Origin of the sequence: Flagellimonas sp. 389, from assembly GCF_018449435.1 — a bacterium.
Taxonomy (GTDB): domain Bacteria; phylum Bacteroidota; class Bacteroidia; order Flavobacteriales; family Flavobacteriaceae; genus Flagellimonas.
This window is the reverse complement of the sequence record NZ_JAHCMU010000015.1, coordinates 1-57,671: the sequence shown is the minus strand read 5'-3', so window position 1 is coordinate 57,671 and position 57,671 is coordinate 1. Positions and strand designations below refer to the sequence as shown.

At 38.8% G+C, this 57,671-nt stretch carries 56 protein-coding genes and 2 pseudogenes (1 of these 58 running past the window's edge); 39 read left to right on the top strand and 19 right to left on the bottom strand.

What is annotated here, in order from left to right; all coding sequences use genetic code 11:
- The 7 genes from KIM67_RS13630 to KIM67_RS13600 form a co-directional block, all read right to left on the bottom strand.
- Positions 1–392: the 5' portion of an SDR family oxidoreductase gene (locus tag KIM67_RS13630; RefSeq protein WP_213832109.1), read on the bottom strand. It extends 391 nt beyond the left edge of the window; only the first 392 of its 783 coding nucleotides appear in the window; its start codon is at positions 390–392; its stop codon lies off the left edge, out of view.
- A 15-nt stretch (positions 393–407) separates the two neighbouring features.
- The gene (locus KIM67_RS13625; RefSeq protein WP_213832108.1) at positions 408–1,463 is read right to left on the bottom strand and encodes a type III polyketide synthase; all 1,056 of its coding nucleotides are present in this window, start codon (positions 1,461–1,463) and stop codon (positions 408–410) included.
- The gene (locus tag KIM67_RS13620; RefSeq protein ID WP_213832107.1) at positions 1,463–2,176 is read right to left on the bottom strand and encodes a methyltransferase domain-containing protein; all 714 of its coding nucleotides are present in this window, start codon (positions 2,174–2,176) and stop codon (positions 1,463–1,465) included. The genes KIM67_RS13625 and KIM67_RS13620 overlap by 1 nt, the downstream gene beginning before the upstream one ends.
- Complete coding sequence (locus KIM67_RS13615; protein WP_213832106.1) at positions 2,176–3,303, bottom strand: NAD(P)/FAD-dependent oxidoreductase; 1,128 nt, start codon at positions 3,301–3,303, stop codon at positions 2,176–2,178. Before KIM67_RS13615 ends, KIM67_RS13620 begins: the two co-directional genes overlap by 1 nt.
- An 81-nt stretch (positions 3,304–3,384) precedes the next feature.
- A complete protein-coding gene (locus KIM67_RS13610; protein WP_250149263.1) occupies positions 3,385–4,080 on the bottom strand; it encodes an OmpA family protein in 696 nt (231 codons plus the stop codon).
- 4 nt (positions 4,081–4,084) lie between these two features.
- Positions 4,085–4,570, bottom strand: coding sequence for a lipocalin family protein (locus KIM67_RS13605; protein ID WP_213832104.1), 486 nt, complete (start codon positions 4,568–4,570; stop codon positions 4,085–4,087).
- Positions 4,571–4,669: 99 nt separating this feature from the next.
- Positions 4,670–6,646 (bottom strand): thiamine pyrophosphate-dependent enzyme, encoded by a 1,977-nt coding sequence (locus tag KIM67_RS13600; protein WP_213832103.1) that lies wholly within the window; start codon positions 6,644–6,646, stop codon positions 4,670–4,672.
- A 112-nt stretch (positions 6,647–6,758) separates the two neighbouring features.
- Between KIM67_RS13600 and KIM67_RS13595 the strand changes: the two genes are divergently transcribed.
- The 6 genes from KIM67_RS13595 to KIM67_RS13570 all read left to right on the top strand — a co-directional run bounded on the left by KIM67_RS13595 (position 6,759) and on the right by KIM67_RS13570 (position 12,958).
- Positions 6,759–7,709, top strand: a complete 951-nt coding sequence (locus KIM67_RS13595) for an isopenicillin N synthase family oxygenase (RefSeq protein ID WP_213832102.1) — start codon at positions 6,759–6,761, stop codon at positions 7,707–7,709.
- Positions 7,710–7,712: 3 nt separating this feature from the next.
- Positions 7,713–8,042 (top strand): translation initiation factor, encoded by a 330-nt coding sequence (locus tag KIM67_RS13590; protein WP_213832101.1) that lies wholly within the window; start codon positions 7,713–7,715, stop codon positions 8,040–8,042.
- Between the two features lie 145 nt (positions 8,043–8,187).
- Positions 8,188–9,120: a DUF1835 domain-containing protein gene (locus tag KIM67_RS13585; RefSeq protein ID WP_213832100.1), complete on the top strand. Its 933-nt coding sequence runs from the start codon at positions 8,188–8,190 to the stop codon at positions 9,118–9,120.
- A 1-nt stretch (position 9,121) separates the two neighbouring features.
- Positions 9,122–9,991 (top strand): nucleoside phosphorylase, encoded by an 870-nt coding sequence (locus KIM67_RS13580; RefSeq protein ID WP_213832099.1) that lies wholly within the window; start codon positions 9,122–9,124, stop codon positions 9,989–9,991.
- Between the two features lie 68 nt (positions 9,992–10,059).
- Entirely contained in the window at positions 10,060–12,102 is a 2,043-nt protein-coding gene (gene ppk1 / locus KIM67_RS13575) for a polyphosphate kinase 1 (RefSeq protein ID WP_213832098.1), read from the top strand.
- Positions 12,089–12,958 (top strand): substrate-binding domain-containing protein, encoded by an 870-nt coding sequence (locus tag KIM67_RS13570; RefSeq protein WP_213832097.1) that lies wholly within the window; start codon positions 12,089–12,091, stop codon positions 12,956–12,958. The genes ppk1 and KIM67_RS13570 overlap by 14 nt, the downstream gene beginning before the upstream one ends.
- Here KIM67_RS13570 and KIM67_RS13565 read toward each other — a convergent pair.
- Entirely contained in the window at positions 12,939–13,343 is a 405-nt protein-coding gene (locus tag KIM67_RS13565) for a response regulator (protein WP_163418809.1), read from the bottom strand. The genes KIM67_RS13570 and KIM67_RS13565 overlap by 20 nt on opposite strands.
- A gap of 84 nt (positions 13,344–13,427) precedes the next feature.
- Entirely contained in the window at positions 13,428–14,093 is a 666-nt protein-coding gene (locus tag KIM67_RS13560) for a uracil-DNA glycosylase (protein ID WP_213832096.1), read from the bottom strand.
- A gap of 61 nt (positions 14,094–14,154) precedes the next feature.
- Here KIM67_RS13560 and KIM67_RS13555 point away from each other — a divergent pair, with 61 nt between their 5' ends.
- The 3 genes from KIM67_RS13555 (at position 14,155) to KIM67_RS13545 (ending at position 17,708) form a co-directional block, all read left to right on the top strand.
- The gene (locus KIM67_RS13555) at positions 14,155–14,757 is read left to right on the top strand and encodes a short chain dehydrogenase (RefSeq protein WP_213832095.1); all 603 of its coding nucleotides are present in this window, start codon (positions 14,155–14,157) and stop codon (positions 14,755–14,757) included.
- Between the two features lie 53 nt (positions 14,758–14,810).
- Entirely contained in the window at positions 14,811–16,985 is a 2,175-nt protein-coding gene (locus tag KIM67_RS13550) for a DNA mismatch repair protein MutS (RefSeq protein ID WP_213832094.1), read from the top strand.
- Positions 16,986–17,297: 312 nt separating this feature from the next.
- The gene (locus KIM67_RS13545; RefSeq protein WP_213832093.1) at positions 17,298–17,708 is read left to right on the top strand and encodes an EthD family reductase; all 411 of its coding nucleotides are present in this window, start codon (positions 17,298–17,300) and stop codon (positions 17,706–17,708) included.
- A 152-nt stretch (positions 17,709–17,860) separates the two neighbouring features.
- Here KIM67_RS13545 and KIM67_RS13540 read toward each other — a convergent pair whose 3' ends face one another.
- A complete protein-coding gene (locus KIM67_RS13540; protein ID WP_213832092.1) occupies positions 17,861–18,148 on the bottom strand; it encodes a hypothetical protein in 288 nt (95 codons plus the stop codon).
- Positions 18,149–18,494: 346 nt separating this feature from the next.
- Here KIM67_RS13540 and KIM67_RS13535 point away from each other — a divergent pair, with 346 nt between their 5' ends.
- The 9 genes from KIM67_RS13535 to KIM67_RS13495 all read left to right on the top strand — a co-directional run bounded on the left by KIM67_RS13535 (position 18,495) and on the right by KIM67_RS13495 (position 27,329).
- Positions 18,495–20,078, top strand: a complete 1,584-nt coding sequence (locus KIM67_RS13535; RefSeq protein WP_213832091.1) for a DUF262 domain-containing protein — start codon at positions 18,495–18,497, stop codon at positions 20,076–20,078.
- 117 nt (positions 20,079–20,195) lie between these two features.
- Positions 20,196–20,819, top strand: coding sequence for a hypothetical protein (locus tag KIM67_RS13530; RefSeq protein WP_213832090.1), 624 nt, complete (start codon positions 20,196–20,198; stop codon positions 20,817–20,819).
- 234 nt (positions 20,820–21,053) lie between these two features.
- Complete coding sequence (locus KIM67_RS13525; protein ID WP_213832089.1) at positions 21,054–21,584, top strand: STM3941 family protein; 531 nt, start codon at positions 21,054–21,056, stop codon at positions 21,582–21,584.
- Positions 21,585–21,719: 135 nt separating this feature from the next.
- The gene (locus KIM67_RS13520) at positions 21,720–22,034 is read left to right on the top strand and encodes a hypothetical protein (RefSeq protein ID WP_213832088.1); all 315 of its coding nucleotides are present in this window, start codon (positions 21,720–21,722) and stop codon (positions 22,032–22,034) included.
- A 101-nt stretch (positions 22,035–22,135) separates the two neighbouring features.
- Positions 22,136–22,342 carry a hypothetical protein gene (locus KIM67_RS13515; protein ID WP_213832087.1) on the top strand — a complete coding sequence of 69 codons (207 nt, stop codon included), beginning with the start codon at positions 22,136–22,138 and terminating at the stop codon, positions 22,340–22,342.
- Between the two features lie 69 nt (positions 22,343–22,411).
- The gene (locus KIM67_RS13510; protein WP_213832086.1) at positions 22,412–23,488 is read left to right on the top strand and encodes a S9 family peptidase; all 1,077 of its coding nucleotides are present in this window, start codon (positions 22,412–22,414) and stop codon (positions 23,486–23,488) included.
- Between the two features lie 122 nt (positions 23,489–23,610).
- Entirely contained in the window at positions 23,611–24,018 is a 408-nt protein-coding gene (locus KIM67_RS13505; protein ID WP_298869330.1) for a thiol-disulfide oxidoreductase DCC family protein, read from the top strand.
- A 130-nt stretch (positions 24,019–24,148) separates the two neighbouring features.
- Entirely contained in the window at positions 24,149–26,173 is a 2,025-nt protein-coding gene (locus KIM67_RS13500; protein WP_213832084.1) for a mucoidy inhibitor MuiA family protein, read from the top strand.
- A gap of 286 nt (positions 26,174–26,459) precedes the next feature.
- Positions 26,460–27,329 (top strand): hypothetical protein, encoded by an 870-nt coding sequence (locus KIM67_RS13495; protein WP_213832083.1) that lies wholly within the window; start codon positions 26,460–26,462, stop codon positions 27,327–27,329.
- Positions 27,330–27,646: 317 nt separating this feature from the next.
- On the opposite strand, the gene KIM67_RS13490 is transcribed toward KIM67_RS13495, so the two are convergent.
- The 5 genes from KIM67_RS13490 to aroC are packed head-to-tail and all read right to left on the bottom strand — an operon-like array spanning position 27,647 to position 33,133.
- Positions 27,647–28,819, bottom strand: coding sequence for a flavohemoglobin expression-modulating QEGLA motif protein (locus KIM67_RS13490; RefSeq protein ID WP_213832082.1), 1,173 nt, complete (start codon positions 28,817–28,819; stop codon positions 27,647–27,649).
- Positions 28,816–29,643 (bottom strand): N-formylglutamate amidohydrolase, encoded by an 828-nt coding sequence (locus tag KIM67_RS13485; RefSeq protein WP_213832081.1) that lies wholly within the window; start codon positions 29,641–29,643, stop codon positions 28,816–28,818. The genes KIM67_RS13490 and KIM67_RS13485 overlap by 4 nt, the downstream gene beginning before the upstream one ends.
- Entirely contained in the window at positions 29,636–30,667 is a 1,032-nt protein-coding gene (gshB, locus tag KIM67_RS13480; protein ID WP_213832080.1) for a glutathione synthase, read from the bottom strand. Before gshB ends, KIM67_RS13485 begins: the two co-directional genes overlap by 8 nt.
- Positions 30,668–30,676: 9 nt before the next feature.
- Complete coding sequence (locus KIM67_RS13475; protein ID WP_213832079.1) at positions 30,677–32,011, bottom strand: dicarboxylate/amino acid:cation symporter; 1,335 nt, start codon at positions 32,009–32,011, stop codon at positions 30,677–30,679.
- Between the two features lie 57 nt (positions 32,012–32,068).
- On the bottom strand, positions 32,069–33,133 hold the full coding sequence (gene aroC / locus KIM67_RS13470) for a chorismate synthase (protein ID WP_213832078.1): 1,065 nt from the start codon (positions 33,131–33,133) through the stop codon (positions 32,069–32,071).
- A gap of 193 nt (positions 33,134–33,326) precedes the next feature.
- Here aroC and KIM67_RS13465 point away from each other — a divergent pair, with 193 nt between their 5' ends.
- A complete protein-coding gene (locus KIM67_RS13465; RefSeq protein WP_213832077.1) occupies positions 33,327–34,298 on the top strand; it encodes a UDP-2,3-diacylglucosamine diphosphatase in 972 nt (323 codons plus the stop codon).
- On the opposite strand, the gene KIM67_RS13460 is transcribed toward KIM67_RS13465, so the two are convergent.
- Positions 34,269–37,181 carry an FAD-binding and (Fe-S)-binding domain-containing protein gene (locus tag KIM67_RS13460; protein WP_213832076.1) on the bottom strand — a complete coding sequence of 971 codons (2,913 nt, stop codon included), beginning with the start codon at positions 37,179–37,181 and terminating at the stop codon, positions 34,269–34,271. The genes KIM67_RS13465 and KIM67_RS13460 overlap by 30 nt on opposite strands.
- Positions 37,182–37,272: 91 nt before the next feature.
- Between KIM67_RS13460 and KIM67_RS13455 the strand changes: the two genes are divergently transcribed.
- Both KIM67_RS13455 and KIM67_RS13450 read left to right on the top strand, forming a co-directional pair.
- Positions 37,273–37,767: a hypothetical protein gene (locus KIM67_RS13455; RefSeq protein ID WP_213832075.1), complete on the top strand. Its 495-nt coding sequence runs from the start codon at positions 37,273–37,275 to the stop codon at positions 37,765–37,767.
- Positions 37,768–38,001: 234 nt separating this feature from the next.
- Positions 38,002–39,111 (top strand): TlpA disulfide reductase family protein, encoded by a 1,110-nt coding sequence (locus KIM67_RS13450; RefSeq protein ID WP_213832074.1) that lies wholly within the window; start codon positions 38,002–38,004, stop codon positions 39,109–39,111.
- On the opposite strand, the gene KIM67_RS13445 is transcribed toward KIM67_RS13450, so the two are convergent.
- Positions 39,108–39,758: a rhomboid family intramembrane serine protease gene (locus tag KIM67_RS13445; RefSeq protein ID WP_163418785.1), complete on the bottom strand. Its 651-nt coding sequence runs from the start codon at positions 39,756–39,758 to the stop codon at positions 39,108–39,110. The two genes, KIM67_RS13450 and KIM67_RS13445, sit on opposite strands and share 4 nt — an antisense overlap.
- Positions 39,759–39,811: 53 nt before the next feature.
- Here KIM67_RS13445 and KIM67_RS13440 point away from each other — a divergent pair, with 53 nt between their 5' ends.
- Both KIM67_RS13440 and KIM67_RS13435 read left to right on the top strand, forming a co-directional pair.
- Positions 39,812–40,729, top strand: a complete 918-nt coding sequence (locus tag KIM67_RS13440; protein WP_213832073.1) for a lysophospholipid acyltransferase family protein — start codon at positions 39,812–39,814, stop codon at positions 40,727–40,729.
- 220 nt (positions 40,730–40,949) lie between these two features.
- The gene (locus tag KIM67_RS13435; protein WP_213832072.1) at positions 40,950–41,486 is read left to right on the top strand and encodes a nuclear transport factor 2 family protein; all 537 of its coding nucleotides are present in this window, start codon (positions 40,950–40,952) and stop codon (positions 41,484–41,486) included.
- 8 nt (positions 41,487–41,494) lie between these two features.
- On the opposite strand, the gene glmM is transcribed toward KIM67_RS13435, so the two are convergent.
- A complete protein-coding gene (glmM, locus tag KIM67_RS13430; RefSeq protein WP_213832071.1) occupies positions 41,495–42,886 on the bottom strand; it encodes a phosphoglucosamine mutase in 1,392 nt (463 codons plus the stop codon).
- Between the two features lie 90 nt (positions 42,887–42,976).
- Here glmM and KIM67_RS13425 point away from each other — a divergent pair, with 90 nt between their 5' ends.
- The 6 genes and pseudogenes from KIM67_RS13425 to KIM67_RS13400 all read left to right on the top strand — a co-directional run bounded on the left by KIM67_RS13425 (position 42,977) and on the right by KIM67_RS13400 (position 48,039).
- Positions 42,977–43,570 carry an ACP phosphodiesterase gene (locus tag KIM67_RS13425; RefSeq protein WP_213832070.1) on the top strand — a complete coding sequence of 198 codons (594 nt, stop codon included), beginning with the start codon at positions 42,977–42,979 and terminating at the stop codon, positions 43,568–43,570.
- Complete coding sequence (gene ggt / locus KIM67_RS13420; protein ID WP_213832069.1) at positions 43,558–45,240, top strand: gamma-glutamyltransferase; 1,683 nt, start codon at positions 43,558–43,560, stop codon at positions 45,238–45,240. Before KIM67_RS13425 ends, ggt begins: the two co-directional genes overlap by 13 nt.
- A gap of 12 nt (positions 45,241–45,252) precedes the next feature.
- Entirely contained in the window at positions 45,253–46,167 is a 915-nt protein-coding gene (locus KIM67_RS13415; protein WP_213832068.1) for a RimK family alpha-L-glutamate ligase, read from the top strand.
- The gene (locus tag KIM67_RS13410) at positions 46,164–46,850 is read left to right on the top strand and encodes a hypothetical protein (protein WP_213832067.1); all 687 of its coding nucleotides are present in this window, start codon (positions 46,164–46,166) and stop codon (positions 46,848–46,850) included. The genes KIM67_RS13415 and KIM67_RS13410 overlap by 4 nt, the downstream gene beginning before the upstream one ends.
- 59 nt (positions 46,851–46,909) lie before the next feature.
- Entirely contained in the window at positions 46,910–47,425 is a 516-nt protein-coding gene (locus KIM67_RS13405) for a DUF3124 domain-containing protein (RefSeq protein ID WP_213832066.1), read from the top strand.
- A 21-nt stretch (positions 47,426–47,446) separates the two neighbouring features.
- Positions 47,447–48,039 (top strand): annotated as a pseudogene (locus KIM67_RS13400) (MarC family protein).
- 35 nt (positions 48,040–48,074) lie between these two features.
- Here the strand turns inward: KIM67_RS13400 and KIM67_RS13395 are convergent.
- Positions 48,075–48,836 carry a LexA family transcriptional regulator gene (locus KIM67_RS13395; RefSeq protein ID WP_213832065.1) on the bottom strand — a complete coding sequence of 254 codons (762 nt, stop codon included), beginning with the start codon at positions 48,834–48,836 and terminating at the stop codon, positions 48,075–48,077.
- Between the two features lie 220 nt (positions 48,837–49,056).
- Between KIM67_RS13395 and KIM67_RS13390 the strand changes: the two genes are divergently transcribed.
- From KIM67_RS13390 to KIM67_RS13345, 10 genes and pseudogenes are all read left to right on the top strand, one after another.
- Entirely contained in the window at positions 49,057–50,319 is a 1,263-nt protein-coding gene (locus tag KIM67_RS13390; protein WP_213832064.1) for a putative DNA modification/repair radical SAM protein, read from the top strand.
- Positions 50,320–50,336: 17 nt separating this feature from the next.
- On the top strand, positions 50,337–50,510 hold the full coding sequence (locus KIM67_RS13385; RefSeq protein ID WP_163418774.1) for a hypothetical protein: 174 nt from the start codon (positions 50,337–50,339) through the stop codon (positions 50,508–50,510).
- A gap of 10 nt (positions 50,511–50,520) precedes the next feature.
- Positions 50,521–51,297 (top strand): TIGR03915 family putative DNA repair protein, encoded by a 777-nt coding sequence (locus KIM67_RS13380; protein ID WP_213832063.1) that lies wholly within the window; start codon positions 50,521–50,523, stop codon positions 51,295–51,297.
- A 161-nt stretch (positions 51,298–51,458) separates the two neighbouring features.
- On the top strand, positions 51,459–52,010 hold the full coding sequence (locus KIM67_RS13375; RefSeq protein ID WP_213832062.1) for a hypothetical protein: 552 nt from the start codon (positions 51,459–51,461) through the stop codon (positions 52,008–52,010).
- A gap of 128 nt (positions 52,011–52,138) precedes the next feature.
- A complete protein-coding gene (locus tag KIM67_RS13370) occupies positions 52,139–53,062 on the top strand; it encodes a hypothetical protein (protein ID WP_213832061.1) in 924 nt (307 codons plus the stop codon).
- Positions 53,063–53,261: 199 nt separating this feature from the next.
- Positions 53,262–54,404, top strand: a complete 1,143-nt coding sequence (locus KIM67_RS13365; protein ID WP_213832060.1) for a glycoside hydrolase family 26 protein — start codon at positions 53,262–53,264, stop codon at positions 54,402–54,404.
- 135 nt (positions 54,405–54,539) lie between these two features.
- On the top strand, positions 54,540–55,400 hold the full coding sequence (locus tag KIM67_RS13360) for a GNAT family N-acetyltransferase (RefSeq protein WP_213832059.1): 861 nt from the start codon (positions 54,540–54,542) through the stop codon (positions 55,398–55,400).
- 369 nt (positions 55,401–55,769) lie between these two features.
- The gene (locus KIM67_RS13355) at positions 55,770–56,471 is read left to right on the top strand and encodes a hypothetical protein (protein ID WP_213832058.1); all 702 of its coding nucleotides are present in this window, start codon (positions 55,770–55,772) and stop codon (positions 56,469–56,471) included.
- A gap of 220 nt (positions 56,472–56,691) precedes the next feature.
- On the top strand, positions 56,692–57,390 hold the full coding sequence (locus tag KIM67_RS13350) for a hypothetical protein (protein WP_213832057.1): 699 nt from the start codon (positions 56,692–56,694) through the stop codon (positions 57,388–57,390).
- Positions 57,391–57,406: 16 nt separating this feature from the next.
- A pseudogene (locus tag KIM67_RS13345) lies at positions 57,407–57,671 on the top strand (hypothetical protein); the annotation flags it as partial.

Below are 57,671 nucleotides of genomic sequence, written 5' to 3'. Positions count from 1 at the left end.
CAGTCATAAAGACTTATTGCCATCGCATCAATAGTCAAATGAAAATCCTGGTTACTCAGCACATTCCCTTCTTCATCCAACATTGACTTTAAGTTACCTTTTGCAATACTATGGACTAGCACGTGTATCTTTTCTGTCCTGACCAGTTTTGTAATTTCTTGTATCAGCCTTTCCCGCTTTTCAGGGTTTATAGCATCGATATTAAAACTATGCAATATTTTTCTACTTAAAGTAATTTCTCGAAAAACATCATTAATTTCCTCTAAATCAGATTTTCTATCCCTATGAATAACTATTACATTAAATTGTTTTTCAGCAAGTTTTTTTACAGTCGCCAAACCAAGTCCGCTACTACCACCCAATATCAATGCCCATTTCTTTGTATCACTCATTGTTATCCAATCAAATTACCATTCCAATAAAACACGCTGTGCAGAAAACCCTGGGCCAAAACTTAACACCATTCCCTGTTCTCCAGGTTCAATGTCCTTCTCTAAAAATCGCTCCAAGACATAGAGCACGGTAACGCTACTCATATTACCATATGCCCTTAACACTTCCCGCGTATCATCAATATTCTTCCCTAATTTACCAAACAATTCTTCAACCGTCTGTACAATCTTCCTTCCTCCTGGATGAAAAATCAAATGATTCACTTTCTCAATATTTGAATCAAATTTTTGCAAAAATGGATGGACAATTTTTGGAAAATGTTCTGCTATTACTTGAGGAACTGCTGGGTCTAAAATCATTTTCAATCCAGTATTGGTTAGGTCAAAGCCCATTAGATGAGTAGCATCTTTAAAATGATACATTTCTTCTCCGATCACTTTCGGCCCCTGGGAGTCAGATTCCGAAGACAGTAAAACACATGCAGCACCATCACCAAATATTGCGGCACTGACCATATTGGCCATGGAAAAATCATTTAATTGAAAAGTGGCCGTAGGGCTTTCAACCGCCACTACGGCGGCACGTTTTCCAGGATTTGCCCTTAGAAAATTAGCAGCATATATGAGACCGGACACGCCTGCGGCGCAACCCATTTCGGTAACAGGAAGCCTAACAATATTTTGTTTCAACCCTACTGTATCGACCAAATATGCATCCAACGAAGGAATCATAATGCCGGTACAACTTACCGCAATTATGAAATCCAACGATTCGCTTTGCCAGTTGGCTTTTGCCAATGCTTTGACCAAAGCTTTCTTCCCCAATATTTTTGCTTCTCTAGCATAGATAGCATTTTTTTCTTCAAAAGAAGTGGCCATAAAGACTTCTTCAATATCCATGATGCCAAAGCGACGATCAACACCTGCACCCTCAAATATCTTGACCACCTTTCTACGGAAGCGTTCATCCCGTCCCGAAAGCCATGTATTTATAAAAGGAATGATATCCGATGTATCTCTACTATAAATGGGGACTTGCTTAGATACCTGCACAACACGAACTGAATTCATTAACTATACTGTCGTTTAAAGTTCATTATCCAAACATATCTAAAAGCCCATTTCCATTGAATTTTATGGATAACATTTGGTATATTTTTTGACAATGCAATAAGTTCCTCTTTTCTAAAACCTTTACTAATGGAAACAAGACCATCATATTTTGCCACTTTGGTTCTTATGAAAAACAAACCAAAAACATGGAAAAGCACATAGGCCATTCTACTGCGTTGTAAATCGTTGATAACTACGCCAATTTTGGCAAGATGCACAAATTGTTTCAAAAATGCATCTATCCGGTCTTCATCAAAGTGATGCATAGTCAACGTGTTGATCAGAATGTCACAAGTGAGTTCTGAATCTGCTTTTAAAATATCTACTTTCTTAAACGTAAGATTAGGGAAATCTATTGATTTTTCCTTGGCAATACGAAGTACATCATCTCTTAAATCTATGCCGATCATACTATGCGAAACTTCCCTTTTACTTAGAAAATCGGAAAGCTTCCTAAGCATAGTACCATCCCCACAGCCCATATCTAAAATCGTATACGATTTTTTGACATCCATTTTAACTAAATCCCACACAGCATTTAGTGTTATCCCATCTCCACCCAACAAACTGTTACATCTATTAATATCCGCATAGGCTTCACTTAATGTATCAAACTTCATATTTGAATCATCCATGAGCTCCGGCTCCTTGCTTCTTACTGAAAAATCCATTAAATCGTGATTGGGTTTCCATGGGTACTGCGAATTAAGCTCCTTAATACTGTTCTTGAATTTGCGACTGTATTCATTCCAAAATTAAACCAATTGGTATGCATCATTAGCGTCTGTAATTGCCTCCCCATCCATAATCTATTCTTAAAATTCTTTTCCCATTCTTGTTGATACCCATTTTCCATGTCCGCTCTCAAAAAAGTAGGTTTTTCCAAAAAGTTCATTACACTTTCCACTGAAAGTTTTGCGCTATGAATCGCCATAGCCATTCCGTTGCCACAAAGTGGATGTATTAATCCTGCCGTATCTCCGCACATCAATATATGATTCTCAACTGCTTTTTTCTTTTCAAATGAAATCTGGGCGATACTTATCGATTTTTCGAATTTTGGAGAAGCATTGGATAAAAACTCCCTTAACAACGGATTTTGCGACACCACATTCTTATTAAAAGCAGTGATATTCTTTTCCTTTTTAAAGCTTTCATAATTGACCAAACTACAGAAATTCAAGCTCCCATCTTCAATTTCCGATAAGCCTCCATATCCGCCAGGAAAATTATGCAACCCAACCAAATTGGAAGGATGACCGCTATACTCATAATGACATTTTATACCTAGCCACTGGGACTTCCGTTTTATGAATCCACGATCGAGCTTAACGTCTAAGTTAGAACGTTTCCCAAAAGCCCCTAAAACTACCTTGGCCAAGATTTCCTTATCAGTTGAAAGGGTAACCAAAAACCTATCATTCATAAACTGAATATTGGTAACAGTATCAAATTGAAAAACAACCCCCTTTTTCTTGGCCAGCATATAAAGATGGTAATCTAGAGCATATCTGCTTATTCCAAAGCCCCCCAACGGTAAATCTATTTGAATGACCCGACCTTTTTGAGTGCTTATTTGAAATGTATTGATTTCTGGTAGGCTAAAATCCGATAAAGAGAATCCCAAATGTTCTAAATAGGGTTTGACCTCATTAGAAACATACTCTCCACACACTTTATGATTTGGATAGGTGTTCTTTTCAATAACCAAAACCTGTTTCCCTCGCTGCGCCAAATCCAATGCAGCTGTTAATCCTGCCAACCCTCCACCTACGATAAGTACTTCGTGATCATTCACCTCATGAAGATAACGCTTTAAAAGCAAAAATCCCGACCTGTTCAGATCGGGGATTCTAAAAATAAATACCAGATGGGTTATTTACCTGTTCGTATTTTGATAAGCTTCTTGTTTCAGTTCTTCACTAGCAACAATGGCCAATTCCACACGACGGTTTTTTGCTTTACCAGCAGAAGTCTCATTACTTTCTCGAGGCTGGGTCTCTCCGTACCACTTCGTGGTAAATCTTCCTCTGGAAATTCCTTTGGAAACCAAATATGCTGTAACGGATTCGGCTCGCTGTTGTGATAACTTCCAGTTGTACTCTTCACTGCCAGCACTATCTGTGTGACCCTCAACCAAAACATTGGAATTTGGGTACTCTTTAAAAATTCCAGCCAATTTATCTAAAGTAGTTGCTGAAGTCCCTTTAACGTCAGACCTGCTGGTATCAAAATAAACACCAGCCTCCTCATTAAAGGTTACGTTGATTCCCTCACCTACCCTGTTTACTTCTGCACCTGGAATCTCTTCTTCAATACGTTCCGCCTGTCTATCCATTCGATTACCGATATATCCACCAGCAGCTCCGCCAACTACAGCGCCAATAATCGCTCCTAAAGCGGTATTACCTCCTTTTCCAACATTGTTTCCGATTATACCACCGACTACGGCACCTCCTGCTGCCCCAATTCCAGCTCCTTTTTGAGTATTATTGGCATTTTTTACAGCATTACAGCTTAACATCAAACTTAGCGTTAAAACAAAAGTTGTGCTTCTAAAGAATATTTTTTTCATCTGTTTATTTTTTTGTGAATTCATATACTATGGTTACTGGTTGTCCGTCTACGGATACATTTGACTTAAGTGTCATAGATTGCTCATTGATATTGGCAATGTTAAGGCGGTACCCAAACCCGCCAGAAATGTCTTTGCGTTTTTCGTCAATAAACTTAAATTGTAATTGACTACTGTAGTTTTGAGAAGGTTCGACAACAGACCATCTAAAGAAACGATCACCTCCTTGACACAACGTGCTGGATGAAATCGTGTACCTACCCGTACTATTATTGTCCCTAAAGAACCAATCGCTGCCTTCAAAGCAGATATCTTCGGCATCATTGAAAATGACGGATTTAAAATTACCTGTATTGTTTTCGTAAGATACATTGTTCAATGTCCAAGTACCGCTAAAAAGATTTCGTTGTGTCCTCGCATTTTTTGAAACCGAACAGGACGTTAGCAAAAAAGTTGCTAATGCCAGAAATAAAAATGTTTGTTTTACCATAAGAAATTGGAGTTTTTATATTGGATTTAAGTTATATATACGGTCGTAACAGTGTAATAATCTATTTGTCTTGTTAAAAGTTAGTTAAAAAGGTAAAAATTAATAGTCTAAAATCTCTTTCAACGCTTTCTCAAACCTTTTTTGGGGCAAGTAATTTTCCTCTAATCCTTTTGCAAAAGGAATTGGTGTTTCCAAGCTCCCAACTCGCTTAATCGGAGCATCTAAATACTCAAAACAGTTTTCAATGACCATTGCCGAAATATCGCTCGCAATACCTCCAAATAAGGTATCTTCTTGCAGTATCAATAGTTTTCCTGTTTTCTTCACCGAAGTGTAAACAGCTTCAATGTCTAGAGGTTGTAATGTTCGCAAATCTATGACATCTGCGTTTATTTCTTTGCTTTTATCCAAAAAATCTGTGACCCATTTAACAGCCGCACCGTAGGTCACTATGGATAGCATGTCTCCTTCGCTCAGCAAATTGGCCTTTCCAAATGGCAAAGTGTAGTAATCTGTAGGCACATCCCCATAGACACTTCTGTACAATCCTTTGTGCTCGAAGAACAAAACAGGGTTTGGGTCATTAATGGCTGTTGCCAAAAGGCCTTTTGCATCATATGGAGAAGAAGGATAAACCACCTTTAGCCCCGGTGTTTTGGTAAACCAAGCTTCATTGGTCTGAGAATGGAACGGTCCTGCACCTACTCCACCACCACAAGGCATGCGTATAACCACATCGGCTTTCTCTCCCCATCTGTAGTGCACTTTGGCCAAATAGTTGACAATAGGATTGAATCCGGAGCTAACAAAATCGGCAAATTGCATTTCCATTACTGCTTTCATCCCATTTATAGATAGCCCCATAGCAGCAGATACGATTGCAGATTCACAAATAGGGGTATTCCTTACCCTACTCTTTCCAAATTTTTTGGTGAATCCTTCGGTTATCTTAAAAACACCTCCGTAATCCGCAATGTCTTGCCCAAGAATAATCAGCTCGTTGTATTTTTCCATGGATTGCTCCAGACCTTGCGAAATTGCATCCACAAGTCGAATATTTTTTACTTCTGAATTGGAATCAACATGTTGATATTCAAAATATTTATATACTTCTTTTAATTCTTTAGTTTGAATACACTCTACTGGAGGCTCGTCAAACGCAAGCTGAAGATTCGAATTGATCTCTTCGGTGATTTTGGACTTAAGCACTTCTATTTCCGCAGTAGAAATTAACGCCTCTTCCAGCAAAAAAGCTTCATAATTGGAAATTGGGTCTTTTTTTGCCCATTTCTTCATCAACTTATCTGGGACGTACTTTGTACCGCTCGCCTCCTCATGTCCGCGCATTCTAAATGTTTGAAACTCCACAAGTACGGGTCTTGGTCTTTTCCTTATGGCCTTACAGAGTTCATCAATTTTAGAATACACCTCCAGGATATTGTTTCCGTCAATAATCCTGGATTCCATACCATATCCTTTGGCCCTATCCGCTAGGTTCTCACAATTGTATTGTTCCTTGGTCGGTGTCGAAAGTCCGTAACCGTTGTTCTCAATGCAAAAAAGTACGGGCAGGTTCCATACCGAAGCAACATTTAAAGCTTCATGAAAGTCGCCTTCACTGGTGGCGCCTTCGCCAGTAAAAACAGCTGTAACCCGTTTTTTTCTCCTTAGCATGTCTGCCAAAGCAATACCATCGGCCACACCTAATTGTGGGCCTAAGTGAGATATCATGCCCACAATCTTATATTCCTGGGTGCCAAAGTGAAAACTACGGTCCCTACCCTGTGTGAATCCATTTTGTTTGCCCTGCCACTGACTAAAAAGTCGATTTAACGGAATTCCCCTAGAAGTAAAAACACCTAGATTTCGGTGCATTGGCAATACATACTCTTCTGACTTTAAAGCATGTGTTACACCAACTGAAATAGCCTCCTGCCCTATCCCACTAAACCATTTGGAAATTTTTCCCTGTCGCAATAAAATGAGCATTTTCTCCTCTATCATTCTGGGCTTCAGCATAGCTGCGTATAAATCCAGTAATTTCTGTTGGTCTAAATCGCCAATATGGTATCTCATTCACGTAAATTCAGTAAGGGTAAAAATAGTAAAAAGCATCCTATGGACTATGCAAATCCTTAAAACGTTTCGCTTAATTCATTACTTTTGAAACTAAACTAAAATGAATCGTATGAGTGCTATTCCAAGTGTAAATCTTAAAGATTTTGTGTCTGGTGATGCATCTAGAAAAGAAAAGTTCATCCAAGAAATAGGAGCAGCTTTCGAGGATATCGGTTTTGTGGCCTTGAGCGGTCACTTTCTTTCCGATGATTTGGTAGAGCAGCTCTATAAAGAAATCAAACAGTTTTTTCATCTCCCGCAAGAATCAAAAGATACATATGAGATTGAAGGTATAGGAGGCCAAAGGGGATATACTTCCTTCGGAAAAGAACACGCCAAAGGGAAAAAGGAAGGCGACCTGAAAGAGTTTTGGCATTTTGGACAATATGTTGAAGACAATCCAGCACTTGAAGCCGAATATCCAAAGAATGTAATGGTCGATGAGCTACCCGAGTTCAACAAAGTTGGGAAGGAAACCTTTCAAATGTTGGAAAAAACAGCGCAATATGTACTTAGGGCATTGGCACTTCACTTGGGGCTCGATGAGCTGTATTTTGATGAGTGGATAAAAAACGGAAACTCCATTTTAAGACCCATACATTATCCACCCATTATGGCGGAACCAAAAAATGCGGTAAGAGCCGCAGCACACGGGGACATCAATCTTATTACGCTTCTTATGGGTGCCCATGGAAAGGGGTTACAGGTAAAGAACCATGAAGGCGAATGGGTAGATGCCATTGCAAAGCCAGATCAGCTTATGATCAATGTTGGGGATATGCTTTCACGCTTGACGAACAATAGATTAAAATCTACGATACACCAAGTTGTAAATCCACCAAAGGAACTTTGGGGAACTTCTAGGTACTCTATTCCTTTCTTTATGCATCCAGTGAGCGAAATGCCTTTAAATTGCCTAGAAAATTGCATAACTGCAGATAACCCAAAAGGTTTTGAGGACATCACGGCTGGTGAATACCTGCATGAACGCCTTATAGAACTTGGCCTGGTAAAAAAATAGCTTGTGGATTTACAGGATCAACTTAAAAATTTATTCCCGGACCACGTTCCCGAAGAGAACGAAGCTCCAAAAGCTGAATCATCAAAGTACTGGCTGCAAGATACGCCCATACTTTGCAAATATGAGAAGCGAAAAGGGAAGCCAGTTACTCTTCTAGAAGGCTATACAGGTGCCGAGGCGGATTTTAAAAAATTGACAAGGGACTTGAAGTCTTACCTAAGTGTAGGAGGAAGTTATAAAAATGACATCATTCTAATCCAAGGGGATTACCGTGATAAAATTATGGGCTTTTTAAAGGACAATGGATTTTCAGTAAAAAGAGTGGGGGGATAATCCTTTCTTTAACGATAAACCCCTTAGTTTTTTAGAACCTTGTTAAAATCTTGGTTTGACAACCAATGTTTTACGAAAAAATTTTTGTGTTCTTGGTTTAAATCTTACTTTTAATCACTCTAACTGACGAAAAACTAAACTGAAAATGAAATCACTGTTGCATATTACCAACGGGGACAATTTCACGTTAAGACTACAAACGTTAAAACTTAAGGGGGATATCATAACATGGAGAGAAATGCTTTGCGAAGGCAAAACTCTTTGTAGTGTTGGCAGTGAATCCTTTTGGAAAACGCGTTTCGAGTTTTTAAACAAAAACTATAAGGTTTCTAAATCTTGGTTTGTTGAAAAAACCCTAAAGGAATATAGGTCCCTCTGCAATCATAAGCAACAGGACCAGATTGTACTATGGTTTGAATACGACCTTTTTTGTCAAATAAACATGTTAGCTGTCTTAAGTTGGTTAAAAACACACAGAAGGCATGCAGAAATATCCTTGGTTTGCAGTGGAAAAGAAGATGAAAGTGGCAAACTATACGGATTAAATGAATTAAGCGACGAAAAACTACTACAGCTCTACGAAAATAGAACGATTTTATCTCAGGATGATATCGAGTTTGCCGATTACGTTTGGCAACTCTATTGTAGCGATAACCCAATCCGATTGGAAAACCTTGTTGCGCACAACAATTTTCAGTTTGAGTACTTATCAAGTGCACTTAAAACTCATCTTAAACGTTTTCCAACCATTAAAAATGGACTCAATGAATTGGAGAATAGAATATTAACTCTCTCCGCAGAGCAAAAACCAGAATCAAAAAAGGCATTATTGGGCCAATTGATGACCGATCAAGGATATTATGGTTTTGGGGATACGCAGTACGAGCGTATCATCAGTTCTTTGAAGCCGTTGTTCAACTCCTTTAATCCCGTAAAACTAACAAAAAAAGGGAGGGAAGTTCTAAATAATCAAACCAATTATTACTCACAAATACGTGATAATCAATTATATTTGGGAGGTTCTTTAAAGTATAACTTCCTATATAATTCTACTGCTGATCGTATTTTAAAACTCTAAAATGACATTAGGCCACTCAGAGTTAATTCTGAATCCTGATGGGAGTATTTACCATCTTAATCTTTTACCGCAAGACATCGCACCAACAATCATAACTGTTGGTGACCCCGACCGTGTGCGTTGCGTCAGTGCTTATTTTGATACCATCGAAGTCGAAAAAGGAAAACGGGAATTCCTTACACACACCGGCAGCTATAAGGGAAAACCAATAAGTGTGGTCTCTACGGGTATTGGAACAGATAATATTGATATCGTTTTTAATGAACTGGATGCCCTCGTAAACATAGATTTTACCACGAGACAAATAAAATCTAACAAGACCCGACTCGATTTTATACGGATTGGTACATCTGGTGCTATACAAGCGGACATAGGTGTTGACACGTTCTTATTGAGTAAGGTTGCCGTAGGTTTTGAAGGGTTGTTACACTTTTACAGAACTAATGAAGTCACTGAAAAAATACTGGAAACGCAGTTGAATGAATATCTTGGTTGGAAAAGCCATAACATTACCGCATATGCCATATCATCAAACAAATCTTTACGAGAAAAGTTTCTTTCAAATCGTATACGATTAGGCATAACAGTTACTAATTCAGGATTTTATGGGCCACAAGGCAGAAGATTGCGGTTGATGCCACAGATTCCTGACTTTAACAATAAACTAGCAGCATTTACCTTTGAAAATCAAAAAATTACCAATCTAGAAATGGAAACTGCCGGTATTTATGGATTATCCAAGCTACTAGGGCACCGAGCAATTTCTTTAAACGTCATTTTAGCTAATAGAGCAACCGGTGAATTTTCCAAAAATCCCGATAAAACCATTGATAGTCTAATTCGGTACGCCCTAGAGAAACTTACGCAATAAGTTAGGGCTTAACATTACCTTTATATTTGAAAGGGTCGCTTTACCTATTTTTAGGCAAAATATAGATTATGGAAGATAAGCCCTTAAAAAATAGGGATGTCAATTGGCTTTATTTTAATGAGAGGGTTTTATTGGAAGCTTCGGACCCAGAAACTCCCCTACTAGAACGCTTAAAATTTTTGGCCATATTCTCTTCAAACCTTGATGAGTACTTTAAAGTTCGTATTTCACAATTGAGACAGCTTAAAAGCGTGGACAAAAGTTTACGCAAGAAACTTATCCTTAAACCTAACAAAAAATTAAAGTTCATATTAAAGACCGTTGCAAAACAGCAGCAGCAATTTGGAAGTATTATTCAGAACACCTTTGAAGCACTCAAGGAACATCATATATATCTTAAAAAGCGAAATGAAATCAGCTCTGACCAAGCTGCCTATTTGAAAGATTTATTCAGGGAATCGTTTTTAGAAGATTGTACAGTTCTAAAGGACAAATCACCAGAAAACTTAAAGGATGGAGGACTCTACCTTATCGTACAATTTTCGGAATCTACCTTTGATATCGTTAAAATACCTTCGGACAAACACGACCGCTTCATCAAAATACCAGGTGAAGGCCACCAATACTTGTATTTGGACGATGTCATTAAAATGAATTTGGAGCACCTCTTTCCCAATAAAGAAATACAAGGCAGTTATGCCATAAAAATGTCTAGAGATGCCGAACTCTATTTGGAGGATGATTACGAAAACATGGAATTGGTAGAAATCATTTACGAATCTCTGGGAAAACGAAAATCAGGGCAACCTACACGGCTTTTATATGATATGAATATGCCAGAGTCATTGATTGCTTCAATAAAAGAACAACTGGATTTAGGCGATTTGGATATGGTTTTGGGAGGCGAATACCACAACCTATCAGACTTCTTCGGTTTTCCTAACCCATTTGAAGACAATAGAGCTTCATACCGATCAAAACCGCCACTTGAGCATCCTAGCCTTTCCTTTTCCAAAGATATCTTTCAAAGCATCGCAGAAAAAGACCAATTGGTTCATTTTCCGTATCAACAATTTGATGTGGTAGAAAACTTTATTAAAACCTCAGCCCTTGATGAGCATGTAACGTGCATAAAAATGTCCCTGTATCGTATTGCAAGGACTTCAACCCTTACGGATGCGCTCCTCAAAGCACTGGATAATGGTAAGGAAGTAATACTGTTTATAGAGGCACAAGCCCGTTTTGATGAAGAAAACAACATTAACTGGGGTCGTATTTTTGAGGAAAAGGGAGCTAAGGTCTTTTTTAGCGTTCCCAATATAAAGGTGCATTCCAAAATAGCTATGGTAGAGCGTAACGAACCTGAAGGACTAAAACGCTATGCCTACATTGGAACAGGCAATTTTAATGCAAAAACATCGAAAATATATTGTGACCACGGATTGTTTACAGCGCACAAAAAAATTACTGCCGACCTGGCTCAAGTGTTTATGGTCTTGGAAAGAAAACTCATCATTCCAAAATTAAAGCATCTGCTAGTTTCCCCGTTTACAACACGTAGTACATTTTTGGATTTGATTGCCAAGGAAATAGCGAACGCACAAGCAGGAAAAAAAGCCAAAATAACACTTAAAATGAACAGCTTGGAAGATACCCGGATGATTTTGGAATTGTATAGAGCTAGTGAAGCAGGTGTGGAAATACGGTTATTGGTAAGAGGGTTTTGCTGTCTTGTTCCCAAAGCTCCAGAAGATTTGACAGCCAATGAAAAACCGATTAAGATCACCAGTATCGTAGACCGTTATTTGGAACACGGGCGTATCTATCTTTTTGAAAATGGTGGAGATGAGAAAATGTATATGGGCTCCGCGGATTGGATGACCAGAAATTTAGATAAACGTGTTGAGGTTTTGGTTCCTATTTTAGATGAGGATATCTTTAATGAGTTGAAGGATGTCCTGCAAATTCAGCTTAGGGATAATGTAAAGGCCCGTATTTTGGATAAAGATGATACCAATCAGCGTGTGCTGCAAGAAAACGGAGTGCCCAAAATACGTTCACAATATGCCATTTATGAATATTTAAAGGAAAAACTAGATGAAAACGGTTAAGATAATTGGCGTACCAGAACATTTTAATCTTCCTTGGCATCTGGCCATTGCGGACGGTGCCTTTGAATCCAGGGGAATTCAATTGGAATGGACGGATATTCCAGAAGGTACCGGTAGAATGTGCCAACTTTTAGCCGAAGGTGAAACCGATTTGGCAATCATACTAACAGAAGGTTTGGTAAAGAGTATCGCCCAAGGTAATCCTTCAAAAATAGTGCAGGAATATATCTCTTCTCCCCTACTTTGGGGTATTCATGTTAGTGCAGACAGTACTCGCGAATCTATATCTGAATTAAAGGATGACAAGGTAGCGATAAGCCGTATGGGAAGTGGAAGTCATCTAATGGCCTATGTCCATGCGCAGAATCAGGGATGGGATACGAATATGCTTCAATTTGAAATCACTGACAATTTGGATGGTGCCATTAAAAATCTCACTGGTGGTTCCAACGCTTATTTTATGTGGGAGCATTTTACGACCAAGCCGTTGGTAGATTTAGGGGTTTTTAAACGCTTGGGTGATTGTCCCACACCATGGCCCTGTTTTGTAATCGCCGCTACCGATACTTTTTTGGAAACAAAATCAAATCTGCTCGACCATATACTAGAGGTCATAAATACCTACACATTGGAATTCAAAAAAATACCGAGCATCGATAGGACTTTGGCCAATAGATATGAACAGAAATTGGAGGATATTCAAGATTGGTTGTCCAAAACTTCTTGGGGACAGTCTCAACTTACGACCGCAACTTTGAACGAAGTTCAAAATAGGTTGCTTAGCCTAAAGCTAATAGAAAAAATCGAGGACCCTAAAGTATTTCTCTACGCATATCCTACGAAAAATATTTATTGATGAGCACTCTAAATTTTAGATCCGAAAGAGGTTTTTGAGCGGTATCCGTTACGTTTGGGTTGGACATGGCCATGGCTGTTACCGCTTCGGTATCCAGGGCAGTAAGCATGACTATGATCACATTTTTCTTAAAATCTTTATCAAATTTCTTTTCATATACGTCTAAAAACTCCCAACCGTTCATGATGGGCATATTCGTGTCAAGTATAAGTAGACATGGCATGTGTTTCTTATATGGAACAGCTTCTAGAAACTCAATGGCCTCTTCGCCATTTGTAACTGTATTGACAGTCAAGTCGTTATCAAGTTGCCTTATAAAAAACTTATTTAAAAAATTAGTGGTTTCATCATCGTCTACAAGTAAGATCGATTTCAGTTTTCGCAATTTATTCAGAATTTTCTTAATGATTAGTTTTACTAAACGTACGAAATAATCTTAAATTTTAGGAAAATCCTTCCAAAAAATATTTTACCAACTTATTAACTGTCTCCCTTTTTGCGATAAAATTGCATTTGTCTTGCTGAAATGTTGGTTGCCGAACCAAAGTCCACGATTAGCACTCAAAGGTGATGGATGTCCAGATGTTAAGATATGATGCTTTGTTTTATCAATGAGTGAAGCCTTCTTTTTGGCAAATCCGCCCCATAACAAGAAAACCACACCTTCAAGTTTGTTGGATATGGTATGGATGACCGAATCCGTAAACTGCTCCCACCCCTTATTTTGATGGCTCCCAGCCTGATGCGCTCTCACTGTTAACGTCGCATTTAGAAGCAATACCCCTTGCGATGCCCACCGTTCCAAATTACCGCTTTTAGGATAGGGCTTTTCCACATCGACCTTGATTTCTTTAAAAATGTTCACCAACGATGGTGGATGTGGAATACCATCCTTTACTGAAAAGCACAATCCGTTAGCCTGATTGGGACCATGATAGGGGTCTTGTCCAATAATCACAACCTTCACCTCTTGAAAAGGACAATGATCAAATGCAGCAAAGATGTCCTTTCCTTTTGGATAACAGGTGTACTGTTGGTATTCTTGCTTCACAAAATTCGTTAACTGCTGAAAATAAAGCTTCTCAAATTCTGGTTGTAAGTGAGCTTTCCAACTTGGGTCGATTGCAACATTCATTATTTATATCTGGACTAAAATGGTATCTTTCTTCTACGAAAATACTTTAAAAGCCGTAGCAATGAAAATCGTAATTATAGGGGGGAAAGGAACCATTGGAAACAAAGTGACCGATCACTTTTCCAAAAACAATGAAGTATTGGTAGCTGGCAGAACATCTGGAGAGGTAACTGTAGATATTGCCGATGCAAATTCTATTAAAAAAATGTTCGATGGCATAGGTATGGTGGATGCCATAATTTGTATTGCGGGCGAAGCCAAATGGGCATCCTTTAACGATTTGACCGAAGACGATTATTACATCGGCATAAAAAGTAAACTTATGGGCCAAGTAAATCTGGTACGTATAGGGCAAAAGTTCTTAAACCCGAATGGCTCCATAACCCTATCTACTGGTGTTCTTGCGGACGACCCCGTATTAAAAACGGCGAGTGCCGCAATGGTTAACGGTGGAATACACAGCTTTGCACAAGCAGCAGCACTGGAACTGGAACAAGGACATAAACTGAACGTGGTTTCGTTGGAATTGGTCATAGATGCTTATGAAAAATACAAAGACTATTTTCTAGGGCACAATCCAATTTCTATGGAAAAAGCGGTCAATGCGTATGTGAGAAGCGTGATGGGACAAAGAAATGGAGAAATTATACGGGTTTACCAATAATTTGATGCCGTAAAAACCCCATTCCATTATCTTTGCCCTGCTAGAATAGGAAAATGCAGAAAATCCATCCAAAAACACTACAAGATTTAGAATTTCCAACTGTATTGGAACAACTGTCCGCACGGTGTAATACAGAATTGGGGAAAGAACAGGCTCTTGAGATAAATCCCATTAACGATAAGGAGCTCCTTTTGGAAGTTTTAGGGCAAACCTCTGAGTATCTGGCCTCGTTTTCCAATGACAATCGGATTCCCAATCATGGTTTTGATAGCATCAACGGGGAACTTCGATTATTAAAAATTGAGAATACCACATTGGAGATTTCCGGTTTTCGCCGAATAGGTACTATTTGTAAGATTACCGTACTCCACCAAAAGTTTTTTAAGAAATTCAAGGAATACTACCCTTTGCTTTTTAAAAAGTCCGAAGCATTGGAGGCCAACACGGGAATTTCTGATGCCATTGATGAAATCATAGACAAATTTGGGGAGATCAAGGATTCTGCATCGGTGGAGTTGCGACATATTCGTATGCGCACCAATGAAGTACGGGGAAAGATCAACCAAAGCTTTGGTGCCGCTCTCACCCGGTATCAATCTTCAGAATTTTTGGATGAGATTCGGGAATCGGTTGTGGAAAATAGACGTGTACTGGCAGTGAAGGCAATGTATAGGCGTAAGGTCAAGGGAACGGTTATGGGCACTTCCAAAACGGGCAGTATCGTTTATATCGTGCCCGAAACCACACTTACGTATACCAGGGAACTCAGCAATCTCGAGTTTGAAGAAAAGGAAGAAGTCCAGCGAATCCTTAATCAATTGACAGACTCTATTAGACCTTTTGATTACGTTTTAAAAAATTATCAGGAGTATTTAATCCATATCGATATAACTGCTGCCAAGGCAAAGTATGCTCTGGACATGAACGCCATTTTGCCAGAAATCAACGATGAGAAAACATTATTTCTAAGAGATGCGCTCCATCCCCTACTTTTTCTGAGCAATAAACTGAAAAAAGAAAAAACATGGCCGCAGACCATTCAGTTGCATCCTGAAAACAGGATTATCGTTATTTCGGGACCCAATGCAGGTGGAAAGAGTATCACCTTAAAGACGATCGGATTACTTCAAGTAATGCTTCAATCTGGGCTTCTAATTCCCGTTCATGAAATAAGTTCTGTCTGTTTGTTTGAAAAAATCCTGACCGATATTGGTGACAATCAATCCATAGAAAACCATTTAAGCACCTATAGTTACCGTTTAAAGAACATGAACGCCTTTTTAAAAAGGTGCAACGATAAAACCCTGTTCTTAATCGATGAGTTTGGTACGGGAAGTGACCCAGAACTTGGGGGCGCGTTGGCGGAAGCTTTTCTGGAGGTTTTCTACGAGCGTGAAGCCTATGGCGTAATCACTACGCACTACGCCAACCTAAAAGCACTGGCCAATGAATTGCCACATGCCACCAATGCGAATATGCTCTTCAATTCCAAAACCCTGGAACCTACATTTCAATTGATCCTGGGGGAAGCGGGAAGTTCCTTTACGTTCGAAGTCGCCCAGAAAAACGGCATCCCCTACTCGCTCGTCAATAAGGCCAAGAAAAAGATTGAGCGGGGCAAGGTCCGTTTTGATGCCACCATTGCCAAACTACAAAAAGAACGCTCCAAAATGGCCCAGACGGGTTCACGGCTCCAAGATGAGGAGGCCAAGGCACGGGACGAAGCAGCACGATTGGAACAGCTCAACACCAAAATAAAGGCCAAGCTGGAAAACTACCAAGAACTGTACGACCACAACCAGCGTATGATCCAGCTGGGCGACAAGGTAAACACAGTGGCCGAAAAATATTTTGTGGACAACAAAAAGCGCCCTTTGATTTCTGAGCTATTACGGATTGTGGAAACCGAGAACAGCAAGCGCAAAAAAACTTCTGCCAAACAGGCCAAGGCCAAACAAAACCAGAAACGGCAAGTGGCGCAAGAATTGGAGAAAAAGATAGTGAAGGTGCGGGAAGAGAAGAAAATAGAGCAGAAAAAAGCCATTCAAAAAGAAAAGAACAAACCCAGACCTGTCTTTAAAATTGGTGACCGCGTTCGTATGTTCGATGGAAAGGCCGTAGGCAGTATCGACGCCCTGGAAAAGAACAAGGCCATTGTCAACTACGGTATCTTTACCACCAACGTAAGCGTAGCTCAGCTGGAACTGGTGGAAGCGGCGAAAAAATAACTTTCTTTTCGATGGTTCGATTTTTGGATAGTTGGATAGTTGGATAGTTGGATAGTTGGATAGTTGGATAGTTGGATAGTTGGATAGTTGGATAGTTGGATAGTTAAAAGTATCAATTTTTGATGACTGTCATACTGAGCCTGTCGGAGTGTTTTTTTAATTCTAAGTTGTCAGTTTCCTGATTTCTGACCTCCGACTTCCGATCTCTAACCTCTAATCTCTGACCTATAATATTTCATACCGCCAATAACAACATCCATATAGTACACCATAAAAGTTGTAACTTTCTTCAAATCTCTTAAAACCAATAACATGAAAACCAAAATTATACTTTTGACCCTTGGTCTTATTGTGCTTTTGTCGAGCTGTGAACAAGCGCCATCAAAAGCTGCGATTATAGCTAAAAAAGGTATGGTCAAAGTAATCATCCTATATCCTAACAGTGAGGGAAAAACATTTAATATGGATTATTACGCCAACAAGCACATGCCCATGATAGCCCATGTAATGGGAGATGCCTTACAATGCTATACGATTGACAAAGGGATATCGGGCAGGACGGCCGATGACCCTATTCCCTATTTGGCCATTGGGTATTTATATTTTAACAAACTTTCCGACTATAGAAACGCTTTTCCTCCAAACGCGAAAAAAATTGTTGGCGACGTTCCAAACTACACCAATATTCAACCTATAGTTCAGATTAGTGAGGTTATGGAGTAAGGCCCTAACCCCTACGTCCAAACTTGTCACACTGAGACTGTCGAAGTGTTTTTCCAGTTGTCAGTTTTCAGTTACCAGTTTCCTGATTCCTGATTCCTGATTCCTGATTCCTGATTCCTGATTCTTAATATCGTACCTCTAACTCCGTACTTCTAACTTCGTACCTCTAAAAGGGCCGCAATATGTTCCCAAAGCTGTTTGGCACTAAAGAGCGCATTCTTTTCGTCCTCATCGATAACGTGGTCCGATTGGTACAGCGCCATATCGTGCAGCAGTTGCAAGGCGTTTACCAAAACGGGGGCGTTGAGCTGATCGGTAAATTCTAGTAGTTGTAACTGTGCGGGGGTAAGCAGTTTGGGAATTTTGGGGGTTTGGGCATCTTTGTGCACCACGACCGCTTTACAGTGTGGACATTGTTTTTGACCTTTTGAGTGTAGCATAAAAAAGGATTAAATAATTAAAAAAAGGACAGGTCACTGCTACACTCATCAAAGCGATGCCTCGAAGGTCAAGGGACTTGCACCCTTTTGCCTGTCCATAACTTTTAGTCCAAAGGAGGTTGGAAAGGCATCATAAATACGATAAGTGTAGCAAGGCAAATATAGGCTTTCTTAAAAATATGTTGCGAAAGATGAAAATTGATTTTGTTAACAACTTCTTACGAATTCATATAAAATTTCATTTTTTTTGAAGGAAAATTCCGTGAACTTCGTTATCGCTGGATAAAAATCCCATAAACGAATTCATATCTCTTTTAGCTAGGCACAATTAAAACAAAAAGGAATAATGAAAGGAGAAATTACTACAGGTTCAATAAAAATCGACCGCTTAAGAAGCAAAATAATTGAGGGCAACATCAAAATCCCACCATTTCAAAGAGAATTTGTCTGGAAGCAAGAACAAGTTATTGAACTATTGGATAGTATAATAAAAGATTATCCAATCGGCAGTATTTTATTGTGGGAAACAAAGGATGATTTACCATCTAAAAGAAACATAGGTGGTTTCGACTTACCAAGTCCTACGGAAGACTATCCGATAAATTATGTTTTGGATGGGCAACAACGCGTAACTTCAATCTTTGGAGTATTCTGCTATGATTTAAATACTGTCGAAAACGAAGAATATGACCCTTCCATTTTTGAAATATTGTATGACATAAATGAAGACACTTTTATAAGTTCTTCAGATATTAATGATACACATATAAATTTACCATTAAGGCTCATTTTCGATAATTTCAACTTCAACAAATTTATTCAAGAAAAGAACTTAAGTGAGGAACAAACAAATAAAGTTGTTGAAGTCCAATCTCTTTTTCAAAACTATGAGTTACCGTTAGTAACTATTAAAAAACGAGACAAAACGGAAGTGGGTATTATTTTTGAAAGAGTTAATAACACTGGTACACCACTATCCACACTCGATTTAATGATTGCTTGGACATGGATTGAAGATTTTCACCTAAAGGCAAAGTTTGAAGATATTTTTGAAACTTTAGAGGACAAAAATTTTGGTAACGTGAAAAACAAGGTTGTGCTTCAATGCATAAGTGCAATTATAAACCAAACAACGAAAACAAAGAGTATTTTAGAATTAAACCCTCAAGATGTAAGAGATAACATAGATTTGCTTAAGGCAAGCCTTGAAAAGGCTATAGACTTTTTAAGTACACAATTTAATTGCGCATCATATGATTTTCTACCTAGAGTACAACAAATCGTGCCATTAACATATCTGTTTTCTAGAACAAACTCTGTTACAATTGACCAAAGTGAGTGTCTGAAAACATGGTTTTGGAGAACTTCTTTTTCTACGAGATATTCAGCATCGACAGACCAAAAAATGGATGATGATGTAGAGTTTATTGATTTGGTACTTTCGAATAACTTTTCAGGTTTGGACAAATACCAAACGAATTTAAATTTGACCCAATTAGAAAATTTAAAATTCTCTAAATCTAATTCATTTGTGCGTGCATTTTTATTATTGTTAGCCCAACAAAAACCTCTAGATTTAGCAAACGGAGACATTGTAGATGTTGGTAATGCATTATCCCAATATAACAGAAAACAATACCATCACATATTTCCACGAGCTTTTTTAAAAAACAAAAGATTGACAAATGACCAAATTAATAAAGCTGTAAATTTTTGTATTTTACCTGCTACATCGAATAGGTTAATTAGCGATAAAGACCCTTCAGACTATTTTGAGAATATAATTCCACAAGCGAATCTTGATACTATTTTAGAATCCAATTTATTGCCAAATGACAAAGACATTTATGAAAATAATGATTATGATAAGTTTTATACTGAACGCGCGAAAGTTGTATTTAAAAAAATAAAGAAATTAAGTAACGAGTAAACAACAACTGTTATAAGCAATAGCTATAGTCAAGACAGATAATGACACCTCACTTTTGGTTCTAAAAAATATTCTCATGAACTAAGACATTTAATCTTAAAGCCACTCTAATTAAGTATGAGCAAAACCAAAACCTTATTTTTCTCCGTTATGTTGGTGTTGCTCTCAGCCAATACCTTCGTAAGTGCCCAAAATGGTCAACAAAACGACTATCTGGTGCTACAAACTGGTGACACCCTCTACGGTAAAGTGGGCTATATTAATGAAAAGGCAGTTAACAGAGGTTTCCATAAAAAGATACGGCTCACGGATGCCCAGGGAAAAACAAAAAAATACAACTGGAAACAGGTTTCGGGCTTTAGGTGGAACGGTTTTGATTATGAAAGTTTTTGGTTGAGCAAAAAATCACCATCGGGACTAACGTTAACAGAACCAAGGCACGACATAGATTACAGTGACGGCACACAATTTTTTTTAAAGGTCATTAGCAAAGGGAATGTAAGCCACTACGAACTGGAATGGTTCAATCAAGGAAACAGCACCCTATGGTCCAAGGCCTTGCTCAAAAAAAAGAAAGACCAGTTTCTTATACGGGCAGACCTAGGATTGCTGGGGCTAAAACGAAAAGTGCTCCACAAGTACTTTACCGACTGCCCAGAACTCCAAGAAAAATTGGAACAAAAAGAATTCAGAAAAGTGAGTGAGGTCGTTGCGTTTTATAATGGCAATTGTGTTGAGTGAGGGTAACCTTAATGGTTTTAAGTTTTAAGTTCTAAGTTTTAAAGATGGCTCCTAAGGAAATTTGTGCCAATTCGAGTTATTCGTGTCCAACCCCGTCGTAACGAAAAGCGCAGTTAAGCCCTTTAGACATTAAAATTTATAAAACCGAATTCCAAAAAAACGGTTTTCCAAAAATTTGTGCCAATTTCGTGGAATTTGTGTAAAACATACGCTAAACCGTTTCCAACCATTTTTATGACGGAAATTAAATTCTATAAATCCAAACGAAAAGCGGTTCGCTTGCTACTGTTATGCACGCCCTTTGTGGCGATGGGCATTTGGATGCTCGTGGACGGCAACCTGTTCGGATGGGCGCTTATCGCATTCTTTGGACTCGCCTATCCCGTTGGTATTTTCAATCTGTTCGACAAAAGACCACAGATTATCCTAAATGAAATCGGCATATTTGACCGTAGCATCAGTCAAGATTTCATCAATTGGGAGTTGATACGAAATGCCTATCCATTTGCCGTAGGTAGAGAGCGGTTTATATGTTTGGTGGTCGATGAACAATTTAAGCCCTCAAAAAAGAAAGGCCGGTTTTATAAAGGTGTGGCAAAACTAAATGAAGCCATAGGCGCGCAAGAACTGAACATTAATTTAGGTCAGGTTCAAAAAATAAATGATATTAAACTGACGCTGTTTATTCTTCAAATGTCAAAAGCAACCAAAACCGATAAGGCCAAACTATTGAAAAACCTTCCCAGCAAAGTTTATAAAGTATAACCTGTCTTTTTACTTTGGATATCACCCTTTTTTTGGATAGGTTTATATAGCTGACCGTAACAGCGGATGAACCAATAATTTTTTTCTGATATGGACAACTTCAATCAAATTTTTAAAAGCTCAAATGCCAAAAAGATGGGTATCAAAATAAAGGGCCTTATTGAATCCAGTTTTGATGCCATTGAGGAAAACATAGTTGGCGGTGCAAAAGTAAAACTGGTACTCTATTCACGTAATGGAAAGAACAACGTGCTCTGTGGAATTCAAGAGGGCAACAACGATTCGTGTATGCTCTATGTACACCATATTGACGAAATAAACCACGAAAGATTGAAATTCAGCGGTAAAGGCAAACACGCTAAACGTATCAAGTTTAATACCATTGAAGAAATTAGAGAAGACGATATCAAATGGTTATTTTCAAAGATAAATGAGAACGCCCCATTCTAATTGGTATGGATACGGTTAAACCCCACTGTAGAAAAATTGAAATCGATGCCACAAAATGGTCCTAGGCAATTGTTTGTTCCCACCCGTATAAACCGAACCAATTGGACAGCGACGAATTAAAAACCATGGCGGAACAGGTTGAATTCCTTAAGAACGAAATCAAATGGACTACAGCAACCATTGAAAAAAGAAAAAACGAATGGAAAACTAACAGTACTCCTGAATTTTATACCAGTGAAAAAACCGATGTACTCCTAATAGTAAATAGAAATGAAGAAATAATCTATAAACGAATCATTCAAAATTAAAAAACTGATACCAATTAATTATATATATTCGGGTACTTAACGACAAAATAACCGTATGCAATACCGTTAATGAGAATTCTAGAAATTTCAAAGAAAAATACGATACTGACCCTATTCTTACTGCTAGTTGGAATTAATGCTAAAGCCCAAACGGATAAACAATCATTTGATTTTGAATTTGAAGGAATTCAACTCAATGGTATTCTGAACATTCCTGAAGATGTAAATCCCAAAGGTATTGTACTTATTGTTCATGGTTCTGGACGAACCAATGCCGTTGAGAAGAACTGGTATGCAGATGTAAGAGGTACCATACTAGAAGCAGGCTACGGAACGTATATGTGGGACAAAATGGGGTGCGGTAAAAGTGGCGGCACCTTTAATTATAACCAACCCGTTCAAAACAGTGTTTTGGAAGTTATAGCCGCGATTACGCAGCTCCAACAAAAAAAAATACCAGGCTCGGAACACATAGGATTATGGGGGATTAGCAGGGCCGGATGGATAAATCCCTTGGTCATAAATAAATCTAAGGATATCAAATTTTGGATTTCCGTTAGCGGTGTGGATGATAAAGAAAACTTTAGCTATTTGTTCGAAGAAAACCTAAAAATTAATGGGGTTCCAAAGGATTCGATTCAAATCTTGAGCGATGAACTCATAAATAACTATCGTCTCACCCACTCGGGAGCAGACTTTGAAACGTATATGACCGCCACAAAAAACCTTCGGAAGAATTCCTTTCTAAGTCGATTCAATAATGGAAGGAAAGTCACAGAAGAGGGATATTATGAATACCAAAAAACCTTCATGAAAGCGGGGTTTGATGAGGAAACAGGACTGCAAGTGTATATTGAAGATTTTGAATCGGTTTTATCTACGATAGATTGTCCAGTACTGGCTTTGTTTGGTGAAAAGGACAAGAATGTAGATTGGAGAAAAACCAAGACCCTATATAAAAATACACTAGGCAAGAATATAGATTTGACCATCAAATCATTTCCAGATTGTAACCATAATTTATTCCAATGCAAAACGGGGGGATTCTATGAATTTCAGGATACTGGCTTACCCCGGGAAAGATGCAATGGTTTTCTCAACACCATAAAAAATTGGTTACATGAGATAGAAACGCATAAAAAATAACGAGTCCATTTATTGTACATAAGACAACCCAGGAAATTCTAGGCCTAAAATTAGGGCCGCCTATTTCATAAGCCTTTCTTACCCTACTAGGCTTTCATTCCCAAGCTTTGTATCTTTGCAATGTGGAAAAAGAAAAAAAAATCATCCTGTTCGATGGCGTCTGCAATCTCTGCAATGGCGTAATTCAATTCATCATTAAGCGGGACAAAAAGGACCTATTTAGATACGCCGCCCTACAGAGCGAAACGGGCATACGTTTGACCCAAGAACGGGGCATCGATACCTCAAAAATAGATTCCTTTATTCTTATTGAACCGGGCGTCGCCTACTTCACAAAATCCGATGCAGCACTGCGTATTGGGCAGGACTTTGGAGGTTTATGGAAGGTTTTAGCCATTTTCACTTGGATTCCTACATCCTTTAGAAATGTTGTCTATGACTTTATAGCCAGAAACCGCTACAGGTGGTTTGGCCGTAAAGATGCTTGTATGATTCCCACCCCAGAATTGCAAGCTAAGTTTTTGGGATAGATTATCGCTACATTTTTCTTACACTAATTCAAAAGTAGTTTTTACACTACTAAAAAGCTGCTTCACTAAAACCAGATTTTAAAAAAGACTGATTGTATCTAGGTTTACCCCAACTTTAAACCCAACAATCATGAAAAAGCTTATCCTTCTTGTTTTGTTTATCCCACTAATAGCAGTGGGCAATGACCTAAAAGTCCCTTCAGAAATTAAGAAAGTAACTGTGTACCTCAGTGGAGCGCAGGTCTATCGTAAAGCTGAGTGCAAATTGCATGAGGGCACCAATGAAATCGTATTTACTGGTCTATCTTCAAAAATTCAGGAAAGTAGTATCCAAATATCCGGGCTGCAAGCGGTTTCCATCCTATCCATGTCGTACGACTTAAACTATTTGGAAAAGACCGAAAGTAATCCGCAAGTAACCAAATGGGAAGATGAGATACTACAGATTCAGCATAAAATTACCCTACTAAAGAATTTGATTCTTGGGTTGGAAGAAGAAGAAAAAGTAATTACTTCCAATAGAATGATAAGTGCAAATAACCAAACGCTGGATTTGGAAAAAGTAAAGGAAATTAGTGTCTATTATCGTGAACGTATTACTTCCATCAAAAATGAAATCTTCGAGACCAATCTTAAAATCAATGGACTCAATTTAGACGTAAGCAAATTGCGTATGCAGCTGGCCGAGGTCAATAATGCTCCACAACAAGAACAGGGAGAATTGACCATCAAATTCGATGCGCCCATAGCCACCAGCTTAGATTTGTCCATTTCATATTTGGTCAATGATGCCGGTTGGATTCCCAATTATGACATCAAATCCAAAAAATTGAACGCTCCCTTAGATTTTACATACAAGGCGCATGTATACCAGAAAACTGGGAAAGACTGGGATAATGTGAACATCACGCTATCCACTGGTAACCCCAATGTTAATGTGAGCAAACCACATCTAGGAACTAAATACCTCAACTTTGTAAATAGATATGCCAAACTAAATCGACAAAAAGTTAAGAGGAAAGGGTATATATATAACCCAACCGTTCGTGAAGTGGCGGGAACTATTGTTGACCAAGCAGGCAATCCGTTGCCAGGAGCCAATATCATGGTCAAAGGATCCAATAAGGGCACGCAGACAGATTTTGACGGTAATTTTTCGTTGGATGTTGCCTCTGGCAGGGAACTACAGATTTCTTATATTGGTTTTATTGCTCAAGAATTGCCTATCTATTCTTCGGTTATCAATGTACAGATGGAGGAAGATTTTGCTGCTTTAGAGGAAGTTGTGGTAACAGGAGGATATGGGAGTGCTGCTGTTAGTGATTCAAGCATTAGAGTTAGAGGAAATACCAGTGCAGCAGAACCTAAATCTCCCCTCTATGTTGTAGATGGTGTTCCACAGGCTGGCTTTATCGAAGGTGATTTGGATGAAAACGAAATCCAAAGTATGGAAGTACTAAAAGGAACTGAAGCTGTAGCACTTTACGGAAGTAGGGGAACTGACGGTATAGTTGTTATAACCACCAAAAAAAGTTCCATACAAGATGACCTTACAAACACCAAGTTTGTGATCAAAAAAGCCTATTCCATAGCTTCTGATGGAGATATTACCGCAATTGAGATAAGTGCATTTCAATTACCTGCGGAGTATGAATATTTTGCAGCACCCTTAATCAATGAGAATATTTTTCTAACCGCTAAATTAAAGGATTGGGAAAAGCACCAATTGTTACCAGGAGAAGCGAATGTTTATTTTGAAGGTGGATATGCGGGCAAAACAAATATTGACACGTACACAGTAAAGAAAGAGATGATACTTTCCATGGGAATTGATCCCAATATTACAGTAACCAGAAATCAGCAACGAGACTTTAAGAGCAAATCGTTCACCGGAAGCAACCGTATCTTGAATCGTGCCTATGATCTAGAAGTAAAGAATAATAAAAACTTGGCCATCAACCTAAAATTGATGGATAGGATTCCAATATCCCAAAACAAAGAAATCAAGATAGACGATATAGACCCTCAGGCAGCGACCCATAACAAGAAAACAGGTCTATTAACATGGAACCTGGAACTGGATAGCAAAGAGAGCAAAAAGGAAAGCTTCTCCTTTCAAGTAAAATATCCTAAAGGGAAGTATATCTCCCTTTAGCAAAACCCGTAAAGGAATTTGCTTGGAAGGAGATATTCTGCCTTCCTAGCAAATTTTTTCTTAAAAAAATGAAGAAATAACCAAATTTTCGCTTTTTAACTATTGTACAATCAGCACTGGCACTGATTTTGTGGAGGTATTGATGAGCATTTCGTTGATATAATGTGATTTTCTAACGCTTCTAAATCTTCGGGTAACTATAAGGAATCCATAGAAGATGAAAACCACTTTTTTCATTGAAGATAGATGAGTCTACAGACCTTTACCTCTAACAAAAAAATAAAAAATGAAAAAGTTAGTATTACTATTTTTCTTATCAATTTCCCTTGTGGCATTTGCACAACAAGGTGGTGTAAACGATATTTTATTCACCAAGTCAGGTGAAATTATACAAGGTAAGGTAACCAAGGTTACCGCTTCCAGCATTAGTTTTAGTTATCCCGGAGAATCGCTTGTAAATGAAATCAGTGCCGACCAACTTCAAAAGATTGTGTTTTCGAGTGGAAGAACGCAAAACTTTGGCAACGGTGCCGCCAATGCCGCTTCAACGGCTGCAACAGTTCCAGAAAATGCCCCAAACCAAGTTGAAAACGTGAGAACGCTACCAAAAGAAGAAATCTACCTTGGGCCAAATTACGAGGACAATAAGTTGTCCGTGATTCCCCTAAGCTATTATAAAAACGAAACTTACAACAAAGAAACATCGAGCAAAATTACCAAGTTTGTCACCGACTATCTTACCCGTAAGAATCAATCATCGCCCATAAACGTACAAGATATGTCAACCACCATAAAAATGTTGGTGGATGGTGGTGTAGGATTCCAACAGTTAAGCGAAACGACCGTGGATAAACTACAAAGTGTACTTAGGTCCGAATACTTGGTCATGATAGAAGTAAACGAGATTACGGATAAACCCAAAACAGCAAAGAGTCCTGGTTTCTTTGATAGCCAAGATGCTGTGGTCGATACGGAATCCACGGTAAAATATGATATTGAACTCATTGTTTACGGTGGAATGGCGAGCGAGAAATATGCAATAAAATTTTCTGATGAACGCACGTCCAAAAAAAGTTCAGTTACCGGCAACCAAGAAGGATGGAAAACTGCCATGCAATATATCTTGGACCAAGTATTGACTTCTGGTAGTCTGTAACTTTATTATAGAATAACAGCTTATCTAGAAAGTATAATTTGTTAGGGTTGTCAAGTTGAGCCCTTCGAAACCGATTAAGGGTTAGCAATAATCAAAAAAATCGATGGGCTCAATTTGATATTTCAGTTTACTTTTTAGAAAGCTACTGTTCTTTTTCTGCGCTGCACATTAAACGCAATCCCTTCATTTCATTCAAACCCTATTGTCACACTGATCTTGTCGAAGTGCTTTTTGCACCAATTATCCTTCGACGGGCTTAGGATGACATAAAAACAACAAACTACAAGCAATTCGAAAATGAGCAATGAAGCTGGTTTTTACTTTAAATTGTTCAAAATAAAATCCAAAGTGGTATTGGTGTTCAGTTTTTGGGCAAAAGAATGGCTCTTGTATGTAATTGGTTGTGCAAGTCCCAGATTCTTTAGGTAGCGAATTACATCTTCGTTCTCCAACGCTACTTTACCCGTGAACAAAACATCCAAACTTTCCTCTTTCTGATATTTCCTGTAAATTTTACTAAGGCCGCTCAAATACAATCGGTCTTTAGTGAACCCTCCCCCTCTGTGAGCGCGTAATGTTATCGCAAAAGCTTCGTGCCTGTTCAGTTTGTACTGTCCGTGAATTAAATCAAATGTATCAGCAAACGAATACCCCTTGATAAGACTGTCAGCGGCCAGTACGCGATATGCCAATTCCTTTAATCGTTTTAATGTAAGTGCTCCGCCCATATATTCGCTAAATACGGCCAAACCTTCTTGAGTCTCCACATTTTTGGCCAATCCGTTCGAGAATATTTTTAAAGGTTGCAGCAATCCATTGTACGTGGTTACCAAATGCACACCAATTTCATGATTGGCCAAAGTCAATAGTTGGTTCTTACTGAACTTGGCATTCTTTTTTATGACTAAGGTCTGGGAACTATTGCTCACCATGGCATCTGCTGCAATGTGCGTAGAAAAGCGAACCTGAAGGGGGAAATCATATTGCTTGCTGAAGTCTAAAAAATAAGCTTTGGCTTCATTTGGGGAGAAAACTTTTTCCATATCCGAAGAAACAGGTTCATCGGCAAAATGAAGAATGAACCTTGCATTTTGAACATCGCGCTCTCGTGGTGTACCATAAACCCGTAGCGAATTGTAATAGAAGTTTTTGCCCTTTCCAATAGTCTCGATACACTGAATCATATTGGCGTAGTGATAGATGACATCTTGATACAACTGTCGCAATCTATCATCTGCTATGCGCTCTAAACGTTGCGAAAAGAACAGTCGATGCAACTTATAGGGATTGAACTTAAGCTTGGGGTATTTAAAATTAGGTTCCGCAGTAAATTTTGAAGCAAAAAATCGTTGTTTTTCCTTTTCAATATTTAGAGGGTTGATGTAGTTGAGAAGCTCGATACGACGAACCAAACGGTCAAGATTAGCATCAATTTCGAAGAGATGGTCGTATTCCTTTTCCAAATTTCCAACTTCATGTTCACGTATCATAATCCAGCTTCTTCAAATTCCTGTACCATATCCGGTATCAATTCTTTTAAATGTTCTTCTACCGATTGCACTACTTCAGGATAAATGACTCCAGTAAGTTCATCGCAATAAATTTTTGATATTTCTGTGGCCAAAACCAGAGTATCTTTAAAGTTTTGGGTGATATACTTTAGAAAATACCCGTTTCCTTGAAAAGTATCATTGACTTTAGAGGTTGACTTAATACCATTGGGCAATTGCATACTACCCAACTTTATACGCCATTTTTCAACTAGGCTCCCATAACGTACTGTGTCGATATTTGCAGTTCCCAAATTCCATACGGGTACTTCCCTATCCCAACGTTTCCAATTATAGCTGTGCATATCAAAAACGATTACTTTTTTAAAATCGGTCTCCAATTTGGAAATGAGTTCGTGGACGACCCTATAAAAATTAGTGTGTTTTTGTAAACTGGCTTTCTTTTCTTCCTTTGAAAGGTTTTTTTTCCATAAACGCTTGCCCCAGGCATCTTCATAAATCGCATGTTCGGGCTCCCTGTTCAAATCGTATTCAAAGCGACTATCGCAACCGGCAATTACAATGGGAAAGCTATTTACCATTTGCTTGGTGCATGGATCTTCCTCATACCATCGTTCATATTCGGTATGCAGGCAATTTTCCCAAAGCGATTTTCTAAATTGATGTCCATCATGTACCGCACCACATACAAAAGGCGCGTAACTTTCAATTTTTATGGTGAAGGAGTAATCATCTGCGACCGCTTCGAAGCATTTTCGTTCCTCTATGGAAATAATGATATCTTCAACGGAAAGTTTACGCATTTTCCACTTCGCTACGCAATCTTGATCTTCTATCAAATGCCTTCAATTTATCGAGTACCTTGCTCTCAACAAAATCGATGACCTTGCATTGAATCTTTGTTTTATAGACCTTGTTCATGTACGTGATTCCTCCCGGTGACATAACGTTTACCTCGACCAACTTACCACCAATCACATCAATGCCCACGAAATAGAGGCCGTCATTTACCAACTTTGGGCCAATTTGTTTGCACAACGCTTTTTCTTGCTTGGTCAACGAATGTTTGGAAACCGAGCCCCCAGCACTTACATTGGAACGATGGTCATCTGACCCAGGAATTCTGCGCATGGCGCCAATAGGTTCACCATTCAGTAGAAGCACCCTAACATCGCCTTGGTCCGCACCCTCTATATATTCTTGGAGTATGACATAATTGGAAGTACCGTCTGAGTTGGTGACGTAGAAATCCAACAACGATTTAATATTGCTCATCGCTGATTTCTCTATGAGAATAACGCCAGAACCGCCAAAGCCGTTCAAGGGCTTTAAAATCATTTTCTCTGCACTGGATTCGTTGATCTGCCGCACCAAATAGTTCTTGTTCTTTGATACGTGAGTCACCGGAATAATATTACTATGACTGTCGCCAAAAGCCGCAGTGTATAGTTTGTTGTTGGCCTCCCTTAGACCCTGTATCGAATTCACGATAAAAACATCATCTTTTACCGAATCCAAAAAGTTGAGCATCAATGGATCTAAAGGTGGATTGGCCCGCATAAAAATCACATCAAAACCTGCTAATGGAAGCATTTCTTCACGCAGTGATGCTTGCTTATAAAATGTTTTTTGACTGCTGGAGATCTTTTCCATTTTATTGATAACCGTACAAAAAGCACTGGTCACACTGTTTCTGATGGTGAGGTTTGCCGGGGTACAAATGGCCACCCCGTGTTTACGTTTTACACACTCATGAATAAGCGCAAGGCTTGTATCGTTTTCTGGTTGAATTTCCTCCCACGGGTACATTAAAAAGCAGATATTCATGATTATCTATTATTTTTTAGGTTGAATTTCATCTAAGTGGTCATCCCATTCCTTAATGTTGGGTTCTCCCAACTTGCCAACAGATTTTGCCACTACCATGGAAACCGTGGCATCTCCTGTCACATTTATTACGGTTCTACACATATCTAAAGGCCTGTCCACGGCAAAAATCAAGGCTAAACCAATCGCTAGCTTATCTGCAGGAAAACCGATAGATTCTAAAACTATCACAAGCATTACCATACCCGCTCCTGGAACGGCAGCAGAACCTATGGAAGCTAACAAAGCGGTCAGGACTATAGTCAATTGGTCACCAAACGTAAGATCAAAACCCAAGGCTTGAGAAATAAAGACCGCTGCAACACCTTGATATAAACTTGTTCCATCCATGTTAATAGTGGCGCCAACTGGTAGCACAAAACTGGAAACTTCTTTGTCCACACCAATATGTTCTTCTACTCTTTCCATAGTAACCGGTAACGTGGCCGCACTGGAGCTTGTTGAGAATGCCAATAATTGCGCAGGACTTATTTCTTTCAAAAACCAGAAAGGATTTTTTTTGGTGAAAACCCCCACCACGATAGTATAAAATATAATCATCAAGAAAAGTCCCAATACGACTACACCTGCATACTTCAACAAAGCTAATAAAAGGTCTGGGTCGCTAGAAGACACTACTACCCCTGCCAACAGTGCAAAAACAGCATAGGGAGCGGTAAGCATAATTAAATCGACCATCTTGAGCACCACATCATTTAGCGCATCAAAAAAATCCTTTAAAGGTTTAGCTTTTTCCTCCCCAATGAGCAACATGGAAATTCCTAAGAAAATGGTAAAGAAAATAACTTGGAGCATTAACGTATTATTACTGAGTGCCGCAAGCGCATTTTCTGGAACCATGTCCACCAAAAACTGTAGCGGACCGCTATTCTTTTGTTTCGAGGCTTCTTCTAGCTTATCGGTTACGCCTTTATCATTGGCATAAGCCTCTGTCAATTTAACAATTGTCTCTTCGGATATACCTTCTCCCGGTTGTGCTATGTTTACCAAAACAAGACCTATGGTTATTGCAACTACGGTGGTTGCAACATATATCATAATCGTACGCAAACCAATATTTCTGAACTTTGAGATATCCTTTAAATCAGAAATTCCTTTGACCAGAGAGGCTATGATCAAAGGAATAGCAATCAGTTTTAATAATGTTACGAAGATGGTTCCTAAGGGCTGAATCCAATCGGAGACAAAACCTTTTCCCCAATCCACTTGGGTCATTACAAACCCAAATACTATCCCTAAAAGCATTCCGATGAGAATCTGCCAATGCAGTTCTAGTTTACGCATATACAAATTTTAGGAAAGTAAGATACTATTTTGATTGGAAAAACCCTTACCTGACCATTATATTTTATTAGTGCGTGCCAAAAGTGTATAATCTGCCAATACCATTGCTGCCATAGCTTCGACTATTGGCACGGCCCTTGGAACAACACATGGGTCATGCCTTCCCTTGCCTTGGGTCATAACTTTTTCACCCTCTTTGTTGATGGTTTCGTAAGATTGAAGCACTGTGGCCACTGGTTTGAATGCTATATTAAAATAGATATCCATACCGTTGCTTATACCGCCTTGAACACCTCCGCTTCGGTTTGTCGACGTGGTTCCGTCTTCATTAAATTGATCATTGTGCTCGCTGCCTTTCATGAGCACACCTTCAAAACCACTACCATATTCAAAACCCTTAACGGCGTTTATGGACAGCATGGCCTTGCCCAGTTCTGCATGCAGTTTATCAAAGACAGGTTCTCCAAGACCAATCGGTACATTTTGAATGACACAGGTAATAACCCCACCAATGGTATCGCCTTGCTTTTTAATGGATTTGATGTATTCTTCCATCTTTTCAGCCATTTCCAAATCCGGACAGCGTACGGCATTTGATTCGATTTTTGAGAAATCGAGCTGTTGGTATTCTTTTTGCAGCTTTATTTCACCTACTTGGGATACGAAAGCATTGATTTTTATGTTTTCAAGAAACTGTTTTGCGATAGCTCCTGCCACTACCCTACTTGCAGTTTCCCTTGCCGAACTTCTACCACCTCCACGGTAATCCCTAAAACCATATTTTTGGTCGTAAACATAATCTGCATGGGATGGCCGATAGGAATCCTTGATATGGGAATAATCTTTTGACTTCTGATTGGTATTATGGATAGCAAACCCTATGGGCGTACCGGTCGTCTTCCCTTCAAACAGACCCGAATAGATCTCTACGGTATCCGGTTCTTTTCGCTGGGTCACTATTGCAGATTGTCCAGGTTTACGTCTGTTGAGTTCAAGCTGAATTTTTTCCAAATCCAAAACTATTCCCGCAGGGCAACCATCTATCACCCCACCTATTGCCCTTCCATGCGACTCTCCAAAAGAAGTGAGCTTAAAAAGTTGTCCAAAAGTATTTCCCGCCATGTACTTATAAATTGGGTAAGCCTCAAAGGTAGATGTTCTAACTCATTTTCAAAAACTAGCTTGCCAGTTAATGTTTATGTAACATCTTGATAGCGTTGTTGATGTTTTTTTAACGATATACTGATAAATTATTGATTTGAATTTGATTTTAAGTTTATTCCTACACCTTTATTTTGCATACAAACCGAAACTGTTGAAAAAAAGAAAGATTGAAGTAGCCGTAATTTCGGATGTTCATTTAGGTACGTACGGTTGCCATGCCGACGAACTCATTGCATATTTAAACAGTATCCAGCCAAAGAGGCTTATTTTAAATGGTGATATCATAGATATTTGGCAGTTTAGCAAACGATACTTTCCAGCTTCGCATTTAAAGGTGCTCAAAAAGATTATTGGAATGGCTTCTAAGGGTACAGAAGTTTACTATATCACTGGCAATCATGATGAAATGCTCCGTAAGTTTAGTGATACTTCAATGGGCAATTTTAAAATTTCCAATAAACTTGTGCTCAATTTAGATGGTAAAAAAGCGTGGATTTTTCATGGCGATGTCTTCGATGTATCTATCCAGAATGCCAAATGGTTGGCCAAATTGGGTGGGTATGGTTATGACTTGCTTATTCTTATCAATAGCTTCATCAACTGGTGTTTGGCAAAAATGGGACGCGAACGGTACTCACTGTCCAAGCGTATTAAAAATAGCGTAAAGGGAGCTATCAAGTATATCAATAACTTTGAAACTACCGCAGCCGACCTCGCTATTGAAAATGATTATGATTATGTTATTTGCGGACACATACATCAGCCAAAAAAAGAACGGTACGAGAACAAATATGGTAGTTGTACCTACTTAAATTCAGGGGATTGGGTAGAAAACCTTACAGCACTGGAATACTCGTTCAAACGTTGGAGGATATACTATTACAACCATGACAAACTATCACCATTTTTTGTTGATGAAGATCTTAAAGAAATGGACATGAACGAATTGATCGCTTCCATTACGGACAAGGAGGTGGTTTCAAAAGAAATAGAACCCAACGATATTATAGAACATATTGGAAAAGATATTATAGAAACGATAGCGTCTGATAATAATGAAACTATAGACCTTGGAGAGCAAGACACCAAACCTCTAGACAATCAAGGCTTGACGCAAGATTGATACTGGATGCTGTGCTACCCTTTTCGTCCCATCTTTTATTTGATGCCTACAGCTTGTGCCATTGGCCGCTATTATAGTCTCCGCAGGACTCTTCCTTACCGATGGGAACAACTTGAGCTCACCAACCTGCATACTTACTTCATAGTGTTCCTTTTCATACCCAAAAGAACCGGCCATACCGCAACAGCCGGAAGGAATAATGGAAACTTTATAATTTTTGGGAAGATTAAGCACATCAAAAGTCACTTTTTGGTCGGATAAAGCTTTTTGATGACAGTGATTATGGATTTTCACCACTCTTTCTTCTTCAGTAAATCTGTTGGGACCAAAAACTCTTTTTTTAATCTCTTTAGCAAGAAATTCTTCAATAAGAAAGGATTTAGAAGCCAACTTATTTACTAGTTCCGTGTCGTTATGCAGTCTTTTGTATTCATCCCTAAAGGATAAAATAGCGGAAGGTTCCAGGCCAACGATCGGTATATCTTGCTGAACAATTTCTTTAAGTTTGACCATATTGTTTTTCACCAAGGACTTCGCTTGCTTTAAGAATCCTTTTGATAGGTACGTGCGTCCACTTTCCACATAAAATAACTGTACATCATAGCCTAGCTTGCAAAGTAGCTCAATGGCATCTTTACCTACTTGAACATCCAAGTATTTTGTAAATTCATCAATATACAGCACTACTTTCTTTAAGGTCTGCGTGTTCGCTTTTTTCTGCTTCTTCAAATACCTTTCAAAATTGAACTGATGAACCTTTGGAAAGCTACGTTCACTGGCCACTCCTGAAGTTTTTTTCAGCAACCCTCCCAGAATACTGGATTTATAAACTGCATTGGTCAACGCCGGAAATTTACTCCCCATCGCATTGAATTTGGTATTGTAGGCAAAAAGCTTGCTTCGCAAAGGATAGCCATTGGATTCTTGATATTGGTACAAAAATTCGGCCTTTAACGTTGCTACATCCACATTGCTGGGGCACTCACTTGAACAGGCCTTGCAGCTAAGGCAGAGATCAAAAACTTCCTTTAACTCTTTTTGGTCAAACCGGTTTGGCTTTTCGGAGTTGGTCAAAAATTCACGTAATGCGTTTGCCCTTCCCCTTGTGGTATCCTTTTCATTTTTGGTCGCATGATAGCTAGGACACATAGCCCCGGACATATCGTGGCTTTTACGACAATCTCCACTACCATTGCATTTTTCCGCTGCTTTTAAAATCCCTTCATTATCTGAAAAATTCATCAACGTTTTAATGACAGGCTCTTTTCTGTCAATGTCATAACGCAAGGATTCATCCATTGGGAAAGCATCCACAATTTTACCGGGATTGAAAATGTTCAGTGGGTCAAAAGCAGATTTTATACGCTTTAGCAGTTCGTAATTGGCCGCTCCTATCATCAACGGTATAAATTCTGCTCTTACAATTCCGTCGCCATGCTCACCGCTAAAACTACCTTTATATTTTTTGGTCAGCTTTGCCACATCTGTAGTAATTGAACGAAAAAGTACTACATCTTCGGACTTTTTTAGATTAAGGATGGGGCGCAAATGCAGTTCCCCAGCGCCGGCATGAGCATAATACACAGCATCTTGGCCATAATCCTTCATGATTTGCGTAAAGTCACCAATAAAGTTTTTTAAATCTTCCAAGGCAACCGCAGTATCCTCAATACAGGCAACCGCTTTCCTATCGCCTACCATATTCCCCAACAACCCCAAACCTGCCTTGCGGAGTTCTATGGCCTTGTTGATTTCGTCTCCGATCAAAACAGGGCTCGCATAACTCAGCCCAGAACTTTCTATAGTTCTCAGCAAATCTTCAAGTTGGGCTTTTAGTTTATCTTCTGTATCGGCCTTTACTTCTAACATCAATATTGCAGCTGGATCGCCACTCACAAAAAAACGATTTGCCAATTGGGAACGGTTATTCTTGGTACAGTCCAAAATTACCCTGTCCATCATTTCACAGGTATGCAAATTATGCTGCATTACTGGGGCAACATCGCTCAAACAATCTTCAAGAGTATGGTAATGAGTTGCGACCATAGCAGACAACGAAGGGGGAAGTTCATCCAATTGCAAGGTGATTTCTGTCGTAAACGCTAAAGTACCTTCGCTTCCTGAAAGCAACTTGCATAGATTGAAATCTTCCCCAGTATTTCCAAAAACACGATTTTTTAAGAGCTCATCTATGGCATAGCCGGTATTTCTACGATGAATACTTGGTTTAGGAAATTCTGTTGCTATGTTTTCTTGTATTTTCTTATTGGAAAGTTCCGTTTCAATAAATGCGTATAACTTACCTTCAAGAGAATCCTCTTTTTTCTTGTTCTCGTATTCGTTCTTAGCCACATCCGAAAAAAAAGCTTCACTTCCATCGGATAATACACAGTTCATGGCTACGACCTTATCTCTAGTTACGCCATATTGAATAGATGTAGTTCCAGAAGAATTGTTACCGACCATCCCTCCTATCATACACCTATTAGAGGTTGACGTGTTTGGTCCAAAAAAAAGACCGTAAGGTTTTAAATATTGATTGAGTTCGTCACGCACCACCCCTGGTTGCACGCAGACTTGTTTCTTTTCTTCATCTAAATGCAAGATATCCGTAAAATGTTTTGAAACATCCACTATAATACCATCGCCCACACATTGGCCCGCAAGAGATGTGCCCGCAGTCCTAGGAATCAATCCAATAGTATGATTACCGGCAAAAGTTATAAGTGTTTTTATATCTTCTATGTTCTTGGGGTATGCAACCGCCAATGGTTTTTTTCGATATACAGAGGCATCAGTAGCGTACAATGCCCTACTTAGGTCATCGCTGAATAATTCTCCTTGGAGCTTTTTAGATAGTTGGGTTAAAGATAATTTATCCAATCTGGAACAATTTTTTGTTACCTAATTCAGTTGTATTGGTCAGAAAGCTTTACAAAGCTATCTTTAAATTTTTTAACTAAAAGAGAAACTTATGAAGATTACCGCATTATTTACCTGTCTTTTCGTATTTGGGACATTTATTGTCAGTGCGCAGGACATTTCTGACCATACCGTAGGGTTGCGTTTAGGCGATAGCGATGGGTTTGGCGCAGAAATTTCCTATCAAAAATCAATTGGTCGTTACAACCGTGCCGAATTCAATTTAGGCTGGCGAGATAGTAGACGATTTGATGCATTTAAACTCTCTGGGACTTACCAATGGGTGCATCAAATTGAGGGAAATTTTAATTGGTACTACGGTTTTGGTGGTGGATTGGGAAGTGTTGAATTTGAACCTGAACCAGATGGTGAAGACAATGATGGCCTTTTTGTATTTGCGGCCGGGGTTCTTGGTGTAGAGTACGACTTTGACATTCCACTGCTTCTTTCATTGGATTTTAGACCAGAAATTGGGATTTTAGGTTACGATGGTTTTAATGATAATTTTGATTTTGATATTGCACTTGGCATACGATATCAGTTTTAGACTTACAAGATAGAAGAGCCAAGACCGCTTCGCTGAAAGAACCTAGAAATCAGATTCTCTTGGGTCTTTGGTGTTTGGTCTTGGGTCTTGGGTCTTAAATATTCCAATTAGTCAGGAATCTTTGTTTTTTTATTGAATATCCTAAAATGGAGCCATGGTTAGCTACAATCATTAAAAAAGAAGGTTTTTATATACGATAAGGAATGAATACCTTCGCAACTTAAAATCAAAAAAATGAGAAGAATACTTGCTATTGCCACAGTAATCATCGTCTTGGCATCATGTAATTCAAAACCGGAAGGATATACCTTAAAAGCTACTGTTACAGGAGAATTGGAAAATGGCACCCAAGTGTACCTAAAAACCACGGATTCCCTTAACCAATTGGTCGATATAGATACTACTACGGTAGAGAATGGAGCTTTCACTTTTACAGGTTCACAAGAAAAACCTATGCTCTATTATGTTTTTGTTGAAGAAAACAGGGGCAATATTCCATTTGTACTGGAGAATGGTGCTATTGAGTTAAAGTTTCAGAAGGATAGTATGAATTATGCAAAACTTAAGGGTACACAACAGAATGAGCTCTTTATGAACTTTTTGACCGAATCGAGAAAACTTTCAGAAAGAGCAAGGTCTATGCAGAACGATATGCGTACTGCAGCCCAAAAGCAGGACTCGGCAACCGTAACTTCATTAAGAGAAGAATACATAGAATTTCAAGATGAGGTAAAAACCTTTAATGTTGACTTCGCCAAGGAAAATCCGAATGCCTTGATATCTGTATTGATTATAGGGAATCTTATGATGAACAAAAGCGTACCAAACGATGAAATCAAAGGTATGTACGAAGCGCTTACGCCAGAGATGAAGCAATCGGAGCCCGGCGAGCAATTAAAAGAGCAATTGGAAAAGCAAAAAGCTACTGATATAGGAGGTATAGCTCCTGAATTTTCAGCTCCAACACCAAATGGAGAGCTACTGGCACTAAGCGATGTTAAAGGTAAGCTGACACTCATAGATTTTTGGGCAGCTTGGTGCCGCCCGTGTCGAGCCGAAAATCCAAATATTGTTTCCGTCTATAACAAATATCATGAGAAAGGCCTAAATGTAATTGGTGTTTCTTTGGATGCCCGCGCAGAAGACTGGACAAAAGCCATCGAGAACGATGGATTGGCATGGAACCACATCTCCAATTTAAAAAGGTTTCAGGACCCAGTAGCCCAATTGTACAATATCAATGCGATTCCTGCAGCTTTTTTAATTGATGAAAATGGTGTAATTGTGGCCAAAGACCTGAGAGGCCCAGCATTGGAACAGAAAGTGGCTGAACTGCTTAACTAGATTTTTCCCAACTTTTCCAGTACAAAAAGAATCAATATTGGGATTGCCAAGAGTACCACAATCAAAGTATCCGTCACAAATAGCTCTGGTTTTAAAAGGAGCGTAACTGCATAACCTCCGATTGCCCCACCAAAATGGGCTGTGTGCCCAATATTTCCCAACCTGCTTTTCATACCATAAATGGAATATAATAGGTAAGCTATTCCCAATACATATGCCGGTAATGGAATTGGAATAAACATGATTCCCAGTTGCATATCAGGATTCAATAAAATAGCTGCGTATAAAATTCCTGTTACCGCACCACTGGCACCAACTGCACTGTAAAAAGGCTCATCTTTATGGAAAAAGAGTGCTAAAAGGCTTCCTCCCACCAGGCTTATAAAATAAATAATCAAAAACTTGGTAGCACCAAACCAACCAATGACCACATTTGCAAAGAAATAAAGCGTGAACATGTTAAAAAAGAGATGGGAGATATCAACATGCAAAAACCCAGAAGTTACGGTCCTTTCCTTTTGTCCAGCCTTTATTCCGCCTATACTGAACTTATATCTGTCAAAAAAAACAGAATCACTGAATCCCCTTAGGGAAACAAGAATATTTGCCGCAATAATGGCTATTGTGGCAGCATGTAAATTGTACATACACTTTCAAGTTTGGGTTCAAATATAGCTATATTTGCGCACAAGAATTACGTATGCAATTAGTTGTTTTTATCCTTGTTTATCCGCTTCTCTGGTTGATTTCGAGACTCCCTTTTAGGGTGCTTTATTTTATTTCGGATATTGTTTATCAATTACTGTATCATGTTTTTGGGTACCGTAAAAAAGTAGTAAGCAGTAATTTAGCATTGGTTTTTCCAGAAAAACCTGAAGCGGAGCGTTTACTGATAGAAAAGAAATTCTATAAACATCTTTGCGATATTTTTTTAGAGATGATCAAAACGTTGGGCATTAGCAACGAACAAATGCAGAAACGATATGTTTTCTCCAATGTTAAAGTGTTTAAGGAATTAGAGCGAAATGGAAAGAACACCATGATCATGATGCCCCACTACGCAAGTTGGGAATGGGTGTTTTCCCTAAATTCCTATGTAGAATCCGAAGCATATGCCATTTACCAAACAATTCAGAACAAGTATTTTGATAAGTTGGTGCGCGATATCAGAAGTAAATATGGTACTACGCTCATAAGGACTCACGAAAGCCGGAAAATCATAAAAGATGCAAAAGAAAAAGCAGATTTAATAACGGTTGGTATCATTAGTGACCAATCTCCTATGGTCATAAGGGCAAGGCATTGGGCAAATTTCATGAATATACTGGTACCCATTCATGTTGGTGGTGAAGAACTTTGCAAAGCCCATGACATTGTACCTGTCTATCTTAAAGTCAAGAAAGTGAAACGTGGTCATTATGAAGCAACATTTAAAGTCTTGACCGAACGACCTAAAGAAGTGAAGGATTACGATATTTCCGAAGCCTTTATTAGAGAGACCGAAAAGTCGATATACGAAGCTCCAGAATATTATTTTTGGACGCACAAACGATGGAAACATCGAGGTAAAGCTCCAAAAGAATTTCAACCGAATGTAACATCTAAGGTTACGGAGTAGTTTTATTTTTAGCTATAATAGTAAGACTTTTATGATTCCAATGACTTATTGTTAGGTCAATAACGATTGGGGCCGGTTTGCTAATATGAACTTGTTCTTCCTTAAAATCTTCCAACTCATGTCCTAAAAACCAATGGATAGATACTATTTTCACTAAACGTTAAGCTTCTAAAAATCAAAGATTCCTTACATTGTAGTAAATCATTCAAAAATTAAAAAAATGAAGTACTCAGTTCTGTTTGTTTTTTTTCTTATCACAGGTCTTATAAATGGACAAAACGGTCCCCGTACAATCTCAAAGGAATTACTTGAGTCGATAAAAACAGAGATATGGATTCCTTTTATGGAGTCCTATGCTTATTTAGATTCAGATAAATTGAAGTCCATTCATTCCGATGAAATTGTGAGAATAACATTGGACCAGAACAACATTCAAACAGGTCAAGATTATTTAGAGAATTTTAGCGGATATATCGACGATATGAAACAGCAAGGTGGTGGTTTGGGTATTGCATTCGTCATTTTATCCACAGCAGTCAATGAAACGCAAGACATTGCTTATCAAACAGGGTATTATCGTTTCAGTTCAAAACAAAAAGGTGAAAAGGATTTGAGCATAAGAGGATACGGAAAATTTCATGTGACCCTTAAAAAAGAAGAAGGTTTATGGAAATTGGTATTGGATTCTGACAAAAGAATACAACTTTCCCACAATGAATTTAATGGTCAAAAAACAATCTATAAACTAGAGCAATAGGCCAAAGCTTAATCAAGCCTAGCTACTTCTTTAATTTCTTCGATTATTCTATCTGCTAAGGCATCTGCAGCTTCCTGGGACTTCGCTTCCGTATAAATTCTGATGATAGGTTCCGTGTTCGACTTACGCAGATGTACCCAATTTTCTGGAAAATCAATCTTAACACCATCAATTATAGATACTTCTTCGCCTTTATACTTTTCGTGCATGGCTTCCAGCAAAGCATCTACATCCAACTCTGGAGTTAATTGTATCTTCTTTTTACTCATAAAATAGCTGGGGTAACTTGCCCTTAGTTCGGCAACTGTACCTCCCTTTTCTGCCATAAGCATTAAGAACAACGCAGTACCCACCAATGAATCACGTCCATAATGACTTTCAGGGTAAATAATTCCGCCATTGCCTTCACCGCCTATTATCGCATTGTTGGCCTTCATCTTGGTGACAACGTTCACTTCACCAACTGCTGCTGCCTCATACATTCCGCCATGTTTTTGGGTAATATCCCGTAATGCTCTGGACGAGGATAGATTGGAAACGGTGTTACCTTTGGTTTTGCCCAATACATAGTCTGCACATGCAACTAGCGTATATTCCTCTCCAAACATTTCACCATCATTACTTATAAACGCCAATCGGTCAACATCTGGGTCTACAACAATGCCAAAATCGGCCTTTTCCTCAACAACCAATTTGCAGATATCTCCTAAATGCTCTTTTAAAGGCTCTGGATTATGTGGAAAATGCCCCGTAGGATCACAGTACAATTTAACGACTTCCACGCCCAACTCTTCCAAAAGCTTTGGAATGGCAATTCCTCCAGTAGAATTAACACCATCAACAACGACCTTAAAACCGGCCTTTTTTATAACTTCTTTATCCACAAGAGGTAGGTCCAGAACTTCATCAATATGAATGTCGATATACGAATCGTTCTTGATAATCTCTCCTAGGTCATCCACTTCGGCAAAGTCAAAATCTTCTTTTTCTGCTAGTGCTAAAATGATAGCTCCTTGTTTTGCATCTAAAAACTCTCCTTTTTCGTTCAATAATTTTAACGCGTTCCACTGCTTTGGGTTGTGGCTGGCCGTCAAGATAATTCCGCCATCCGCTTTTTCCAAAGGAACTGCAATTTCAACAGTTGGTGTTGTGGACAATCCTAAATCAACAACATCAATACCAAGTCCAACCAATGTGGAAACCACTAAATTTTGAATCATTTCGCCAGACAGTCGTGCATCTCGACCAATTACGACCGTTAGTTTTTCTTTCCCGGCATAATCCTTTAACCATGTTCCATAAGCCGCAGCAAATTTTACCGTGTCAATTGGCGTAAGATTATCATTTGTTGCACCGCCTATGGTACCGCGTATTCCAGAAATCGATTTAATAAGGGTCATAATTGTTAAAAAAGTTTTTGCAAATATAATTGGCTGGTTGCTATTCCGTGTTTCGAATTTGTAAATTTCGACAGAAAAGAAAATTATACAATGAATTTTCTAGCACACATTTACCTTTCTTTTGGCGACGATGAAATTACTTTGGGCAATTTCTTTGCAGATCATATCAAAGGAAACAAATTCAAACACTTTTCCGAAAGGGTTCAAAAAGGGATTTTGTTGCATCGAGCGATAGATACATACACCGACTCCCACCCTATTCCAAAACTAAGTAGCAAACGTCTACACCAAAATTATAGCCATTATAGTAGGGTAATCGTAGATATCTACTATGATCATTTTCTGGCAAAGAATTGGTCGTCTTATTCTAAAATTTCCCTAGGAGTATTTGTAGAACGCTTTTATGATTTATTGGAAGACAACTTTGATATACTGCCACTTGCAACCCAACGTATGATGCCCTATATGATTTCTGGAAATTGGTTGTTGAGCTATGGCGATTTACAAGGTATTTCCAAAGTTTTGGAAGGTATGAACCGAAGAACAAAAAACAAATCCAAAATGAATTATGCCATCATAGACCTAGAAGAGCACTATGAAGCCTTTGAAAATGAATTCACCCTCTTTTTTAAAGAATTGATTACCTTTTCCCAACAAAAATTTGATTCCCTATGCGAAGATTAATACTGCTTGTCCCTTTTCTCTTTTTCTTAAACTGTAAACAGCAACCTGCTATCCCAACGGGAACCGTAGCTGAAAAGGCAATGGTGGTCTCTGCACGGGAAGAAGCCTCAAGAATTGGTACTGAAATCATGGAAAAAGGCGGTAATGTTTTTGATGCTATGGTCGCTACGGAAATGGCACTGGCAGTCGCCTACCCCTTTGCGGGAAATCTTGGTGGTGGCGGATTTATGGTATATAGAAAGAATAATGGTGAAGTAGGTGGATTGGATTATAGGGAAAAAGCTCCATTGTCAGCCCACAAGGATATGTATTTGGATTCTTTGGGCAATGTAGCCCCAAACCTAAGTACAAAAGGCGCTACAGCTTCTGGGGTCCCAGGTACGGTAGCAGGGGTTATGGCAGTGCATAAAAAGTTTGGCTCCCTGCCACTTTCGGACATCTTGACTCCTGTAATCAACCTAGCTAAAAGAGGTGTTGTGGTTACCGAGAAACAAGAAAAGCGACTGGAAAGCTATCGTGAACGTTTTATCGAAGCCAATGGAGACAGCACCAAATTTGCTATTAATTTCAAAGCTGGAGACACCATAAAATATCCTGCACTGGCAAAAACCATGGAAAAAATCCTTGAAAAAGGCAGGGATGGATTCTATAAAGGCGAGGTTGCACAAAAACTGGCCACTTTCATTCAGGAAAAAGGAGGATTCATCACTGAGGAGGATTTAGAAAAATATGAAGCCAAATGGCGAGAACCTATTATTTTTGACTATAAGGACCTTCATATCATATCCATGAGCCCTCCCAGTAGCGGAGGAGTGACCATCAATCAGATTTTTAAAATGATGGAACCTTATCAAATCGCTGATTTTGGGCATAATTCTACCAAAACCATTCAATTATTTACAGAAGCGTCACGTAGGGCTTATGCGGATAGAAATTATTTTTTGGGAGACCCCGACTTTGTGGATATTCCTTTGGACGTAATCTTAAGCGATAACTATTTGCAAAAAAGAATGCAGAACTTTTCATTTGAAAAAGCCACCTTGTCCTCGGAAGTAGAACATGGTAAAGTAGAAATTGCAGAAAGTATGGAAACCACCCACTACTCTATCGTGGATAGTGAAGGAAATGCGATATCTGCCACCACAACTTTAAACGGGGGCTATGGTTCAAAACTGTATGTGAAAGAACTCGGTTTTTTCATGAACAACGAAATGGATGATTTTAGTTCCAAACCCGGAGTTCCAAATATGTTTGGACTAATAGGTGCAGAAGCAAATAGTATAGCTGCGGAAAAAAGAATGTTAAGCAGTATGACACCCACCATAGTAGAAAAAGATGGAAAGCTTTACATGGTCGTTGGTACGCCGGGCGGTTCTACGATTATTACCGCTGTAGTTCAGACCATTCTTAATGTGTATGAGTTTGACCTTAGTATGCAAGATGCCGTCAATGCACCCCGTTTTCACCATCAGTGGCTGCCCGATGTCGTTATTTTTGAACCGGAAGGCTTTTCCCCAGAATTAAAGACCGAACTGAAATCCAAAGGATATATCATCAATGAGGAACGAACCCCTATTATTGGTAAAGTCGATGCCATACGTGTATTGCCCAACGGAAAATTGGAAGGTGGTGCGGATAAAAGAGGTGACGATACCGCAATTGGCTTTTAAATATCCTCTACTATGTACGACATTGTAATTCTTACCGACCGAAGGTATATCGACCCAAAAGAGAAAAACGAATATACCGACAACGTTTTACTGGAGGACAGGTTGGTGGCAGAAGCCCTTGAAAATATTGGACTGAAGGTCATCCGAAAATCTTGGGATGATCCGAAATTTGATTGGACAAGTACGAAGTATGCACTTTTTAGAACAACTTGGGATTATTTTAACCGTTTTGAAGCGTTTTCCAAATGGTTAGATACAGTTTCAACTCAAACACGATTGATCAATTCCAAAAAGCTTATCGATTGGAATATCGACAAGCATTACCTTCAAGATTTAGCCAAGGCTGGCATCAATATTCCCAAAACTTTCTTTGTAGAAAAGAGCACCGAAACCTCCTTAGCAAGAACGTGTAACGAGGTCAAAAAAAAGTATCATTTCAAGTCAGATTCATTTGTTTTAAAACCCTGTGTTTCCGGTGCTGCACGGCATACGTATAAGTTCGATTTTTCTGAAATCACCCAGCATGAAACCATCTTTAAAGAACTCATTGCCACCGAGGCTATGATGCTCCAAGAGTTTCAGCATAATATTGTTGAACAGGGAGAAATATCCATGATGGTCTTTAATGGCAAATTTACCCATGCCGTATTGAAAATTGCTAAGCAAGGAGACTTTAGGGTACAAGATGATTTTGGTGGAAGTGTTCACGATTACAAACCTTCCAAAACAGAAATTGAATTTTCAGAAAAAGTAGTGAATGCCGTTCCTGAACTTCCCATCTATGCCAGAGTTGATATCTTTAAAGATAATAATGGCGATTGGGCCTTGGCGGAGTTGGAGATTTTTGAACCTGAACTTTGGTTTAGACGTAACCCACAAGCAGCAGTTGTTTTGGCACAAACCATTAAAGAAAGGTGCTTTTCATGAAAAGGGTTTTAAAAATAGTGGTAATCTTGATTTTGGGGTTGGTCATTTTCCTTTGGATCAAACACGAGCCTTTACCTGAGGGAAGTGAACCCCAACAAGCGGATAAACTTGCCACTAAAATGCTGAACGCCCTCAACTACGAAAAATACAAGGACACCCGTTTCTTGGAATGGTCTTTTCAAAACGGTGCAAACCGTTATAAATGGGACAAAGAAAATGGAACTGTTGAAGTCAACTGGGATGACTACAACGTAAAACTGGATTTGGTGAACCATGCAAGCAGCACAGCGGAAAAATCAGGAACCAGATTATCCCACAAAGAAAACGATAAAATTACATCCAAAGCTTTAAAACTGTTCAACAATGACTCTTTTTGGCTTGTAGCGCCTTACAAAGTATTTGATAAGGGTACCACAAGAAGTATCGTAACCCTAGAAGATGGCAACAAAGGCTTGATGGTCACCTATTCAAAGGGGGGTACAACTCCCGGTGATAGTTATGTGTGGACATTGAATAACGATGGATTTCCTGTTAGTTTTAAAATGTGGGTAAAAATTATCCCTCTCGGAGGTCTCGAAGCCACTTGGGACGACTGGCAGGTAATGGAAAGCGGCGCTTTTTTACCGAAATCGCATAAACTCGGGCCTTTCGTTTTGGATTTAGGAGATACGAAAGGGTATTGAACCGAGTAAATTAGTTTAACTTAGAAGTAATAATGGGTATCATATTCTTTCATAATACAATGTCCTATAAGTCAGCCACATACTGCATAACCCTTGTTTTTGTGCTTATTGCATGTTCCAAACACAAGAAAAGCCCTATTTCCAATGAAGTTAACTTCGACAATAGGACCGTACTCCTTTCCAAGTTTGACTCTTTGCCCGTTAATGGTACGTATTTATCCGTTTACTCTGAAATATATAGCTACTCCCAGGATATAACCCATAATTTAACGGCTACCGTAAGTATGAGAAATACAAGCACTACGGATAGCCTTTATATTCTTGAAGCCGAATATTATGATACCCACGGTAAAACCGTGAAGAACTATGTCTCGAAACCAATTTTCATCGCTCCTATGGAAACCCTTCACATCGTTATCGATGAAGACAACAAAGATGGGGGCTCGGGTGCAAACTTTCTCTTCAAATGGGCAACGAATGAAGAGAAATCCATACCCCTTTTTGAAGCGATTATGATTTCCACTTCGGGCTCACAAGGACTTTCGTTTACGACTACGGGTAAAAAAATCTTTTAATATGAAAGAGATTTTGCGACCATATTGTTCTTGATTGCCGTCATTGACCCTTTAGGTACGGTACCCGTTTATTTAGAAGCAACGAAACATTTTGATTTAAAACACAAGAGAATTATCGCTATCAGAGCGGCCGGAGTCGCATTTTTGGTACTATTGTTTTTTATTGTTATCGGACAGCTTATACTTGAAGGAATGTAGGTTTCGTTGGATGCTTTTCAGATTGCGGGCGGAGTTATCCTGTTTTAATTTGCGCTTAGCATGATTTTTGGCGAAGGAAAACCGGAGGACGAGAAGCACCGTAAACCGACTACAAACATATGACCATATTTCCTGTGGCGATACCTTCAATTGCTTCGCCGGAAGCTATAATGGCCGTAGTTTTAATGACAGACAACCACATTTTCACCATTCAACAGCAGGCACTGACCACGTTGTTGGTTTTTATTGTTGTTGTTTTGACCGCTCTACTACTGTTAGCCGCCAATTTTGTTCAAAAAAAGATAGGTGAATATGGAATTACCGTAATCAGTAAAATCATGGGATTGATTCTGGCCGCGTACGCAGTTCAAAGCATCATAAGTGGGCTCAAGGATTTCTTTCTTATCGTTTCTTGATTTAAAAAGCTCTTTTTTACAATGAAAACGGATATCTAATTCTTCACATTTCCCATCTGTTGCTTTAATTCCTCCATCGATTGGTGCAATTGTCTTAGCAATCCAGTTTCGGTAGTTGCATCGACGTTAAAGGTCAATTTGCTGCTGACCTCCCATATTTCCTGTATTTGGAAGGGTTTAATATCGTAAGGAGGGTACGTTTCGTTCAAAGAGACCAACGTAACGTTATTGGAATTCGGTCTTTTTTCAATTTTTTTGACCAAAACGGCATCTTGCAGCACGATTACATACATTTTATTGGCATTTACGTAATCGATATGCTCTACTGCCTTGGCCAAGACCCAATCATTAGGCTTCAAATTTGGCAACATACTATCCCCTTCCACCTGAAATCCCCGGTAGGTAGCATTTCTAAATTCGGGAATGGGCAAATCAAAGGCGGGCAATTGATGGTACCAGCTTGTGTCCGCAATATTCTGTGGATATCCTGCTGCTGCTTTTGCATTGACCAAAACCATATTATCGTTATCGGAACTGTCTACTGTTACTACTTTTGGAATTACGCTGGTACGGGAAGTTTCCAAGTGTTTCTCTTCACTTTCCCCAAAAAGCCAAAGCGGGTTGATATTAAAATGTCTTAAAAGCTCTACCACTACCCTACCGGAAAGCTTGGTCCGTCCTCGTTCAATATCCGCAGTAGTGCTTGAGATGCCTAAAAGTTTGGCAAATTCGGCTTGCGTGTGTCCAAGCTCCCTGCGTACTTCTATAAATCGTTTTAAGGTTGTTTCATTCTCCATAATTGCTAAGCTTGTCAGGTCGAGTCTTTCGGCTTCGCTCAAGATAAACTAAACTCGAGACCTTTTTTTACCAGTCTCAATAAGTGACCTTGATAGTATACACAAAAAACTCTATTACATGTTCAAATATACTGATTTTGGAATATTTCCAAAAATTAATTTGGAATATTTCCATTTTTAGGAATATTTCCATAATTTTGGAGTAATTACAATTCACGCTATGAATTTTGAAAGAATACGGGAAAAGTTAAACATACTGGCAGATGCAGCTAAATACGATGTATCCTGTTCCAGTAGTGGCAGTAAGCGTACAAATACCAATAAAGGTTTGGGGGATAGTTCTGGAATGGGCATTTGCCATAGTTACACGGAAGACGGACGTTGTGTTTCACTTTTAAAAATTCTACTGACGAATCATTGCATTTTTGATTGTGCCTATTGTGTTACCAGAAGGAGCAACGATATTAAAAGAGCAGCTTTTAAAATTCAGGAGGTCGTCGACCTCACCATTAATTTTTACCGAAGAAATTATATTGAAGGATTGTTCCTGAGTTCCGGAATCTTCAAAAACGCCGACTACACTATGGAAAGGCTAATTGCTGTGGCAAAAAAACTACGACAAGAGGAAAATTTTAATGGATATATTCATTTAAAATCCATACCTGGCGCCAGTGATGAATTAATGTATGAGGCGGGATTATATGCGGATAGACTTTCTGTCAATATAGAAATTCCTACAGTATCCGGGCTTAAATTGTTGGCTCCAGATAAAAAGCATGAAGACTTTACCAAGCCCATGTTAAAGGTTAAAAATGAACTCATACGTTTTAAAAACGAACGAAAGATTATAAAAAGCACCCCCAAATATGCTCCTGCTGGACAAAGTACACAGATGATCGTGGGCGCAACTGGAGAAACGGATAAAGACATTATGTATTCCGCTACCCACTTCTATAAAAATTTCAATATGAAGCGGGTCTATTATTCCGGGTATGTGCCCGTGGCAGATGATAGCCGTTTGCCCTCCATTGGATCGCAGGTTCCCATGTTACGGGAAAACCGATTGTACCAAACCGACTGGCTTTTGCGATTTTATGGTTTTGCCGTAAATGAAATTTTAAATAACGATCACCCCAATCTGGATGTTGATGTAGACCCCAAACTCTCTTGGGCCTTACGTAATATGCAGCATTTTCCCGTGGATGTGAACAAAGCGGACAAACGTATGCTGGCCCGCATTCCAGGCTTGGGTTTAAAGTCGGTACAGAAAATTGTCAATGCCAGAAAGTTTAGAAAATTGAACTGGGACCATCTTAAAAAAATAGGAGTGGCCCTTAACCGTGCTAAATATTTTATGATTTGCGACTCCAGAAATTGGGAAAGCAGGGATTTGGATGCGGAGAAGATAAAAGGAATGATTTTGCAACATTCGGCAGGAAAGTTTCGGAATCAGTATAGCACGCAACTATCATTGTTTAACTAACACTATTTTAGGAAATCATGGACTATTTAAACCATACCACAAAAGATTTGAATGCCCAAGAACAATCCAACTATATGGAACGTGGTCGCTTTGTGATTTTAAACTTTGGTTATGATTTTATAGCGTTCAAAAGCAAGGCGCGAAAGTCGCTCTCTCGATTAAAAAAACGGTTTACTACCGCTCATCTGTAATATCTTGATTATGCAAAACTCCAAAACTTTACTATACGATGGAAGCTTTAATGGCTTTCTTACCGCAGTCTTTGTCGCTTTTGAAGAAAAGCTGGATGTGGTGGATATTCAACGAAATTCAAAAGGCCAAAGTGGACTTTTTTCAGAAACGGAAACCGTCTTCACCAATGTGGAAAAGGCAAAACGGGTATGGAACGGAATACGTAACAAAAGCAACAATGCCATTTCCCAAGTTTATTTTGCATTTTTGAGCGAAGAGGAAGGCGTGGAACTTACACTCTACACCTACATTAGAAAGTTAATGGCCACCCGTAATGCAAAGCAGACAGATTATTCCGATGGTACTGTACTTCGCATTAGTAAACTTGCACGTTCCGTGGGGCGTGAAAAACATCGTATGGAAGCATTTGTTCGTTTTCAGTTGACCAAGGACAATATCTACTTTGCAAATATTGAACCAGATTTTGATGTGTTGCCCCTTATATCCAAGCACTTTCGTAGTCGCTATGCAGACCAGCAATGGTTAATCTATGATGTGAAACGCAAGTATGGTATTTTTTACAATCTAGATTATGTTGAGATGGTATCGCTTAATTTGAACGAAATCCACTTTAATAAAATCCATAAGAGCAATGCATTCTTGAACCAGGAGTATGACTACCAAACACTTTGGAACGATTATTTTAAAAGTAGCAACATTAAATCCCGCATCAATAGAAAATTGCATACGCAGCATGTTCCCAAACGCTATTGGAAGTACCTGTCCGAAAAGAAAGAGACTGCATAAGTTTTTTAGTTGCTTTATTTAAAATTATAACTATCCAATAATGCTCTTTACAATGGCATAGTCACGCCTTTATCCAGTTTTGAAGGAAAATTCGTTGCAATTCGTAATAACAAAGAATAACCCCCAACCTCTCTTAATACCCCTTGTAATCTAACCCTACCATGGACTATATCAGTTTAAGTATATCATTGGCCATCTTAACCATTTCAGGTTTGACGTTCTGGTTGAGCCGGATTAAAAAAGGAACAGTTAAAATGACCAGACCTACAATGATCTATTTTGGTGTGGACAGCAAGGGACAGAAGAAAATAGGGATTCGAACGCTGCTCTATAGCACTTCGGAGAAAGGGAAATATGTGCAATATATGTATGTGCAATTGCAGCGCAGGGAAACGGTTCAAAATTTTAATGTATGGTCCTACAAAAATAACGGCCTTGTTCTAGGTAGCGGATTGTTCGTTAACAAAACCGGGGTTTCGTGCGACCATAGCTTTCTGTTACCAAAAGATGGCACGCATTACACTTTTTTGTCCGGCGATTACGTACTTCAAGTGTTTATCGAAGCGATTGATGAAAAACCAAAAAAGATTTTTGAACAACGACTCTTGCTGACACCCCAGCAACAAGAGGCTATGGAGCTTAAAAATGGTACCGTGTATTTTAATTGGGCACCAAATACACAGAATTACTTTTCGCATATTGTTTTAGGATAAAAAGCTAAAATGCCAAACCTGAAAGGTGTTACAAAACCTACATTTTACTATGGATATGCTTATTTTTATTATAAGTATATATATCTAAACGTTATTCATAAGCTAAAAATAACCTAATATCTATTAAAATGAAGAAAATACTATCAAGTGCGATGATTGGACTTCTATCAAGTATGACATTTTCTCAAGTAACTGATACTGGAAATAGAGTGGGAATTGGGGAGTCAACTCCTCAAACCAAATTACATATAAATGTAATTAATTCTAATTCTGAAATTTTAAGATTAGATAACGCTGGACTTAGAGCAACATCGTTTACTAACTATTCAGATGGGACATATGATAATGTAGGAATACAGTTCAAAAAGAGTAGCTCAGAAGGGCAATTCAAGTTCAGTAATCTCAATGGTGACCTTTTGACGATTTTGCCCAATGGGAAAATCAACATATCAAACACAAATACAAATACAGAGTTATTGAGATTAGGTAACGCCGAACTTAGAACAACATCATTTATCAACTATTCGGATGGAACATACGATAATGCAGGAATACAATTCAAAAAGAATAGTTCAGAAGGGCAATTCAAGTTCAGTAATCTCAATGGTGACCTTTTGACGATTTTATCCGATGGTAATGTTGGAATAGGAACAACAAACCCTAAAGGATGGAAACTAGCTGTAAATGGAAAAATTAGAGCAAAAGAAATAAAAGTAGAAACTGGATGGTCAGACTTCGTTTTTGAAAAAGACTACTATCTGCCAACTCTAAAAGAAGTTGAAGAACATATCAAAGACAAGGGTCATCTCAAAGACATACCAAGTACCAAGGAAGTCGCAAAAAATGGAATTTTTCTTGGACAAATGGACTCAAAGCTTCTTCTAAAGATTGAAGAATTGACTCTTTACACTATTCAACAGGAAAAGAAAATAGAGGAACTTGAAAGAAAAAATGAGCAATTAGTTATATTGAACGAAAAGCTTCTTGAACTGCAAAAAAGAATGGAGATATTAGAAAAGAAATATAACCAGTGCCTTATTGGCTTTAAGTAATGACGCTGTTCTCGCCTACCCTACGACACGCTCAGGGCATCGCTTCTAAAAATCCTTGCGAATTTTCAGTTTGGTATGTACTTGCAAAGTTAAGTGCAAAACCAAGCAACGAAACATAGGCAGAGCTGCTAGATTTAATATTATAGTCTAGTTACTTTGTAGAAAAATTAAAAGACAAGTAAACGAAACGAAAAAAGAAATGACCTTAACCATTACACTTTGTAAAACAAAATTTCAATATAAGGTTGTTTTTTTAACCGCTGTTCCACTACTTTTTATGTCATCGTTCGTCTGGTCACAGGAACAAACAATCAAAGATTCGGAATCAACCGAACTATCCATTGAAAAAATGGTATCGCAAATCAATGTAAAAGTTGACCCTGAATTTGTTTACGATTACGAACAGACAAAATTTGTTCCTCCCCATGGAAAAACCCTGCTCATTATGGGACAAACGGTTGAAAGCATTTCAGAATACCTTGAGAACTTTCCTGATCAAAAGATTCCAGGTGGCTGGTCAGCGTATTGGGGAGTATCCGAGTTTAAAGGTATTGCAGAGTCCCATAAAAATGATACTGGCGGCACACAAAATCATCAAATGTTAATTGATAAGTTTCCCAATACCGTTGTGCACAGTGCTATGTGGATGGTAGGTAAATGGAATATTGCCGACTTTGCTGGCAAAGGTTATTATGATAAGGTCATCAAGAAATACGCTACTTGGGCAAAATCTACGAACCGACCTATATATCTGAGGATAGGCTATGAATTTGACGGCCCACATAACGAACTTGAGCCCGAGAGTTACGTAAAAGCGTACCGGCGTATCGTTGATCTGTTGCGAAAAAAAGGAGCAAACAATATTGCCTTTGTCTGGCATTCATACGCTTCCAAACCGTTCAAAGATTACAAGTTGTCCGCATGGTATCCCGGTGATAACTACGTGGATTGGATAGGTATTTCTGTCTTTGGCCATGCTTATGGCGGTGCTGACTTTGGTCCTTATTGTGATACCGTTTTGAATTTTGCCAAAGAGCACAAGAAACCCGCAATGATAGCAGAATCGAACCCGGTCAAAGGTATTGATAAAGAAAATATTGAGGTATGGAATCAGTGGTTTGTCAATTTTTTCACCTTCATCTATAACAAGAACATTAAGGCTGTTAGTTTCATAAACGAAGACTGGCAAAGGTTGTTTATCCAGGGGATTTCGCATTGGAGAGATGGACGTCTCTACAATAATGAAAAAATATCAAAAGCCTGGTTCCAAGAAACCAATAAAGAACGTTATTTGAAGCAATCACCAGAACTCTTTGAGCAATTGGGGTACTCAAAGCACTAATAGTAAAGATTTATATAAAAGTATTCTGTAAAAGACCTAAACTAGAACAATAGTTAACAAAATATAGGCACTCGTGTCGGGCAATGCCCACTACGCCATATATTAAAAGTTAGCACTAATTTGATTGAAGCACGGATGGAAATTAAAAATTTGCAGGGGATAGATAACAAAGAAATTTTAAGTGTTTTCAATACATCTTTTTCTGACTATTTTGTCCCTTTCAAATTGACGGAAGAACAGTTGGCATCAAAAATGATTGTTGATAAAACCAACCTTGAATTGTCCGTTGGTGTATTTGAAAATAAAAAGCTCATTGCTTTTATTCTACACGGACTTGATACCATTAACAAACAAAAAGTAGTGTATAACGGGGGAACAGGTGTTATTCCAAAAAAAAGAGGTTCTGGATTAACAAAACAAATGTATCGCTACAATTTACCAGTTTTAGAAAAGAAAGGAATCGATAAAATCATTCTTGAAGTAATATCCAATAATATTCAAGCCATAAAATCTTATGAAAAATCCGGTTTTACAACTACAAGGGAGTTAGCTTGTTATAAAGGAAATTTCACCTCTACCAAAATCAACAAAGAAATAGAGGTCAAGGAACTTCAAAACTATCAATGGAAGCAAATGGAATCTTTTTGGGATATAGATCCTACGTGGCAAAATTCAAAAAGAGTAATGGATAAATTGCAGGTAGACAATATTTCATTTGGAGCTTACCTAAAAAACCAGTTAGTCGGCTATGTTATCTACAATCCAAAAAACAACCGAATACAACAAATCGCTGTAAACAAGAATTTTAGAAGAAAAGGAATAGCTTCAAATTTAATAGCTGAATTGGCAAAAAAGTACGGAAATGCCTTTTCTATTATTAATATGGATAAAAAAGCTGAAAATGTTACCGGTTTTTTTGATTCAAAAGGGTTTAAAAATTATCTGGATCAGCTAGAAATGGAATTAAAATTTAATAAAGAACATAGCCAACAATAGCCTCAAGCAGTTGCTAATTCTCGCCTACCCTTCTACAAATCATGTATTGAGCTTATCGAAATGTTCAGGGTCGGCTCTTGAAGTTTTTGATTTCCTTGAAGAACAGAAATTTAAAGTTCGCTGAAAAACCTGCCCCTAATCCGAATGGAGGTTTCCAATTTATTATCATAAATCAGAAAAAAGAGAAAAGCGGACAAGCGGACAAGCGGACAAGCGAAATTATGGATTTATAAATCTAAGCAGTTCTGATCAGGAATAGCTTACAACGGGCATCCGTCAATCCAAAACGGCCATACGTCAATGCACACCCTATATAAGTCGGCCAACGCCCTATTTTAACCTAATAACTAAGTTTAAAACCAAAAAATCATGAAACTATGCAAACTATGTGCCATGGCCATATCTGCCTTAGCGCTGTGCTTAATCTCTTGCTCGGATGGTGAAGACGGAACGGATGGCATTGATGGCATTGACGGAAAAAATGGTATCGATGGAAAAAATGGAATCAATGGTGTTGATGGACAAGATGGTGTCGGTTTTGATGAACTGACAAGATACGGCAACATCACTATGCATATGGAAGGCACCCGGCCAGATGGTGATTCTTTTTCCGATTCCAGAACATATAGGTTTACTCCCGTGGAGGCCACCTCAATAGGTTCTTCAAATAGAGTTGATATCATTCCAATTCTAGAGGGTGGTGCCAGTTATGAGTTTAGAATTAGGCGCTATTATGCCAATCCCGATGAGGCATATCAACAGAACTACATCCGCTTTGTTATCCTAATTGACAACGTTGGGGAGGAAAATGAAGCTTTGGTTTCTGCAACAATGAGTATAGTAAACCATGCCGTTATAAGTGATGATGGTAAATTCTTCATTATAAATGATGTCTTTGGACTAGGTCAACCAACCGTTCCCGAGTTCGAATTCTCCGATATGGCTTTCGACCCGGAAACCAATAACCTTTCTTTCGGATATCGGTTCAGCGTGGACGCAGAGTTTAACGATTCAGGAAATGACCTGCACATTTCAGGAAAAGTGGACGTAGACCTTTTGGAACTTATATAGCTAAATCTAAAAAGAATTTCATTCTTTTCTAAAACTATGGATTTTGAATCCATAATGGTTTAGTTATAGGATGCCAGAGGACATCGTGAAAAGATATTCTCTTTTCTTTTTGGGGAAATCCATCATCCGTCAATCCAAAACGGCCATCCGTCAATCCACACCCTATATAAATCGGCCAGCGCCCTATTTTCGCCCAATATTAAGTTTAAAACCTAAAATCATGAAATTATTTAGACTATGTACCATTGCCATATGTGCCTTGGCACTGTGCACGATCTCTTGCTCGGACGGGGAAGATGGAACGGACGGCATTGATGGGATCGAAGGAAAAGATGGGGACAACGGCAGTAACGGGACCAATGGCGTTAATGGGCAAAACGGACAGGACGGTGTCGGTTTTGATGAACTGACAAAGTTCGGTGACATTACTGTACAGTTGGTAGGCAACCGGCCGGACGATGAACCGTTTTCCGATTCCAGAACCTTTAAGTTTACGCCCGTGGAGGCCGATGCAATAGCTTCTTCAAACAGTGTGAATACATTTGGAAACTCCCATGAGTTTGAAATTAGGCGCTATTATGCCAATCCCGATGAAGAATATCAAAATAACTACATCGACTTTTATATCCTGATCAACAATCTTGGGGAAGATGATGAATTTTTGCTTTCTGCAAATATGTCTGTAGGAAACCATACCATTATAGGTGATGATGGTAAATTCTTCCAAATAAATGACAATTTTGGACTAGGTGATGTGGTCGTTCTCGAGTTTGAATTCTCCGATATGGCCTTCGACCCGGAAACCAATAACCTTTCTTTCGCATACAGGCTCCTCGTAGATGATGAGGGCAACAATTCAGGCAATGAGCTTACCGTTTCGGGAGAAGTGGACGTAACCCTTTTGGAACTTATACAATAACCATAAAACTAAGATCATGAAAATATTAAAATTGTTGGGCATTGCCCTTTGCGCCCTGTCGCTGTGCACGGTTTCATGTGCTCCCGAGGATGGCGCAGACGGAACGAACGGAAAAAAAGGTATAGACGGGGACAACGGACAGAACGGAACCAATGGCACCAACGGCGAGAACGGCAAGGATGGAGCCCATGGCGCCGGTTACGAGGAACTTGCCAAATACGGCCATGTGACCATGGTGCTGGAAGGCACAAGAACGGACAATGTCGCCTTTAAGGATTCCA

What these genes read in the sequence shown, in the direction of transcription:
- KIM67_RS13625 (WP_213832108.1), bottom strand. Translation starts at nt 1,463, where the DNA reads ATGAATTCAGTTCGTGTTGTGCAGGTATCTAAGCAAGTCCCCATTTAT.
- KIM67_RS13620 (WP_213832107.1), bottom strand. Translation starts at nt 2,176, where the DNA reads ATGGATTTTTCAGTAAGAAGCAAGGAGCCGGAGCTCATGGATGATTCA.
- KIM67_RS13610 (WP_250149263.1), bottom strand. Translation starts at nt 4,080, where the DNA reads ATGAAAAAAATATTCTTTAGAAGCACAACTTTTGTTTTAACGCTAAGT.
- KIM67_RS13605 (WP_213832104.1), bottom strand. Translation starts at nt 4,570, where the DNA reads ATGGTAAAACAAACATTTTTATTTCTGGCATTAGCAACTTTTTTGCTA.
- KIM67_RS13600 (WP_213832103.1), bottom strand. Translation starts at nt 6,646, where the DNA reads ATGAGATACCATATTGGCGATTTAGACCAACAGAAATTACTGGATTTA.
- KIM67_RS13595 (WP_213832102.1), top strand. Translation starts at nt 6,759, where the DNA reads ATGAGTGCTATTCCAAGTGTAAATCTTAAAGATTTTGTGTCTGGTGAT.
- KIM67_RS13585 (WP_213832100.1), top strand. Translation starts at nt 8,188, where the DNA reads ATGAAATCACTGTTGCATATTACCAACGGGGACAATTTCACGTTAAGA.
- KIM67_RS13580 (WP_213832099.1), top strand. Translation starts at nt 9,122, where the DNA reads ATGACATTAGGCCACTCAGAGTTAATTCTGAATCCTGATGGGAGTATT.
- ppk1 (WP_213832098.1), top strand. Translation starts at nt 10,060, where the DNA reads ATGGAAGATAAGCCCTTAAAAAATAGGGATGTCAATTGGCTTTATTTT.
- KIM67_RS13570 (WP_213832097.1), top strand. Translation starts at nt 12,089, where the DNA reads ATGAAAACGGTTAAGATAATTGGCGTACCAGAACATTTTAATCTTCCT.
- KIM67_RS13560 (WP_213832096.1), bottom strand. Translation starts at nt 14,093, where the DNA reads ATGAATGTTGCAATCGACCCAAGTTGGAAAGCTCACTTACAACCAGAA.
- KIM67_RS13555 (WP_213832095.1), top strand. Translation starts at nt 14,155, where the DNA reads ATGAAAATCGTAATTATAGGGGGGAAAGGAACCATTGGAAACAAAGTG.
- KIM67_RS13550 (WP_213832094.1), top strand. Translation starts at nt 14,811, where the DNA reads ATGCAGAAAATCCATCCAAAAACACTACAAGATTTAGAATTTCCAACT.
- KIM67_RS13545 (WP_213832093.1), top strand. Translation starts at nt 17,298, where the DNA reads ATGAAAACCAAAATTATACTTTTGACCCTTGGTCTTATTGTGCTTTTG.
- KIM67_RS13540 (WP_213832092.1), bottom strand. Translation starts at nt 18,148, where the DNA reads ATGCTACACTCAAAAGGTCAAAAACAATGTCCACACTGTAAAGCGGTC.
- KIM67_RS13535 (WP_213832091.1), top strand. Translation starts at nt 18,495, where the DNA reads ATGAAAGGAGAAATTACTACAGGTTCAATAAAAATCGACCGCTTAAGA.
- KIM67_RS13530 (WP_213832090.1), top strand. Translation starts at nt 20,196, where the DNA reads ATGAGCAAAACCAAAACCTTATTTTTCTCCGTTATGTTGGTGTTGCTC.
- KIM67_RS13525 (WP_213832089.1), top strand. Translation starts at nt 21,054, where the DNA reads ATGACGGAAATTAAATTCTATAAATCCAAACGAAAAGCGGTTCGCTTG.
- KIM67_RS13520 (WP_213832088.1), top strand. Translation starts at nt 21,720, where the DNA reads ATGGGTATCAAAATAAAGGGCCTTATTGAATCCAGTTTTGATGCCATT.
- KIM67_RS13510 (WP_213832086.1), top strand. Translation starts at nt 22,412, where the DNA reads ATGAGAATTCTAGAAATTTCAAAGAAAAATACGATACTGACCCTATTC.
- KIM67_RS13500 (WP_213832084.1), top strand. Translation starts at nt 24,149, where the DNA reads ATGAAAAAGCTTATCCTTCTTGTTTTGTTTATCCCACTAATAGCAGTG.
- KIM67_RS13495 (WP_213832083.1), top strand. Translation starts at nt 26,460, where the DNA reads ATGAAAAAGTTAGTATTACTATTTTTCTTATCAATTTCCCTTGTGGCA.
- KIM67_RS13490 (WP_213832082.1), bottom strand. Translation starts at nt 28,819, where the DNA reads ATGATACGTGAACATGAAGTTGGAAATTTGGAAAAGGAATACGACCAT.
- KIM67_RS13485 (WP_213832081.1), bottom strand. Translation starts at nt 29,643, where the DNA reads ATGCGTAAACTTTCCGTTGAAGATATCATTATTTCCATAGAGGAACGA.
- gshB (WP_213832080.1), bottom strand. Translation starts at nt 30,667, where the DNA reads ATGAATATCTGCTTTTTAATGTACCCGTGGGAGGAAATTCAACCAGAA.
- KIM67_RS13475 (WP_213832079.1), bottom strand. Translation starts at nt 32,011, where the DNA reads ATGCGTAAACTAGAACTGCATTGGCAGATTCTCATCGGAATGCTTTTA.
- aroC (WP_213832078.1), bottom strand. Translation starts at nt 33,133, where the DNA reads ATGGCGGGAAATACTTTTGGACAACTTTTTAAGCTCACTTCTTTTGGA.
- KIM67_RS13455 (WP_213832075.1), top strand. Translation starts at nt 37,273, where the DNA reads ATGAAGATTACCGCATTATTTACCTGTCTTTTCGTATTTGGGACATTT.
- KIM67_RS13450 (WP_213832074.1), top strand. Translation starts at nt 38,002, where the DNA reads ATGAGAAGAATACTTGCTATTGCCACAGTAATCATCGTCTTGGCATCA.
- KIM67_RS13445 (WP_163418785.1), bottom strand. Translation starts at nt 39,758, where the DNA reads ATGTACAATTTACATGCTGCCACAATAGCCATTATTGCGGCAAATATT.
- KIM67_RS13440 (WP_213832073.1), top strand. Translation starts at nt 39,812, where the DNA reads ATGCAATTAGTTGTTTTTATCCTTGTTTATCCGCTTCTCTGGTTGATT.
- KIM67_RS13435 (WP_213832072.1), top strand. Translation starts at nt 40,950, where the DNA reads ATGAAGTACTCAGTTCTGTTTGTTTTTTTTCTTATCACAGGTCTTATA.
- glmM (WP_213832071.1), bottom strand. Translation starts at nt 42,886, where the DNA reads ATGACCCTTATTAAATCGATTTCTGGAATACGCGGTACCATAGGCGGT.
- KIM67_RS13425 (WP_213832070.1), top strand. Translation starts at nt 42,977, where the DNA reads ATGAATTTTCTAGCACACATTTACCTTTCTTTTGGCGACGATGAAATT.
- ggt (WP_213832069.1), top strand. Translation starts at nt 43,558, where the DNA reads ATGCGAAGATTAATACTGCTTGTCCCTTTTCTCTTTTTCTTAAACTGT.
- KIM67_RS13415 (WP_213832068.1), top strand. Translation starts at nt 45,253, where the DNA reads ATGTACGACATTGTAATTCTTACCGACCGAAGGTATATCGACCCAAAA.
- KIM67_RS13410 (WP_213832067.1), top strand. Translation starts at nt 46,164, where the DNA reads ATGAAAAGGGTTTTAAAAATAGTGGTAATCTTGATTTTGGGGTTGGTC.
- KIM67_RS13405 (WP_213832066.1), top strand. Translation starts at nt 46,910, where the DNA reads ATGTCCTATAAGTCAGCCACATACTGCATAACCCTTGTTTTTGTGCTT.
- KIM67_RS13395 (WP_213832065.1), bottom strand. Translation starts at nt 48,836, where the DNA reads ATGGAGAATGAAACAACCTTAAAACGATTTATAGAAGTACGCAGGGAG.
- KIM67_RS13390 (WP_213832064.1), top strand. Translation starts at nt 49,057, where the DNA reads ATGAATTTTGAAAGAATACGGGAAAAGTTAAACATACTGGCAGATGCA.
- KIM67_RS13385 (WP_163418774.1), top strand. Translation starts at nt 50,337, where the DNA reads ATGGACTATTTAAACCATACCACAAAAGATTTGAATGCCCAAGAACAA.
- KIM67_RS13380 (WP_213832063.1), top strand. Translation starts at nt 50,521, where the DNA reads ATGCAAAACTCCAAAACTTTACTATACGATGGAAGCTTTAATGGCTTT.
- KIM67_RS13375 (WP_213832062.1), top strand. Translation starts at nt 51,459, where the DNA reads ATGGACTATATCAGTTTAAGTATATCATTGGCCATCTTAACCATTTCA.
- KIM67_RS13370 (WP_213832061.1), top strand. Translation starts at nt 52,139, where the DNA reads ATGAAGAAAATACTATCAAGTGCGATGATTGGACTTCTATCAAGTATG.
- KIM67_RS13365 (WP_213832060.1), top strand. Translation starts at nt 53,262, where the DNA reads ATGACCTTAACCATTACACTTTGTAAAACAAAATTTCAATATAAGGTT.
- KIM67_RS13360 (WP_213832059.1), top strand. Translation starts at nt 54,540, where the DNA reads ATGGAAATTAAAAATTTGCAGGGGATAGATAACAAAGAAATTTTAAGT.
- KIM67_RS13355 (WP_213832058.1), top strand. Translation starts at nt 55,770, where the DNA reads ATGAAACTATGCAAACTATGTGCCATGGCCATATCTGCCTTAGCGCTG.
- KIM67_RS13350 (WP_213832057.1), top strand. Translation starts at nt 56,692, where the DNA reads ATGAAATTATTTAGACTATGTACCATTGCCATATGTGCCTTGGCACTG.